Source organism: Sinomonas cellulolyticus (assembly GCF_014656475.1).
Classification (GTDB): domain Bacteria; phylum Actinomycetota; class Actinomycetes; order Actinomycetales; family Micrococcaceae; genus Sinomonas; species Sinomonas cellulolyticus.
In genome coordinates, this window is sequence record NZ_BNCM01000002.1 from 281748 (window position 1) to 336720 (window position 54973).

Consider the following 54973-nt stretch of genomic DNA (forward strand, 5'->3'; position numbering starts at 1 on the left):
GATCGCCCACGTCCCCGGGGTCTCCATGAGGCGTTGAATGACAGCAGGATCGTTCACATGCCGCATGGGCCCATGCTATCCCCCTCCGCATCGGAGGTGGCGAGCCCCTACCGGTTGGAACCCTGGCTGTTGCCGCCCTGCGTATTGCCGCCCTGCGTGTTCCCGTTTTGACCGTTTCCGCTGGAGCCGTTCTTCTGGCCTCCTCCGCCCCCCGGGCGCGGGCGTGAGGAATCGCTGCGGTCTCCGGTGGCGGAACTCTGGCTGTCCACGGCCGGCGCATTCGCGTCGTGGCCCTGCTGGGTCTGGCTGGCGCCCTCTCCGGTCTGCGCCTGGCTTCCCGAGACTGCAGTGGCGTCGGCCGGGCCCTTCCCGCCGTGGGCATCTCCGGCGGAAGAATCGGGGTGCGCGACAGGCGTCTCGGTCACGGTGCTCTGGGGCGAGCCGCCCTCCACGGGCCCGACCGCGGTGCCGCTGCCCCAACTCCAGGGATGTCCGCCGACAGCGGCCGCCACGCTTGCGCCGCTGAGTCCCAGCCCCACGGCGACGATCGCACCGAGCAGCGCGCCGCGGTGCCTCTTGATGGTCCGCGGGGGCCGCGCGGGCGCCTCCGCCTTGAGCGCCGCAGCGCGGGTCAGCGGGACGACCGACGCGACGGTGATCGGTGCCGTCTGCAGTTCGGTGGGTGGGGCATCGCGCACGACGGCGAGCGGCTCGGTCACGGGGTCGCTCACCCAGGCGGTCATCGCCGCCGGCACGGCACGGAGGGACGCGGCATCCTCAGCCGCGGCGCCCGCAGGAGCGGTCCGCCCCAGCGCGCCCGGCGCCCCGTCGGCGCCGGCGAAGATCCGGGCGAGCTCGGGGGACAGGGGCGGCGCCTCACGCGGGCAGAGCGCGAGGAGCGGCTCCAGGGCGGCCGCGAGCGCGGCGTCGTGCCCGAATCCCTCGTCGTCGAGCACCGCCTCCAGCTGCGTCCTCTTCGCACTCATCGGACCCACTCTTCCTCGGAGACGTGCTCCCTCAGGGCCAGGAGGGCCCTGCGCTGGAGCTGCTTGACTGCCCCCGGCGTCTTGCCGAGCACGGAGGCCACTTCTTCAATGCTCAGCTCTGCGACGATGCGGAGGGTGAGCACCTCCTTCTGATCTCCCTTGAGCTTTCCGATCAGGAGTTCGGCATCGGTCTGCCCCGTGGCCACCAGCGCTTCATGCTCGGCCGAGCTGGCCAGCCGGGTGTCCAGGACCGGGTCGTAGTCGACCACTGCCGGGCGCCGCTCATGGCGCCGGTAGTGGTCCACCACCCTGGCGTGGGCCACCGAGAAGACGAAGGTCTTCAGGCCGGCCACGCCGCCGTCGATCCCCCCGAGCCTCGGCAGCACGCTGATGAAGACGTCCTGCGCGAGCGCTTCAGGGTCTTCGAGGCCCCGCGCCGCGGCGTACGCGACTACGGCTGGTGCCAAGGAGCGGTACACGAGCGTGAACAGCTCGTGCTCGGTCCTGGCGCCCGGCACAAGGTCGGCGTCGCTGATTGCTTCGGGCACAGCTTCCTCTGGTGATGCGGTCGGAGTCCGCCCCAGTCTAGCCGTCGGCCAGCTGCGCTGACGGCTCGTGGGGCGGCCCCGGACAGAGAAGAAGCCGGGCTGGAACATGATGGGGGACAGATTCCAGCCCGGCTTACACTCACGTAATCGTTCGGGGTGCGTGAAAGGTTACGCGGAGCCCCAAACATTTTTTCTGGGCCGTCCCCCGCGCCAGGACTCAGTCGATGAGGTCGCGGACCACGATGGTCTGGTCGCGGTCGGGGCCCACGCCGATCGCGGAGAACCGCGTGCCGGAGAGCTTCTCGAGCGCGAGGACATAGTCGCGGGCGTTCGTGGGAAGCTCGTCGAGGGTCGTCGCGCCGCTGATGTCCTCGGTCCAGCCGTCGAAGTACTCGTAGATCGGGACCGCGTGGTGGAACTCGGTCTGGGTCATCGGCATCTCGTCGTGCCGCACACCATCCACGTCGTACGCCACGCACACTGGGATCCTCTCGATGCCGGTGAGCACGTCGAGCTTGGTGAGGAAGTAGTCGGTGAAGCCGTTGACACGGGAGGCGTGGCGGGCGAGGACCGAGTCGTACCAGCCGCACCGGCGCGGGCGGCCCGTGTTGACGCCGAACTCGCCGCCGGTCTTCTGCAGGTACTCCCCCATCTCGTCGAACAGCTCGGTGGGGAACGGACCGGCGCCCACGCGGGTGGTGTACGCCTTGATGATGCCGATCGCACGGGAGATCCGGGTCGGGCCGATGCCGGAGCCCACGGAGGCGCCGCCGGCCGTCGGGTTCGAGGACGTCACGAACGGATAGGTGCCGTGGTCCACGTCGAGGAAGGTGGCCTGGCCGCCTTCCATGAGGACCACCTTGCCGTCGTCGAGCGCCCGGTTGAGCTCGTAGGTCGAGTCGACGACCAGGGGGCGCAGGCGCTCGGCGAAGCCGAGGAAGTACTGGACGGTCTCCTCCACGCTCACGGCGCGGCGGTTGTAGACCTTCACGAGCAGCTCGTTCTTCTGGCGCAGCGAGCCCTCGACCTTCTGCCGGAGGATCGACTCGTCGAACACGTCCTGAACGCGGATGCCCAGGCGTGCAACCTTGTCCTGGTAGGCGGGGCCGATGCCGCGGCCGGTGGTGCCGATGGCCCGCTTGCCGAGGAAGCGCTCGGTGACCTTGTCGAGGGTCTGGTGGTAGGGGGCCACGAGGTGCGCGTTCGCCGAGACGCGCAGCCGGGACGCGTCGCCGCCGCGGGCCTCGAGCCCGTCGATCTCCTCGAACAGCGCCTCGAGGTTCACCACGCAGCCGTTGCCGATGATCGGGATCGCGTTCGGGCTCAGGATGCCGGCGGGGAGAAGCTTGAGCTCGTACTTCTGGCCACCGACGACGACGGTGTGCCCGGCGTTGTTGCCGCCGTTCGGCTTGACCACATAGTCGACCCGTCCGCCCAGCAGATCGGTGGCCTTGCCTTTGCCCTCGTCGCCCCATTGGGCTCCGACGATCACGATTGCTGGCATGGATTCCTCCCCGGGACACCGCCCACGGCCCGGCTGGCCGCTGGCCTACATGCAAAGAGCCCGTCTCTCGCGCGTCGTGGCAAGACTTCCGGGGCTCTTGCCACCCAAGTCTACCGAAGCGGGGCAAGAGACACTGAAGATAAGGGAACGCACTCGTACCAGGAGGTCATCAGTGGACCATCGGCCACACAGGAGCAGCGGCGCGGCCAACTCGGCCAAAGGTGCCGCGAAGGACGCCGCCCACCATGCCGAGCGGGCCGCGGGCTCGCCAGCGGCCCAGGGCGTTGCCCGTGCAGGCTTCGTCTTCGTGGGACTCGTGCACGTGCTCATCGCGTGGCTTGCCCTCCAAGCGGCGGTCGGGGGCAGGAGCGGCACGGCCGACCAGTCGAGCGCGGTGCAGCAGATCGCGTCGGCGCCGGGCGGCCCCATCCTCCTGTGGGCTGGCGTGCTCTGCTGTGCGGCGCTGGCGATCTGGATGCTCCTGAACGCCGTCGGCAGATGGCGCCGGTACAGCAAGGCCACCAAGGCGCTGGGGCCGGCCGGAACCTCCTTGGCGTACTTCGGCCTCACGTGGCTCTTCATCAGCTTCGCCATCGGCAACCAGAGGAATTCGAGCCAGCAGTCCCAGCAGACCACGGCCAGCGTGCTCTCGATCCCGTTCGGCGGAGTGGTGCTCTTCCTCATCGGGCTCGTGGTCCTGGGCATCGGCGTCTACTTCGGCTTCCGGGGCGTGACCCGCGGCTTCCTGGGGAAGGATGCCCAGCCCACCAAGGGGGCGCCCGACTGGGTGAAGGTCGTGGGCAGCGTCGGGTACGTCGCCAAGGGCATCGCGGTGCTGGTGGTGGGGGTGCTCGTCCTCGTTGCCGCTGTGAACCACGATCCGAAGCAGCAGTCGGGCCTCGACGGGGCACTCAAGTCGCTCGCGTCGGAGCCGTTCGGCGGCTGGATCCTGGGCGCCGTCGCGCTCGGCCTCGCCTGCTACGGCGTCTACAGCGCGGCGCGGGCCAAGTACGCCCATTTCGAGTAGCCCGCGCCGCTGCCGCCTATCCCGCGTACTGCTTCCGCAGCTCCGCCTTGCGGATCTTGCCGCTCGCGGTGCGCGGCATCTCCTCGACGAACACCACGGACTTGGGGATCTTGTACCGGGCGAGGCGACCGTCGAGGTGCTTCGCGACCTGGTCCTGCGTGAGGGTGGCGCCCTCGCGCAGCGTCACGATGGCCTTGGGCACCTCGCCCCACTTGTCGTCGGGCACTCCGATCACCGCCACGGACGCAACCTCGTCCAGCTCGACGATGAGCGCCTCCACCTCGGCCGGGTAGATGTTCTCGCCGCCGGAGATGATCATGTCCTTGAGCCGATCCGAGACGAAGAGGAAGCCCTCCTCGTCGCGGTAGCCCATGTCCCCGGACTTGAACCAGATCCCGTCCGCGTACGACTCGCGGGTCGCGTCGGAGCGGTTCCAGTACTCCCTGATGACGTTCGGACCGGCGATCTGGATCTCCCCGACCTCTCCCGGGCCGAGGACCTGCCCGATCGGGTCCACGATGCGGATGTCGGTGAAGAACTGCGGCAGCCCGGAGGAGCCCGCCTTCTCCCGGGACCGCCACACGGGGAGCGTGGTCGCTCCGGGCGCCGTCTCTGTCATGCCGTAGCCGTTGGAGAACCCGAGGCCCCGCTCCTCATAGGCCTCCAGGACCCGCATCGGGACCGCGGACCCGCCGCACGTGAGCTTGTCGAGTGAGCTGATGTCAGTCGTCGCCCAGTCGGGGTGCTCGGCCAGGAGCTGGTAGGTGGTCGGCACCCCGCTGAGGGCCGTGATCCGGTGCTTCTCGATCGCCGCGAGCACCCGCGCCGGGTCGAACTTCTGCTCGAGGACCACGGTCGCACCCTTGAGCAGCATGGGCAGCAGGCCCATGTCGAGCGAGGCGACGTGGAACAGCGGGGAGATCATGAGCGCGATGTCGTTCCGATTGACATCCATGTCCGTGATCACGTTGATGCAGTTCCACGTGATGTTCCCGTGGGTCAGCAGGGCGCCCTTGGGGCGCCCCGTGGTCCCGGACGTGTAGAGGATCATGGCGCCGTCGTCGTGCGTCACGGCCTCGTCGATCACCTCGGCCGGCGCGCTCGCGAGCGCCTCCTCGTAGGCTTCCACGCCGCGTCCGACGACGGGCGGCGAGCCCGGCGCGGAAGCCGCCGGGGCGGCGTCGTGCGCCACTGCGGGGGACCCACCCACAACGAGGCGGTTCAGGACTCCGGTGCCCTCAGCGGCCGCCGCGGCCAGCTCCTCGAGGGCCGCACCGTTGACCAGGAGCCTCGCACCCGAATCCTGCAGCTGGAACTGCAGCTCGGGGGCGGCCAGACGGGTGTTGAGCGGGATGAAGATCGCGCCGAGGATCCCGGCGGCGAAGAACGTCTCGACGAACGCCGGGTCGTTCTCGCCCAGGTAGGCGACCCTGTCGCCGCGGGCCACCCCGCGGCGGCGCAGCGCGTTGGCGAGCCGGTCCGCTCGCTCGGAGAGCTCGTCGTAGCTGTAGGTGCGCTCCCCGGCAATCAGCGCCGCCTTGGGCCCGGACTTGGGCCGACGGCGGTGGAGCCAGGAGCCGACGCCGTTGTTGTACATGGGGTTCCTCCCTAGCCGACCGTGGTGAGGTCGTTGTCCTTGGACTCCCGCGTGAGCAGGATGAAGATCGCCGAGACCACCGCCATGGCGGCCAGGAAGCCCACCACGGCCCCGATGCTCTGGCCCGAGTCCTTGTAGAGCGAGGCGACGATCCCGGGAGTGAAGCCCGCACCGATGAGCGTGGCGAGCTGGTAGCCCAGCGCGGCGCCCGTGTAGCGGGAGGTGGTGCCGAACTGTTCGGAGACGAACGCGGCCAGGGGCCCGTAGAGCGTCGAGTGGAACACGAGCGCAAGCGTGAACGCGGCGAACACGAGCCACACGTTGCCCGAGCCCAGCAACGCGAACATCGGGAACAGGTAGGCGACGAACAGCAGGAGGCCGGCGATCATGACCGGCCGCCTGCCGAACCGGTCCGAGAGGCGCCCGCCGAACAGCACGAAGACGATCGAGATCGCGGAGGCCGCCGCGAAGGCATAGAGCACGCCCTGCTGGGGTGCGCCCTTGGAGACCGCGTAGGTCACCGCGAAGGTGGGCAGCACCACCTGGAGGCCGAACCCGGCGGCACCGGCGAGCATGATGAAGATCAGCGCCTTGGGCCGGCGCAGCACCTCGAGCAGGGGGACCTTGGGCTTGGCGTCCGTGGCCGCGCTCTCCTCTGCAGCGATGGCCGCGGCGAAGATCGGGCTCTCGGCGACGCGCATCCGGACGAACAGTCCGACGGCCAGAAGCGCGAACGAGAGCAGGAAAGGGACCCGCCAGCCCCAGGCGAGGAAGGCCGGGCCGGGCAGCGCCGACACGACGCCCATCATGAGCGTGCCGAGCACCGCTCCGGTGGGAGCGCCCGCGTTCACGAACGACGCCGCGAAGCCCCGCCTCTTCGGGTCGGAGTGCTCGAGGGCCATGAGGGCCGCACCGCCCCACTCGCCGCCCACCGCGATCCCCTGGAGCACGCGCAGCAGCACGAGGATCACGGCACCCCACGGGCCGATGAGGCTGGCCCCCGGGATGAGGCCGATCGCCGCGGAGGAGAGGCCCATGACCGTCATCGACACGATGAGCATGCCCTTGCGGCCCAGCCGGTCGCCGAAGTGGCCGAAGACCGCGCCGCCGAGGGGGCGGGCAACGTACCCGGCGGCGAAGGTCGCGTACGCCGCCACGACGCCGACCCATGGATCGGCCCCGGCAAAGAAGACCTGGGGGAAGGCGACAGCCGCGGCGGTCGCGTAGAGGAGGAAGTCGTAGAACTCGATGGTGCTGCCCAGGTAGCTGGACAGGATGACCGTGCGCGCTTCCTTGCGCTGCGCGGCGGTGCTCATCGTGGACAACTGCGGGGTTGCCAGCATGGCGGTTCCTTCGGGCCGGATGGGATGACAGGGGGGACGAGGCGGGACGGGCCTACTTGTAGAAGCGCGCGAGGAACTCGGCGACGACCGCCGGGCGTTCCTGGCCCTCGATCTCGATGGTCGCGTTGACCTTGATCTGTGCGCCGCCCTTGACCTCGGTCACCTCGGCGATGGTCGCCGCCATGCGCACCTTCGAGCCGACCTTGACCGGCGACGTGAAGCGGACCTTGTCGAGGCCGTAGTTGACCTTCGTGGTGACGCCCTCGACGTCGAAGAGCTCGCCCCAGAACGGGATGACGAGGGAGAGGGTGAGGAAGCCGTGGGCGATCGGGGCGCCGAACGGGCCCTCCTTGGCGCGCTCGGGATCGGTGTGGATCCACTGGTGGTCGTCGGTCGCGTCGGCGAAGAGGTTGACGCGGTCCTGGGTGATCTCCATCCAGTCCGTGGTGCCGAGGTCGGCGCCGGCCATGGTGAGGAGCTTGTCGAAGTCGACGGTGAGCCGCGGCTCGGTAACACGGGTGGTCATGGGGTTCTCCTTGAGTTGTCTCTGGGGTCTCTACTTGGTGAAGGCGCCGTGGCCCGTGAGGGCCCGGCCGATGATGAGGGCGTTGATCTCGTGGGTGCCCTCGTAGGAGTAGACGGCCTCGGCGTCGGCGTGGAACCGGGCCACATCGGTGTCGAGGGTGATGCCGTTGCCGCCCACCACCTCGCGGGCGAGCGCGACCGTCTCGCGCATGAGCAGGGAGGTCTGCATCTTGGCCAGGGCCGAGTCCTGGTCCCGGTAGATGCCCTTCTCCTGCTGCTCGGTGAGCCGGACCACGAGCGACAGGCTGGCGGTGAGGTTGCCGAGCATGCGCGCGAGCTTCTCCTGGACGAGCTGGAACGAGCCGAGCTGCCGCCCGAACTGCTCGCGCTCCCTGACGTAGCGCAGGGCGGCCTCGAAGGCGCCCGCCTGGATGCCCGTGGCGATCCAGGCGACGTCGGAGCGCATGGCGCGCAGCATCGCGGCAACGTCCTTGAACGAGTTCACGTTGTGGAGGCGGTCCGCCTCGGTGACCCGCACGCCGTCGAGCGTGATGTGCGCGTTCTGCATCATCCGCAGGGCGGTCTTGCGGTGGATCTTCTCCAGCGTGACGCCGGGGGCCTCGCGGGGGACGAGGAACCCCTTGACCTGGCCGTCCTCGACGTCGCGGGCGAACACCGCCAGGACGTCCGCGGTGAACGCACCGCCGATCCAGCGCTTCTCGCCGTCGAGGACCCACGTGTCCGTGCCCGGCTCACGCCGGGCCGTCGTGGCGAGGCCGCCCGCGATGTCGGAGCCGTGCTCCGGCTCCGTGAGGGAGAAGACGCCCCTGAGGGAGAAGTCGATGACCTTGGGCATCCACTCCTTCTTCTGCTCCTCCGAGGCGCCGACCCGGATCGCGGTCCGGAACAGGCCCGCCTGGGCGGTGTAGAAGGTGGCGAGGGACGCGTCCGTGCGGGCAAGCTCGAAGATGCGGAAGCCCTGGTAGATCCCGCGGGCAGGCCCCTCCTGCGTCAGCTCGGCGGGCTCCATGATGTCGAGGTCGATGAGCGGCTGGGCGATCTCGTAGGGGAACTCGCCGCGCTCCCAGTAGTCGCCCACGAGCGGCTTCGCGGTGGTCTCGAGGAACTCGCGGAGCCGGCCGAGCACGAGGCGCTCGTCGTGGGTGAGGAGGGACTCGGCGTCGTACCAGTCCGCGATGCCGTACAGGCGGTCCATCAGAGTCCACCCCCCTGGCCGCCGAGGCCCAGCAGCTTCACGGCGTTGCCCTTGAGGATCTTGGACCGGACCTCGTCCTTGAGCGGGAGGTCCGCAAAGGCGCCGAGCCACTTGGCGGGGGTGATGAGCGGGAAGTCCGTCCCGAACAGCACCTTGTCCTGCAGCACCGAGTTCGAGGCCTTCACGAGGGACTCCGGGAAGTACTTCGGCGACCAGCCGGAGAGATCGATGTACACGTTGGACTTGTGGGTGGCGATCGAGTTTGCCTCGTCCTGCCACGGCACCGACGGGTGGGCCATGATGATGGTCAGCTCCGGGAAGTCGGCGGCGACGTCGTCGAGCAGGAGCGGGTTCGAATAGCGAAGCTTGATGCCGCGGCCGCCGGGCATCCCCGCGCCCATGCCGTTCTGCCCGGTGTGGAAGACGGCCGGGAGCCCAAGCTCCCCGAGCGCCTCCCACAAGGGGTAGAACTCCTCGCTGGAGGGGTCGAAGCCCTGCAGCGAGGGGTGGAACTTGAATCCGCGGGCGCCGAGCTCGAGGGCCTGGTGCTTGGCGCGGGCGATGGCCTCCTCGCCCGTGCGCGGGTCCACCGAGCCAAAGGGGATGAGGACGTCGTTGTGCTCCGCGGCGCCTGCGATGAGGTCCTCGATGGAGTTGGGCTCGTGCTTGAGGGCCGTGCGGGCGTCGACGGTGAACACGACGGCGGCCATGTTCAGGTCGCGGTAGGTCTCCGCGATCTTCTCGAGCGTCGGGTGGCGGTCCTCGGCCTTGAAGTATGCCGAGGAGGCCTCGTTGAGGTCGTCCGGGAGGGAGCAGTGCCCGTGGCCGTCGATCTCGATGTGCACGTGCATGTCGATCGCGTCGACCGCGTCGACGTCGATGCCGAGCTCGTAGCGGGCCACGTCAGGCACCCGCCTTCTCGGGCTGGAGCTCCTCGGGCAGCGGGAGGAACTCCTCGCCCACGCTCTGCAGGTGGGCGCCGATGAGCTCGGCGCCCTGCTCCTGGAGCGCCTCATAGGTCCAGCCGCCTTCGCGGTAGTCGGTCGTGGCCGGCTCGGGGTGGGTCCAGACCTGGAGGCGGTCGCCGCCGGCGCCGATCGCCTGGCCCGTGATGCCTGATGCCTCGTCCGAGGCGAGGTACGCCACGAGGCCCGCGACGTCGTCGGCCGTGCCGAAGCCCAGATCGTGGCGGAAGAAGGCGGGCATCGCCTCGCCGCGCTCGTCCGCCTCGACGGCCTTGGCGAAGTACGGGACCGTCTTGGTCATGGCCGTCGCGGCCACGGGGATGACGGCGTTGACCGTGACACCGGCCTTCTTCATCTCGAGCGCCCACGTGCGGACCATGCCGACGATCCCGGCCTTCGCGGCCGCGTAGTTGGTCTGGCCGAAGTTGCCGCGCTGGCCGGTGGGGGAGCCGATCGTGATGATCCGGCCGGCGATCCCGTTCTCCTTGAAGTACGCGTACGCCTCGCGGACGCACGTGAAGGTGCCCTTGAGGTGGACGTTGATGACGAGGTCGAAGTCATCGTCCGTCATCTTCAGCAGGCTCTTGTCCCGCAGGATTCCGGCGTTGGTGACGAGGATGTCGAGGCGCCCGAACGCCTCCACCGCCCCCTGGACGAGGGCCTTCGCCGCCTCCGTCGAGCCGACGGGCACGACGACGGCGCTCGCCTTGCCGCCGTCGGCCTCGATCTGCGCCACGGCGGCGGCCGCCGTCTCCTCGTTGACGTCGTTGACCACGACGGCGGCACCCTGACGCGCGAGTTCCCGGGCGTAGGCCAGCCCGAGGCCCTGTCCGCTGCCGGTGACGATTGCTACCTTGCCTGCCAGGCTCATGCCGTGCTCCTTGAGACTCTCGCTGCGGCCTCGTCCGTGAGACCCTTGTCACAGTCCATGAAAACGTGGATCATTGAAAATGTCAACGATTGTTTTTGACCACGTTTGAAGGAGTGTGCGCGTGAGCGTTCAGGATGAGACGGAGACCGCCGTGCCGCGGCTGGCGGCGGCCCCGATCGCGGACGACATCGGCCTGCTCCTCGCGAAGCTGCACGCGGTCGGCTCACCCCTGAACAACCGCACGCTCGCCGAGTTCGGCCTCCGGGAGCGCTCGTACTCCGTCCTGAGGCTCGCCTGCAGCGGCATGGAGCCGACCCAGCGGGAGCTTGCCGACTTCCTCAGCCTCGATCCCAGCCAGATCGTGGCGCTCGTGGACGAGCTCGAGACCCGCGGGCTCGTGGAACGCGAGCAGGGCCGCACCGACCGCAGGCAGAAGATCGTGCTCGCGACCCGCGACGGCGAGCGCCTGCACACCAGGGCCGAGGCCGCGGTCAAGGTGAGCGAGGCCAGCCTGCTCTCCTCCCTCACCGCTGAGGAGGCGCGGACCCTCCGGCGGCTCCTGCGGAAGGCGCTCTGGGGCTGAGCGGTCAGTTCTCGTCCACCGGAGGCAGCACGCCGCCTGCGTAGACCGTGCTGCTGCGCTTGAAGATCTCCGCGTAGAGCGAGAAGCGGACGCTCGCCACGCCGTCAATGGCACTGAGGGTCGCGACCAGCTCTCCGAGCTCTGGCAGCCCTGCCACCGCGGACTGCACGAGGACACCCTCGCACCGCGCCGCGGACCAGCGCGTGGTGGACAGCGCCGCGACCGCGGCCCCCACGGCGTCGCGGCTCTCGGGGGCGCAGGCGAGGTCCAGGAGGGCCTCCACGGGGTAGCCGAGGGTCGCGGGATCGAGGACAGCGCGGATGAACAGGGCACCTGAACTGATCAGGGCATCGAGACGCCGCGCCACTGTGGCCTTCGAGGCCCCCACGCCCGCGGACAGTTCCTCGAGGGTCGCCCGCCCGCGGCCGCGCAGGACCTCCACGAGTGCGCTGTTCGACTCGTCCAGCACCGCCCTGTCAGGGCGCCGGCGCTGGCTGGCGAGCGCCGCGTCCTCGTCGACGCCGAGCGCCTGGTACTGGGCAGAGTCGAGGACGTCCGGGCGCCACCCGGACACGGTCCGGTAGTAGCGCAGCAGCGGCTCGAGGGCCAAGCCGTCCACGCCCTCTACCGCCGCGAGGTCCCGGTAGAGGAGCGTCCCGATCTTCTCCACCGGGACGAAGACCTCCGCGACGCATTCGCTCGCACCGGCGAGGGCGCTGGCCCACAGCACGTCCTCGCGCTTCGCGAGCCACTCGGCCACGCCGCGCACCGCCGCGGGGCTCGCGGAGACACGGAGCAGGAACGCATCGGCCTCCCCCACCACGGACGGATTCGCGAGGGCATGAATGCGCACCTCGCCGCTTGCGAGCAGCCGGTTCCCGCGCCGGGCAACGGTTCGCTCCTGCTGCCCGAGCACCTCCGCGATCTGCCGCCACGAGGCACGTCCGTTGCGGATGAGGGCGGCGGTGATCTGCCTGTCGAGGTCGTCGAGCATGGTCACCATCCTTCCACCCGGCGGTCGGCGAGGACCCACGACGACGGTCCCACACCCTGGTTTCCACGCCGCCGGGCGGGGGAACTCACTGCCATGCGGATCACGGACACGTCCGATCTATGGTGGAAGACCGGGATCGTCTACTGCCTGGATGTCGAGACCTTCTATGACTCGAACGGTGACGGCTGCGGGGATCTCGCGGGCCTGGCTGAGCGCGTCGACTACCTCCGGGAGCTGGGGGTCACGTGCGTGTGGCTCATGCCCTTCTACCCGACCCCCCACCGGGACGACGGATACGACATCACGGACTTCTTCGGCGTCGACAGCCGCCTCGGGCACCACGGGGACCTGGTGGAGTTCCTCCGCATGGCCCAGGACCGCGGCCTGCGCGTGGTGATCGACCTCGTGGTCAACCACACCTCGGACCAGCATCCGTGGTTCAAGGCCGCCCGGTCCTCAAAGGACAGCCCCTTCAGGGACTTCTATGTGTGGCGTTCGGACCCTCCGCCGGACACCTCGAAGGAGGTGGCGTTCCCGGGCCAGGAATCCTCGATCTGGGCCTTCGACGAGGCCAGCGGCGAGTGGTACCTGCACCGCTTCTACAAGGAGCAGCCGGATCTGAACGTTGCGAATCCGAAAGTGCGGGACGAGATCGCGAAGGCGATCGGCTTCTGGCTGCACCTGGGGATCAGCGGGTTCCGCGTCGATGCGGTGCCGTACTTCCTCAGCCTCGAAGGCGTGCCGAAGGACGAGCTCAAGGGAATCCACAGCGGGCACGACTACTTGAAGGCGCTGCGCAGGTTCACGGGCCGCCGCGAGGGGGATGCGGTGCTGCTGGGCGAGGTGAACCTGCCGTACAAGGAACAGCTCGACTACTTCGGGGGCTCGGCCGGCGACGAGCTGACCATGATGTTCGACTTCGAGCTCATGCAGAACGTCTACCTCGCCATGGCCCGGCAAGACGCGCGCCCCATCATCCGGGCACTACGATCCCGGCCCTCGCTCCCACCCGACTGCCAGTGGGCCACCTTCCTGCGGAACCACGATGAGCTGACGCTGGACAAGCTCAGCGAGGATGAGCGCGGAGAGGTCTTCGCGGCCTTCGGCCCCGAACCCGAGATGCAGATCTATGGCCGCGGGCTCAAGCGGCGGATCCCGCCCATGCTCGGCGGGGACCAGCGCCGCATCCGCCTCATCTACTCGCTCCTGTTCACCTTGCCGGGCACGCCTATCCTGTTCTACGGGGAGGAGATCGGCATGGGCGAGGACCTCTCAGCTGAAGGCAGGATGGCCGTCCGCACGCCCATGCAGTGGACGTCCGGGCCCAACGCGGGGTTCTCGACCGCCCCACCCGGGAGGCTCGTGAGCCGGATCCCTGAGGGCGAGTTCGGGCCGGAGAAGGTCAACGTGGCGGACGCGCGGCGTGACGCGGATTCGCTCCTCAACTTCGTCCGCTTCCTCGCCCAGCGCTATCGCGAGTGCCCCGAGCTCGGGTGGGGCGAGTGCGAGATCATCGACACGCCGGTCCACTCGGTCCTGGCCTATCGGCACACGTGGGAGGACGCGAGCATGGTCGCAGTGCACAACCTCTCATCTGAGGACGCCACTGTCACGCTCTCCCTCGGTTCGCCGCCGTCTGGCCCGGCCGGAGCAGCCGACGGCTGGCACGGTGCTCTCATGCTCGACCTCCTGTCGTCCGATACGTCTCCCGACGGGGGTCTGCGCATTTCCGACGACGGCCAGGCAGAGATCCGTGTGGAGGGCTACGGGCACGCGTGGCTGCGCGTCCAGCTCCCCGGGCAGCGACGGCTGCTCTAGCTAGAGTGGATCCCATGAGCGAAGGAATCGTGGTCGGCAGCACGGACGAGATCGACGAGGGCAGCGCCAAGGTCGTGGAACCGGAGGAGTCCGGCTTCAGCGAGGCCATCGCGGTGTTCCACGCCGAGACGGGCTGCTTCTTCGCGCTCAATGACATGTGCACCCACGAGGAGGCCTCCCTCGCGGAGGGGTGGATCGAGGGCGAGCAGGTCGAGTGCCCCCTGCATTCGTCGAGCTTCAGCCTCCGCACGGGGAAGGTCCTGTGCCTGCCCGCGACCGTGGACACCCGCACCCACAAGGTCGAGGTCCGGGACGGGCAGATCGTGCTGTACCCGGGGACGGACGCCGATCCCGACGCCTGCGCCCAGTAGCGTGGCCGTCTCGAGTGCCCCGCAGATCACGGGCGCGGGGATCGTCGTCGTCGGCGGTGGCGTGGCCGGATTCAGTGCCGTCCAGGAGCTCCGCAGCCGCGGCTACGAGGGCCCGCTGAGCGTGGTCTCCCCCGAGGGCCTCCCCTACGACCGTCCTCCCCTGAGCAAGGGATACCTGCTCGGGACCGAGGACGCGGAGAAGATCCAGCTCGCGCCCGCCTCGTGGTACCCGGAGCACGACGTCGCCGTGGTCGCCTCGCGCGCCGCGGCCCTCGAGCTGGACGGCGCCCGGCCTGCGCTGACGCTCGACGACGGAACTCGCCTCGCCGCGGACAGGCTCCTCCTCGCGACCGGCGGACTCCCCAGGCCGCTGGCCGTCCCCGGCGGGGAGACGGCACTCACCCTGCGCTCCCGCGCCGACTCCGACGCTCTGCGGGCCTTGCTCGAACCGGGGACGCGGCTCACCATCGTGGGCGCCGGGCTCATCGGCGCCGAGGTCGCCTCGGCGGCCGCCTCGCTCGGCGCCGAGGTCACCCTCGTCGATCCTGTGGAGACTCCGCTCGCGCCGGCTGTCGGCGAGGACCTCGCCCGCCGGCTGCATTCCATGCACGCCGAGCGCGGTATCCGGACGGTGGTCGGGCTGCCGGAGCGGATCTCGGACGCGCCGCAGCACGCGCCCGACGCCGCCCGCTACCTCGTGCACCTCGCAGACGGTTCCGCGGTGCCCGCAGACGTCGTGCTGGCGGCCATCGGCATCGCCCCGGACACCGCCCTGGCGGAGGCGGCCGGGCTCGAGGTCGAGGACGGCGTCCTGGTCGGGCCCGACGGGGCGACCTCTCACCCGGCCGTGTTCGCGGCCGGCGACGCTGTGCGCGTGCGGCAACCGGGCGGCGTCGTGGGCGTGCCCCTGCGCCGAGCGGAGCACTGGGAGGCCGCCGTTCGCTCGGGTCAGGCCGCCGCCGCCGGAATGCTGGGCGAGGCGCCGCCGGAGTTCGGGGCGCCGTGGTTCTGGTCGGACCGACACGGGGTGCACGTCGAGGCGGCCGGCACGATGGACCCGCGCCGGGCGCCCGGGGCCAGGACAGTGCTGCGCGTGGCGGACGGCGTTGCGGCGGCGGCGTTCCTCCTGGCCGAGGACGGGCACCTGCTCGGATGCGCGGCGGTCGACCAGCCGCTCGTGGTCCGGGCGGCGAGGCGCATCATCGACCGGGGAATCATCCCCGACCCGCAGCGCCTCGCCGACCCGTCGGTGGATCCGCGCAAGCTCACCCGCTAGGACAGCCGGGAGCCCTACGAGCCGAGGGCCTCGATGCTGGCCTTCGCGGTGGGGTCGGAGCCCTGGAGGAACTCGTTGATCCGCTCGGGCTCGCCGGCCTCGCCGATCGCGGCGGCCGCACGGCCGAGCGCGTAGAGGGCGCGGAGGAAGCCGCGGTTCGGCTCGTGCTCCCACGGGACGGGGCCGGCGCCGCGCCAGCCGCTCTTGCGCAGCGCGTCGAGCCCGCGATGGTAGCCGACCCGGGCGTAGGCGTAGGACTCGACCGTGCGGCCCTGCGCCCACGCCTCGTCGGCGAGGATCGCCCAGAGCAGCGAGGACTGCGGGTAGTCGGCCACGAGTTCCTCGGCCGACTCGCCGAGGGCGAGGCCGCGGTAGACCTCGTCCTCGGCGGGGAGCAGCGTGGGCTCGGGCCCGAGCAGGTTGGTGCGGAGCGGGTCGCTCACTTGATGGACTTGCCTGCGGAGCCAAGCTGCTGGGCACCCTCGACCACGCGGGCGGCCATGTTCGCCTCGGCGAGGGCGCCCCACACGCGCGGGTCGTAGGTCTTCTTGTTGCCCACCTCGCCGTCGACCTTGAGCACGCCGTCGTAGTTGGTGAACATGTGCCCGGCCACGGGACGCGTGAACGCGTACTGGGTGTCCGTGTCGATGTTCATCTTGATCACGCCGTAGGAGACGGCGTCGGCGATCTCCTGCTCGCTCGAGCCGGAGCCGCCGTGGAAGACCAGATCGAACGGGTTGTCCTTGCCGATCCTGGCGCCGACCTCGGCCTGGATGTCCTTGAGGATCTCCGGGCGCAGCTTGACCCCACCCGGCTTGTAGACGCCGTGTACGTTGCCGAACGTCAGGGCCGTGATGTACCGGCCGTTCTCCCCGGAGCCGAGGGCGTTGATCGTCGCGAGCGCGTCGTCCACGGTCGTGTAGAGCTTCTCGTTGATGGCGTTCTCGACGCCGTCCTCCTCGCCGCCCACCGTGCCGATCTCGACCTCGAGGATCATCTTGGCCGCCGCAGTGCGGGGCAGGAGCTCCTTGGCGATGCGCAGGTTCTCCTCGAGGGTCTCGGCGGAGCCGTCCCACATGTGCGAGTTGAACAGCGGGTCGCGGCCGGCCTGGACCTCGGCCTCGGACGCGGCCAGCAGCGGCAGGACGAAGCCGTCCAGCTTGTCCTTCGGGCAGTGGTCCGTGTGGAGCGCGATGTTGACGTCATAGCCCTTGGCCACCTCGCGGGCGAACGCGGCGAAGCCGAGCGAACCGACCACCATGTCCTTCACCGAGGCTCCTGACCAGTACGCCGCCCCGCCCGTGGAGACCTGGACGATGCCGTCGGAGCCGGCCTCGGCGAAGCCGCGGATCGCGGCGTTCAGCGTCTGCGACGAGGTCACGTTCACCGCAGGGAACGCGTAGCCGCCCTTCTTGGCGGAGTCGATCATCTCTGCGTACTTCTCAGGGGTGGCGATAGGCATGGACTGCTCCTCGACATGGCTCGACGGTGGTCACGCGGTCGCGTGGTGGGGGCCACTGCCCATCCTAGCGAGCGCCGCCGCGGCGCGGCCCTGCGGGGGACCGTAGATGACGAGGAAGCATCGCGCCCTGCGCGCCGAGCGTCACGATCACCCGCTTGAATCCGAGTGCGGCGAAAGCGGCTCCAAGCCGCAGCCAGTCGCGCTCCGCCGTGCTCGGCTCGGCCTCGCCGATGAGCTGGCCGACCATCTGGCGGGCCTCGTGCGCATTGACGAGGAGCGCGTCCACGCACTCGGCCAGCTCAGCCGGAACTGCGGCGTACGGAGAAGGGTCCAGGATCACGGTGGCCTGCGCTGCGCGTCCAGCCCTCGCCGCCGCGAGCACCGTTGCCTGAGGCACTTCGAAGCAGAGGCAGACAGCCGCGGCGCGGTCAGACACCCCGTCGAGTGGGCTCCCCGCCACGGCAATCTCATGCGCCGACAGCGCTGCGGCGCCGGAGAGCGCCCCGGCACAGGCGAGGCGCACGACGCCGGTCCCACCCGCCGTCGTGCGCCTCGCCTTGGTGGCGGCGCGGATCAGTGCTGTGCCGCGACCTGCTGCGCGAACTTCTCGGTCATGCTCCCGACTCCGGTGGTGTCGTCGTAGCCCCTCGTTGCCGTGAGCGACGTGTCGAGTCCGAGCGTGGCCATCCACGTCAGTCCGGTGGACGGGTAGGCGCGGACCAGGTTGATCGGCGTTGCCGGGGCGGTGACGTCGCGCATGGCGGCACCGGACGCGGCCGCCGCCTGGTAGATGGCCGGGTTGGCGAAGCCGACGCGCGTGCCGGTGGCCGCCTGGGCGCTCGCCATCAGGCCGGCCGTGAGCGGGCAGGACAGAGACGTTCCACCGATCCGCTCCTCCGAGTATGCGCCGGTGTTGAGCGAGTGGTCGTTGGTGATCGGACTGAAGCCGATCCTGAATCCCGTCCATACGTCTGCGAGCGCGGAGACGTCCGGCGAGACGCGCTTCCCCTGCGCGAGAGTCCCCGGGACGAGGTTTGCCTGGTAAGCGGGCTGGTCGAAGACGGCGCTCGTGCCGCCGCCCGCACCGTACTGGAAGACGCCTGGCAGCGGCCCACCATAGGCAAGGGAGCCGTCAGACTGCGCAACGATCTTCTGGCGGGTGGTCCCCCACGGGGTCTCCCAGAGGTAGTGGTTGGACTTGTCCAGCGCGAGGCTCGTGCCGCCCACGGACGTGACGTACGGGGAGCTTGCCGGGAAGTCGGGCGAGGTGTACTTGAGTGCCGCCTTCTCGTCACCGCTGTCGCCGCTTGAGAAGTACAGCCCGATGCCCTCGGCCGCGGCCTGGAGATGCAGACGCACCTCGCCGTTGCGCTGGTCGGGGGACACGGCCTCGCCAACGTTTCCGTAGCTGTTGCTCACGATGGTGGCCAGCTGGCCGTCGAGGACCTTGGACATCGCTATGTCGAGGCCTCCGCCGCAGTTCCACCCACCGGCATACAGGATCGATGCGCCCGGCGCGGTCGAGTGGACGGCCTCGACGTCGAGGGCTTCCTCGCCCTGCCATCCGCTTGGTTGGCCGCAGAGCGGCTGGTCGTAGTAGACGCTCGGGAGGACCTCGCGGTAATTCCCCGAGGTCAGGGCCGGGAGCCCGTGCAGGGAGGAGTACTGGTTGCCATCGGCGAGCATGCTGGGCGCGGCGTACGCATCGATGATCGCGACCGTCTGGCCGGCACCGGCGGTGGCGTTCATCGCGACGCCGTCACCGAGCCCGTACGCCGCCTGGATCTGGCCCGGCGTGTAGCCGCACAGGACGGTCGGGGCGGTCGTCGCGCCGGTCTGCGTCGCCGGGACGGTGACCTCGTGCTCGTCCCAGTAGTGCGAGCAGGGCGTAGCGACCGGAACCGGGGCGACCTTGCCGTTCGGCGAGGCATCAGCGCCGTCCGCAACGTTGTCCGGCCTGGTGAGCAGGCGGCCCTGGTCGATGCTGACGGCGGACACCACGCTGGCAAGTTCGGCCGGAACGGTGGGTGCCCTGTCCGGCCCGATGAGGTCCGTGCCCTGGAAGGCGTACGTCTGCTCGGTCACCGCGAACGCTGCGTTGACCTGGGCTACCGTGCCGCGGAACACGACGTACATGCCGCTGGCCGGCACCCCCGTGACCACCATGCCCTGGGCCTTGAGCCAGGAAACCACCTTGTCCGTGTCCGCTGGGGCGGGCGCAAACTGGTCCTTCCACTGGATGGAGCTCAGGTACTGGCCATACTGGGCGTCGCCGGGCGTCGAGACGGCGGTGGCGAACGACTTGGCCCCGGCCTCATCCCGCAAGGACAGGTAGATCTCGCCCTCGACCGTGGTGTTGCTCAGCGGGATTCCTGTCTTGGCCCGCGAGCCTGCCCACGGCGGGACCGAGCCGGGGAACGACTTGGAGCTCGAGGGCGGGGGATTCGGAGGCGCTGCGGTTGCACTCGATGCTCCGACAGCAGCAAGTCCGAGGGCGCATCCCACGGCCGCGGTGGCGGCCAGGGCGCGCAGGGAAAGCCAATGAGAACCGTGATGGGGTGCCATGCCTCTTCTCCCGTTCCAGCCGTGCACGACGGTGCGCGCGGTTGCGAGTGAGACTAGTTCTGAAACAGACCTTGCAGGAAGTGCAGCGAAGCTGGGAGTTCGCCATGAATTTTGCGACTCATCCCCCTCCCGGTACGCTGGTCCGTACGCAGGGGAGTATCCCAAGCGTTGCACACGTCAGCACGTCGGGCGCCGGAGCCCGGCCGGGTGCAGCGGCCATCCAGATGGTTCAGGGTGGTGGAGAGACTTGTGGCGATAACGCCTACCTGCGAAAGGGACCTCAATGTCCGTCTCCCCCCTCGTCTGGGGCATCACCATCGTGGTGATCCTGGCCCTCTTGGCCTTCGACTACTTCTTCCACATCCGCAAGGCGCACGTGCCGTCGCTCAAGGAAGCGGCCGTGTGGTCCTCCATTTACGTGGGCGCGGCAATCCTGTTCGGCATCATCCTGCTCGTCTTCGGCGGACCGTCCATGGGAAGCGAGTACTTCGCTGGCTTCATCACCGAGAAGGCGCTCTCGGTGGACAACCTGTTCGTGTTCCTCGTGATCATGGCGAGCTTCCGCGTTCCGCGCGAGGACCAGCAGAAGGTCCTGCTGTTCGGCATCGTGTTCGCGCTGATCGCGCGCTCCGCGTTCATCTTCGCCGGCGTTGCCCTGATCAACGCCTTCTCGTGGGTCTTCTACATCTTCGGCATCATCCTGCTGATCACGGCCGGCAACCTGCTCAAGAGCGAGGATTCGGGCGAGGACGAGGCGGACAACTTCGTCATCCGGCTGGCGCGCAAGTTCTTCCACACGTCCGAGCACTATGACGGCGACAAGCTCTTCACCCATGAGAACGGCAAGCGCGTCCTGACGCCGATGCTGCTCGTGATGGTCGCGATCGGCGGCACCGACCTGCTGTTCGCCCTCGACTCCATCCCGGCGATCTTCGGCCTGACCCAGAACCCGTACGTCGTGTTCACGGCCACCGCGTTCTCGCTCATGGGCCTGCGCCAGCTGTACTTCCTCCTCGACGGGCTCCTGGACCGCCTCATCTACCTCTCCTATGGCCTGGCGGCGATCCTCGCGTTCATCGGGGTCAAGCTCGTCCTGCACGCGCTGCACGAGAACACCCTGCCGTTCATCAACGGCGGCCAGCACGTGGAGGTCTTCGAGATCACCACCGGCCTCTCGCTCACGGTGATCGTCAGCGTCCTGCTCGTCACGATCGTCGCCTCGCTCTACAGCAAGGCCGGCAAGGCGCACGCCGCCGTCAACAATGCCCGGCGCCACGCCGAGAGCTACCTCGACCTCGAGTACACCGCGGACCCCGCGGAGCGCGAGCGCGTGTACCGGGAGCTCCTCGACGAGGAGCAGGACATCCTCGAGATGGACAGGAAGTACCGGGACAGGGTCAAGGACATCGAGGCCATCCGCGCCAAGGTCGCCGAGGCCCACTCCCGGCACGCGGAGTTCACCGCGCGCTGACCCCAGCCGACGCACGACGCCGGCTCGGTCGCCTGAGGTGACCGGGCCGACGTCGTGCGCGATCAGGACCAGAGGCCGCTGGGCCGCTCGAACTGCCGCGCCATCGCCGAACGGATACTCCGGAGGTGCGCGCGCATCGCCTCGGCGGCCGCGGCGCCATCGCCCGCGGCAACAGCCGCATAGACCGCCTCGTGCTCGGCCAGCTCCTCGTCGGCCGCGAGATGGCCGTGGAGCCCCGGGAGCACGTGGTAGGCGCGGGACGTCTCGTCGAAGCACCGGGCCAGCACCTCCGACAGGCGGCGGTTCCGGGCGCCGGCAGCGAGCGCGCGGTGGAAGTCGGCGGCGTACTCCATGCTCATCAGGGGCTCGGCGGCCGCGTGCTCGCGCTGGCGGTCGAGGAGGTCACGGAGGGTGCGGACCAGCGCCGGGTCCGCAAAGGCGGCTGCGCTCGAGCACGAGTGGGGCTCGAGCAGCATCCGCAGGTCGAGCACCTCGGCGACGTCCTGAGAGCTCATGGTCGCGACCAGATAGCCCTTCTTGGGCAGCACCGCCAGCAGGCCCTCAGTGGTGAGAAGCCGCAGGGCCTCGCGCACGGGCGTCTTGGACACGCCGAACTGCTCGGCGAGCTTGGGCTCGACCACGAGGGAGCCCGGGGCGAGCTCCCCCTCGAGGATCATGCGGCGCAGGTCGGTGGCGAGCCTGGCGGTCATGGACTCGGCCATGCCCCTCCTCCCGTCGAGAACTTGTGAAGTATATCACCCAGTGATAGAAATATATTTCAAGCATCCCTCGCTACCCTGCCCTCTGGAGGACCCATGACCAGCAACACCGCCGTTGCCTCCGGTCGCCCGACCCTCACCCCCGGCGCCCGGCGCGCCCTGTTCGCCGCGACGGTCGGCACGCTCATCGAGTGGTACGACTACGCGCTGTACGGCGCTGCGGCAGGACTCGTGATCGGGCCCCTCTTCTTCGCCGGCACGAGCACAGGCGCCTCCCTCGCGGCCTTCGCGACATTCGCTGTCGGATTCATCGCGCGGCCCTTGGGCGGACTCGTGATCGGGCACATCGGTGACAGGCGCGGACGCCGCCCCGCCATGATCCTCACCATCGTCCTCATGGGTGCGGCCACCGTGGCGATCGGGCTGCTTCCCACCACCGCCGCGATCGGCGCGGCAGCGCCCCTCCTTCTCGTGGTCTTCCGCGTCCTCCAGGGATTCGGCGCCGGGGCCGAGCTTGCCGGCGCCATGACCCTCGTGGCGGAGTTCGCTCCCGCCAAGCGGCGCGGGTACTTCACCTCAATCGTCCTCGCCACCCCTCCCGCCGGGATCGCGCTCGCCACCGTCGCCTTCCTCTGGGCGTCCTCGGCGGGCGACGCCGCGCTGCTGGGCTGGGCGTGGCGCGTCCCGTTCATCGCCTCGGCCGTGCTGTTCTTCGTGGCGCTGTTCATCCGCGCCAGGCTCGAGGAGACGCCCGAGTACCGGATCGCGACCGAGCACGCGGATGCCGCGCGGAAGCGCCGGCTCCCCCTCGGGGAACTGCTGCGCAGGAGCCCCGCGGAGGTCGCGATCGGGTTCTTCTCGATCACCGGCCACAATGCGCTGAACTACATCATGGCCGTGTTCGCCTTGGGCTTCATGGCCTCTCCGGCCATCGGCATGAGCCGGACCGACGCCCTGCTCGCGGTGACCGTGGGCTCCCTCGCGGGGATCGTCGGCACGCCGTTCGGCGGGTGGGCGGCGGACCGCTTCGGCGCAGGCCGGGTCCTGGCCATCGGCTCCGCGGCGGGGGCCCTGTTCGCCTACCCGCTCTTTGCCGCGCTGTCGAGCCGTTCCATGGCCCTCGCGACCCTCGCGATCGCGATCGGGTACGGCATCGTGATCGCGATGACGAGCGGCGCCCAAGGGGCATTCCTGACCAACCTCTTCCCGCCGGCCCACCGGTTCTCCGGCGTGGGCCTCGCCCGGGAGCTCAACGGCGCGATCGTCGCGGGCCTCAGCCCCCTCATCGCCGCCGCACTCATCGAGGCGGCGCACGGGGGGACGTGGCTCGCCGCCCTGTTCCTGCTGCTGTGCTGCGCTTCGTCGATGATCGCAGTCCTGCTCGCGCGCGGCCGCGGCACCACCGCTGCCTGATCCCCTCCCCCTGCTCCCACCACCCCTGGAGGCCCCCATGAAGCGCCGTTTCCCGAGCGTGAGCGAACTGCGCCCGCTCATGCAGTTCGAGCTGCCCACCCTCGACCGCCGCGCCGCGCGGCTCGCCCGCGCGGCGGACGTCTGGGACCTGCGGGCCATCGCGAAACGGCGCACGCCGAGGCCCGCCTTCGACTATGTGGACGGCGCTGCCCAGCGCGAGCTCACGGTGCGCCGGACGCGGGAGGCGTTCGACGCCGTCGAACTCCTCCCCCGCATCCTGCACGGGACCGAGAAGGTGGATCTCTCCACGATGATCGCGGGCGGGAGCTCGTCGCTGCCGTTCGGGATCGCGCCGACCGGGTTCACCCGCTTCATGCACGCCGAGGGCGAGGACGGCGGTGCGGCCGCGGCGGCGGCTGCAGGCATCCCGTTCTCGCTGTCCACGATGGGCACCCGCTCGATCGAGCAGGTCGCCGTGGTCTCGGGTGGGGTTGCCGACGGCGCGCGCCGCTGGTTCCAGCTGTACCTGTGGAAGGACCGGCAGAAGTCGCTCGACCTGCTCGAGCGTGCGGCGGCAAGCGGCTACGACACCCTTCTCGTCACCGTGGACACGCCCGTGGCGGGGCAGCGGCTGCGCGATGTCCGCAACGGCATGGTGATCCCGCCCAAGCTCACACTCAAGACCGTGCTCGACGCGTCCTACCGGCCCGAGTGGTGGTTCAACTTCCTCACCACCGACCCCCTCACCTTCGCGTCGCTGACGAACACGAGCCAGGACCTCCCCACGCTCATCAACTCGATGTTCGACCCGACCCTCTCGATCGCGGACCTCGAGTGGATCCGGTCGGTGTGGGGCGGGAAGCTGTTCGTCAAGGGCATCCTCACCGCCGAGGACACCCGCCGTGCCCTCGACGCCGGTGCGGACGGCCTCATTGTGTCCAATCACGGCGGCCGGCAGCTGGACCGCGCACCCGTCTCCCTCCAGGCTCTGCCCGAGGTCCGCGCCGAGGCCGGGGACGAGGTCGAGATCATCCTCGACTCGGGCATCATGTCCGGAGCAGACGTCGTCGCCGCCCTCTGCTCGGGCGCCGACTTCACGCTCATCGGCCGCGCCTACCTGTACGGGCTCATGGCCGGCGGACGCGAGGGCGTGGCCCGGGTCATCGAGCTGCTCGCCAAGGAGATCGAGGTGACCATGCAGCTCATCGGCGCCGCGACTGTCGCGGATCTAGGGCCGCACCTGCTGAGGTCGCGCCAGGCCTAGACTCGCCCTGTGAGCGAGTCCTCCGGCCGCAGCGTGCAATCGCGGATCTACCGCAATGGCGTGTTCGGGCACCGTCCCGCGGTGCCCACGAATCCCACCGAGCTCGAGCGCCGCGCCCTCGCCTCGATGTCCCGCGAGGCCCGAGGCTACGTGGCCACCGGGGCAGGGATGGGCTCGACGATGGTCGCGAACCGCACCTCATTCCAGAGGTGGCGGCTCGTTCCCCGGCTCGGCCGGGACGTCTCCCGGCGGGACTCGTCCATCGAGCTGTTCGGCCGCCGCCACCCCTCCCCCTTCCTCGCGGCCCCGGTCGGCGTCCTCGAGCTCGCGCACCCGGCCGGGGACCTCGCCGTCGCCCGCGCCGCACGCGCGACCGGCGTGCCGATGATCATCTCGTCCCAGGCCTCGCACCCGATGGAGGCCATCGCGTCGGAGCTCGGCGACGCCGAGCGTTGGTTCCAGCTGTACTGGAGCAGCGAGGATGCGGTAGTCGAGTCGTTCGTGCGGCGCGCCGAACGCATAGGATGCGGCGCCGTCGTCGTCACCCTCGACACGATGGTGCTCTCGTGGCGCACGCTCGACCTCGACAACGCGTACCTGCCGTTCGCGCGCGGCATGGGGATCGCGCAGTACACGTCCGACCCCGCGTTCCGCGAACTCGTCGAGGCCCGGCTCGCCGCGGGCGGCGGTTCCGCCGCGGGCGGCGGTTCCGCCGCGGGCGCCGGTTCCGCTGCGGGGTCTGGGGAGCGCACGACGCCGCGCCCCACCCCCGCGGCGGTACGTTCGCTCGTGCGGCTGGCACGGGAGCACCCCGGCGGGTTCCGGGAGAACCTCGCCTCCCCCGTGCCGCGGGCGAGCGTCGAGACGTTCCTCGACGTGTTCTCGCGGACCACGCTGACCTGGTCTGACCTCGCGTGGCTGCGCGAGCGGACCCGGCTGCCGATCCTGGTCAAGGGCCTCCAGCACGCTGACGACGCGCGGGCGGCCCTCGAGCACGGCGCCGACGGGATCATCGTCTCCAACCACGGCGGGCGGCAGCTGGACGGTGCGGTCGGGTCGCTGGACGCGCTGCCAGGGATCGTCGAGGCCGTCGGCGGGCGGGTGCCCGTGCTGTTCGACTCCGGCGTGCGGTGCGCGGCGGACGCGTTCAAGGCGCTCGCTCTCGGTGCCGACGCCGTCTGCATCGGGCGGCCATACATGTACGGGCTCGCGCTCGCCGGCGAGGACGGCGTTCGCGAGGTGTTCGAGGCTTTCCGCGCCGAGTTCGACCTCACGATGGCCGTGGCCGGAGTGACGCGGGTGGACGAGATCGGGCGGGAGGCGGTCGTTCCATGGAGCTGATCTTCGATGGTGACGTCATCGAGTGGCGCGGCCCCGCGCCGTTCGTGTTCGTCCGAGTGCCCCCGGAAGAGTCCTCCGAGATCCAAGCCGTCTCGAGGGAGCTCACGTACGGCTGGGGCTGCATCCCAGTGTCCGTACGCCTCGGCGGCTCGGAGTGGACCACCGCGCTCATGCCCAAGGATGGCGCGTACCTCGTCCCGCTGCGCAAAGCCTTCCGCGAGGCCGAGCGAGTGGACGTGGGCGACGTCGTGCCTGTCGCCCTGACGCTCGGTGGTTGAATGGCCGCGTGGAACTCTGGCAGAAGCTTCAGATCAGGCCCGGGATGACGGTCGCGGTCATCAACGCGCCGTCGGACGCCCCCGCCGTGGCGGGCCCGTTCGAGGTGACGGACGACGCCGGTGCTGCCGCCGCCGTCGTCCTCTACGTCGCCGACCGCGACGAGCTCGCCGCGCGGGGAGCCGCCGCGGTGAGGGCCGCGCACGAGGACCGCCTCGCGTGGGTCGCCTACCCGAAGGCGAAGAAGCTTGGCACCGACCTCAACCGCGACATCCTCGCGCGGGACATGATCGCGCTCGGCGCCGATCCCGTGCGTCAGGTCTCGATCGACGAGACGTGGTCCGCGCTGCGGTTCCGGCCCGCGTTCCGCTGAGGCGGGGCGTCCCAGCGGTGGACCGCGACGGTGCCGGTGGCCCCATCGGGTGGGCTCTGCCGCTCACCCGACCCGCTGCCCGAACTCCCACCTGCGCACCCACGCGTGCATCGCAATGGCCGCAGCGGATGCGGCGTTGATGGACCGCGTGGACCCGAACTGCTCGATCGAGAGCGTCGCCTCCGCGGCGGTATGCACCTCGGGGGTCAGGCCCGGCCCCTCCTGCCCGAACACGAGCACGCACCGCCGCGGCAGCTCATAGGTCTCGAGCGGGACCGAGTCGGGGAAGATGTCGACGCCGAGGATCGGCAGATCCTCGCTACGCGCCCACTCGACGAACTCCTCGACGCTCGCGTGGTGCCTGACGTGCTGGTAGCGGTCGGTGACCATCGCCCCGCGACGGTTCCAGCGCCGTCGTCCGATGATGTGCACCTCCCGGGCCAGGAAGGCGTTCGCGGTGCGCACCACCGTGCCGATGTTGAGGTCGTGCTGCCAGTTCTCGATCGCCACGTGGAAGTCGTGGCGCCGGGTGTCCAGCTCCGCGACGATCGCCTCGTGCGTCCAGTACCGGTACTTGTCCAGCACGTTGCGCCGGTCCCCGTGCGCGAGCAGCTCGGGGTCCCAGTGGTCTCCCTCGGGCCACATGCCCTTCCAGGGGCCCACGCCCACGGTGTGCTCGCGCTCTTCACTCACCGCACCAGCGTAGTCGCCAGCCATCGGCGGGCGGCCGGGCGCGGCTCAGGAGCACTTGCCCGGGTTGGCGCTGCACCACTGCTCGTACTGGGCCACATTGGCCTGGTGCTCGGCGTAGGTCTTCGCGAACTTCGTCTCGCCGGTGTCGAGGTTGACGGTGACCCAGTACAGGTAGTCGTTGGCCGTGGGGTGCGCGGCCGCGGCGACCGCCTGCGGGCCGGGCGAGCCGATGGGGCCGGGCGGGAGGCCGGGGTGCACGTAGGTGTTGTACGGGTTGTTCGCGTCCTGCTTCTGGGAGTCAGTCAGCTGGACCGTCCTGGTGCCGAGGCCGTAGGTGACGGTGGCGTCCGACTGGAGCAGGCCGCCGGTCTGGTCGTTCGGCTTGAGCCGGTTCTCGATGGCCCCCGCGACGTTCCCGTAGTCGGCGCGGCCGCCTTCCGCCTGGACGATGCTCGCCACGGTGAGCACGCGGTACTGCTGGGCCGGGTCGGTGATGCCGTCCTGCTTGAGCTGGTCCACGGTGGTTGCCACGAGCTTGGCCAGGATGTCCTTGGCCGGCGTTCCCAGAGGGAACTTGTGCTCGCCGGGGGCGAGATAGCCCTCGAGCGTCTTGGCCTGGGCGGGAAGCCCGAAGTCGCCCGGCTTGCTGTTGAGGGCGTCGAGGTCACGGCGGTCCGTGGACGACGCCTTCGCGATGGCGTCCAGCGATTCACTGACCCGCATGCCGGCGCTGAGCGCGAAGTAGATGACCTTGTCGTTGGAAGCGCTCACGAGGACCTGCGCTGCGTCGGACGCCTTCATCTCCTTCTTGAAGGTGAAGTCGCCGGGCGTGACTGTTCCGCCCGCTTGGGCGAGGGCGCGGATGAAGGTATCGGCATCGGCAACGACGCCGTCCTTCTGGAGTTCCTGGGCCAGCGATACGGCCGCAGTCCCCTTCTGCACGCTGACGTGCACCTCCCCCGTGCCCGGGCCCGGGTAGTCGGTGACGCGGTCCATCTTCAGCGCGGACCGCAGCACGAGCGCGACCAGCACCGATGCGGCCACCGCGAGGACGACGACGACGCCGAGGGCGACTCCCGCTGTGCGCAGCGGGCGATGGCGCCCGAGGAGGCGGCGTCGGGCGGAGGCGGGAGGCTTCTGCACAGTGCTCGCGCCGGACAGGATGCCGTCGAGGCCCTCCTCCACGGGAGTCCCAGCGGCAGCTGGCCTGTCATGCGGCCCGACGATCACCCTGTCAACGCTCCTGTGGTTCATGTACCGCGGCACACATGACCGCGGTCCGGCCACACGTAACGAGAGCACTACCCCGATTCTGCCCGCGTGAAACCGGACGTGGCTGGCGTCACGCCGTGTAGACGCTTACCGCGGCGGCCTTGGCCACGAGCACGACGGCGCGCCCGGGCACGAGATCGAGCTCGGCGGCGGCCGCCGGGGTGAGGTCCGCGACGAGGAGGTGGCCGCTGGCGTCGCAGTGGAGGCGCACTTGGGCGCCCCTCGGCTCGAGCTCGCGCACGACGGCGCGCCACGCGTTCCGCGGGGAGCCGTGCGGGACGTCGGCGGCGGGGAACACGGACAGGTCGGCGGGCCGGAACACGGCGATGCCGTCCTCCCCAGCAGCCGGGACCGCGACAGGGGGAACCCGGTCCGCTCGGACCTCGTCCACGGGAACCGCACCGGCCTCGGGAAGTGTCCCCGAGACCTCGCCGAGGCCGTCGACGGCGAGGCGCCCCGGCGCCGTCGTGCGTCCGCGCAGGAAGTTGAGCCCGGCCAACCCGGCTGCGAAGCGGCTGCGCGGCCGCTCGAGCAGCTGCACCGTGGGGCCAGCCTCGGCGACCCGGCCGCCCTCGAGGACCACGACGCGGTCGGCGAGCAGGTGCGCATCGAGGGGCTCGTGCGTGACGACCATGGCCGTCCGGCCTTCGAGGACGCGCCGCAGCAGGCGGCGGAGTGCCGGGGCCGCGGCGACGTCGAGCGCGGCGAACGGCTCGTCCAGCAGCAGAACCTGCGGCTCGGCCGCGAGCGCCCGGGCGATCGCCACACGCTGCGCCTGGCCGCCCGAGAGCTGGGCGGGGCGGCGTCCGGCGAGCTCGTCGGCGCCGACCTCGGCCAGCCACCGCTCCGCCGCGGTTCGCGCTGCCGCCCGGGAGGCACCCGCCGCTCGGGGCGCGAAGGCCACATTCTCGAGGACGGACAGGTGCGGGAACAGGAGCGGCTCCTGCGCGAGCAGCGCGACGCCTCGCCGGTGGGGCGGGACCCATGTGCCACGCGAGTCCGCGAGGACGCGCGCCCCGAGCGTGACCCTTCCGGAGTCTGGCCGCAGGAGGCCGGCGCACAGCCCGAACAGCGTGGACTTGCCAGCGCCGTTGGGTCCCATGACGGCGACCGTCTCGCCCTCCGCAACCTCGAGGGCGAGGCGGACGCGGCGGGCGGCCACGCCGGCGTCCAGCGCCAGGGCCGCCCCGCGGGTTCCGTCAGGCACCGGACCCACCGATGACGCGCCGCCCGTAGGCGAGCCCGACGACGGCCGCCGCGACAGCGACGAGGACCAGCGCCAGGGCCACGGCGGCGTCGGGGTCGGTCTCCCGCTGGAGGTACACCTCGAGGGGAAGGGTGCGCGTGACGCCCTGGAGGCTGCCGGCAAAGGTAAGCGTCGCGCCGAACTCGCCGAGCGAGCGGGCGAACGAGAGCACGAGGCCCGACGCGAGGCCGGGCAGCACGAGTGGAAGGGTCACCCGGCGGAACGCGTGGCTCGGGGACGCCCCCAGAGTCGCGGCGACGGCTTCGTAGCGTCCGCCTCCCGTGCGCAGCGCTCCCTCGAGCGAGACCACGAGGAACGGCAGTGACACGAAGGCCTGCGCCAGGACCACGGCGGTGGTGGTGAACGCGATCTGGATCCCGGCGAGGTCCAGCCAGCGCCCCACAAGCCCGAGCCGTCCGAACGTGTACAGCAGCGCGAGGCCGCCCACCACCGGCGGCAGTACGAGCGGCAGCAGCACGAGCGCGCGCAGCCAGCGGAGGCCGGGGACGTTCCCGCGGGCGAGGGCCATTGCCATGGGGACGCCGAGGAGGAGCACGACGGCGGTGCTCGCCGCCGCGGTCATCAGGCTCAGCCGGAGGGCGGCGAGGGACGAGGGGGAGGTGATCAGCGCGGGGAAGTGCGCCCAGTCGACCCTGACGAGGATGCCGACCAGAGGGACCGCGACGAACAGGCCCCCCACCCCCGCAGGCGCCCAGATCCAGGCGGGAAGGCCGGTGAACCCTCGGGATCTGACCTTCAGGAGGCGACCCCCAGACGTTGAGGGGTCACTTCCCCCCGACGTTGAGGAGTCATGTCCCTGCGCGGGCGCAGCGGGGTCACGGGGCGCCGAAGCCGGCATCGGCCAGGACCTTCCGGCCAGCAGCACTATTGACGAACTCGACGAACGCGCGGGCAGTCTCCTTGTCCTTCGAGTCGCGCATCACCGCGATCGGATACCGGTTCACGGCAGCCGACGACTCCGGGAACGGCACCGAGTCCGCCTTCCCGCCGGCACCCTTGACGTCCGTGACGTACACGAGGCCGGCGTCAGCCTCACCGGAGATCACCTTGCCGAGCACGTCGGTCACGTTGGACTCCTCGGAGACCGGCTTCAGGGCCACGCCGGCGCCGTTGTCCGCCGCCTTCGCGGCGGCATGCGCGGCCGACCCGCACGGAACCTGTGCCGCACATTCCACGAGCTTCAGTCCGGGCCTCGTCAGGTCCGCGAGGCCGGTGATCCCGGACGGGTTCCCTGGCCGCACGGCGATCGTGAGGACGTTGGTCGCGAAGTCCTTAGCCGCGCCGTCGGCGAGGCCGGGGCCGGTGACCTTGTCCATGTTCTTGGTGTCCGCGGAGGCGAACACGTCCGCCGGGGCGCCGTTGTCGACCTGCGCCGCGAGATCCGAGGACCCGCCGAAGCTGAACGCCACGGCAGTCCCGGGATGCGCCGCCTTGAACTGCTGCCCGAGCTCGGTGAAGGTCTGCTTGAGGGACGCGGCGGCGAAGACGGTGATGGCGTGCTGTCCGGACGCGGACGACGCCGAGCCGGCAGCCCCCGTCGTCGTCGCGCCGCACGCGCTGAGCAGGACGGCCACGAGGATCCCGACGACGGCCGCAGCCACCCGCCTCACAGGGCACGCCCCGACGGCGTCTCGACGATCACGGTGGTCGCCTTGACCACGGCGGTCGCCACGGAGCCGGGCTCGAGGCCCAACTCCCGCACCGCCTCGGAACTCATCAGCGAGACGACGCGATGGGGGCCGCACTGCAGCTCCACCTGGGCCATGACCTTGTCCACCGTCACGGCCGTGACGAGTCCCACGAACTGGTTCCTCGCGGACCGGCCCACCCCCGACGGGTCGGGCGGGGCGGCGGCCGTGGCCCGCGCGTGCGCGGCGAGTTCGGCGCCGTCCACGACCGCCCGGCCGGATTCGTCCTTGCGTGCCGTGAGCGCGCCCGAATCGACCCAGCGGCGCACTGTGTCGTCGGAGACACCGGTCAGGCCGGCTGCGTCGGCGATGCGGAGGAGTCCCATCCCGCCACTCTACTTCCGCAGATGCGTCTCAATCCATGAAAAACGTCCGCAGATGCGTATTCGCCTCCCGCGACGCGCGGCGAGATGGAAGACTGGGGGAGCGTCCGCCGTCGTGCGCGCCACCTGTACCCCACACAGCGAGGAGCGACCCGTGAGCGAACCCGAGCCGAACAATCCCGCAGGACCCGTCGTGTACCGCAGCGGCCAGGAGATCGAGTGCTGGCTGACCGACATGGACGGCGTACTGGTGCACGAGAACCACGCGATCCCCGGCGCCCCGGAGCTCATCCAGCGCTGGGTCGACACGTCCCGCCGCTTCCTCGTATTGACGAACAACTCGATCTACACTCCCCGCGACCTCGCCGCCCGGCTCCAGACGTCCGGCCTCAGCGTCCCGGAGGAGAACATCTGGACCTCCGCGCTCGCCACCGCGGGGTTCCTCAAGGACCAGATGCCGAGGGCGCGCGCGTACGTCATCGGCGAAGCGGGGCTCACGACGGCGCTCCACGAGTCCGGGATGATCCTCACCGATCAGGATCCCGACTACGTGGTCCTCGGCGAGACCCGCACCTACTCCTTCGAGGCCATCACGACCGCGATCCGGCTCATCCTGGATGGCGCGCGGTTCATCGCGACCAACCCCGATGCCACGGGCCCCTCACGCGACGGCGTGCTGCCTGCCACCGGGGCGATCGCCGCACTCATCACCAAGGCCACCGGCCGGGAGCCGTACACGATCGGCAAGCCGAACCCCATGATGTTCCGCTCGGCCATGAACCAGATCGACGCCCACTCAGAGACCACGGCGATGATCGGGGACCGGATGGACACCGACATCATCGCCGGGATGGAGGCCGGCCTCCACACCGTCCTCGTGCTCTCCGGCATCACCCAGCGCGAGGACATCTCGGCTTTCCCCTTCCGGCCCAACCAAGTGCTGCCGTCCGTGAGGGAGCTGCTGCAGCAGCTCTGAGTCTCCTGGGTCGCCACGGGCTGTCTGCAACGAGACACCGCCTCTCGAAATACTGAGAGTTCGCGTCAGTCAGTACGCACGACGCCGGCCGGTCGCCTCCCGCGGGAGAGGACCGGCCGGCGTCGAGCTACCCTGCTCCTCCCCCGGCCGCGCCGAGCCGACGCGGCAGGGGCAGCAGTTGCGGCAGGAGCTGGTTGAGCAGCCGGTTGTACACGATCCCGCTCCACTGGGGACTGGCGTGGGCGGGGAAGGCGCCGATGGTCTGGAGGTCGGAGCTGGCCATGTTCGCGGCGAAGAGCCGGTCCCAACGGTTCCGGGCGGAGGCGTAGTCGACCGTCTGGTCGCCCGGGTTTCCGAAGAAGGCCATCTGGGCGGTGCCGAGGGCGCCGGTGAACCGTGTTGCGTTCCAGTCGTAGATGTACTGCGACTCGGTCTGGATCAGCACGGTCGACGGCGCGAGGGGCGAGAGCTGCTCGAGCGTCTGGTCCACGATCTCGGACCAGGTCCGCTCGTTCTTGTGGACCACCCGCTCGCCGAACTCGTACCCGCCGCGGACAACCGACGGGATCTTCAGCCCCAGATCGGACAGCACGACGACGGAATCGAACCAGCCCTGGTCGAGGACGTCGTACTTCGAGGCCGGCGTGGAGTCGAGCAGGATCACCTCCACCTGCATCCCGTCCTCGGCGAGGAGGCGGGACGCCACCTCCACTGCGACCATCCCGCCGAACGAGTGCCCGTAGAAGTAGAGGGTCCGCAGCCGCCGCTGCCTGACGTACACGCGGAGGGCATCGAGGATCTCGTCGACGCTCAGGCCCAGATTGGAGTAGCCAATGGCCGCGAGCTGGCCCCGCTCCGCGAGCGAGGACCGCAGCGACGCCAGGATGATCCGTGCCTCCTCCCAGCTCGTCTTGTAGCCGGGGAACAGGATCCAGGACGCATCGGGGAAGCGCTGCCGCGCGGCGTCGTCCGCCACCTCCAGCACCACGGTCTGCCGGCGCTGGCGCTGGACCTCCCCGGTGACGAAGGCGTCCGCCGCGAGCAGCGCGGAGGCCACCGCGCCCCCGAGGAACGCGCGGCGGGAGAATCTCCGCAGGCGCCGCGCGGACTGCAGCGCGGCGGTGTCCACGGCCGGCTTCGGCATGTCTACGCCCCGGCAGCGCCGGTCAGTCGAGGCCGAGCTCGTCCTTGCCGAAGGCGTAGAGGTACGGCACGCCGGCCTCGGCCTCGATGCGCTCCTTCGCGCCGGTGGCGCGGTCCACGATGACGGCGACGGCGGTCACCTCGCCGCCGGCGTTGCGCACGCCCTCGACAGCGGCGAGCGCCGAACCGCCGGTCGTGGAGGTGTCCTCGAGCACCACGGCCTTGCGGCCCTCGACGCCCGGGCCCTCGACCTGGCGGCCCATACCGTAGGACTTCTGAGCCTTGCGCACCACGAACGCGTCGACGGCTCGGCCGGCCTCGCGCGCCGCGTGCATGAGGGCGGTCCCGACAGGGTCCGCACCCATGGTCAGGCCGCCGGCCGTCTCCATCTGGACACCGGCCGAGTCGATGAGGTCCAGCATGACCTGCCCCACCAGCTGGCTCGCCTCGTGGTGGAGCGTGATGCGGCGCAGGTCCACGTAGTAGTCGGCCTCCTTGCCGCTGGAGAGGACCACCTTGCCGCGGACCACGGCGAGCTCCTTGATGAGCTCAAGCAGGCGGGCGCGGGCAGCGGTGACGTCCAGGGCGGCGGCAGCAGTCATGGCTCCGATTCTACTGGCGCCCTGGCGCGCCCGGCTCCGCCCGGAGAGCCGGGCGGCGGCGCGTACGCCTATCATGTGCCGTGAGCTCCCGGATTTCCCCCACCCCTGCGAAGGAGGCCAGTGAACGCGTCTGTGACCCCTGATGAGGTCTACCATGCCACCCCGGGCGCCGAGGAGCCGCTGCCTCCTCCCCTTGAGATCGCCTCCGCGGCGGCGGGGCGGAGGCTTTCGGACCGGGACGACGTGATCCGGCGCAAGAAGCGCGGCTACGCCGTCGTCAACAGGACACAGACTCCGCACGAGGCCATGGTCGAGGACCTCCTCTTCGTCCGGGACGTCCTCGAGGGTGCGAAGATCCCCTACCTGCTGGTCCGCGGCAACGACGCAAGGCCCGTGATTGCGGTGGACTGGACGCACCGCAAGGAACTCCGCCGGGCACTCGTCGAGGCGTGCCGGGACGAGCCCTTCTACTCGCTGACTGTCGATGCCCGCAAGGACCGCGCGCTGCTCGTCGCCGACGGCCGCCTCGCCGAGTCGGGTCAGGCGCGCATGTTCCGCCTCTACCGGCCCCGGCTCGAGCCCGACGGCGGCCTGCGCTACGGCCAGGAGACCGGCGTCCAGGTGGAGCTGTGGAAGTGGGAGGGAGACCTGCTCCAGCTGCCCATCGAGAACTCCCTCACCCGGCGCACCCTTCCGCGGAACGAGGCGGTCCGCGGCACGGTGGAGCGCTTCGGGCGGACCTGGCCCACCATCGAGAACATGTTCGCGGACCACGCCACGGACATCGACTTCACCATCGACATCGTCTTCTCCTGGGTAGACGGCTCCGACCCGGACTTCCGGCGCTACCGCAACTCCTTCCTGCCCGGCGTGGTCCTCGGCGAAGGCGACGCCGCCGAGGCGCGGGTCCGGCAGATCAACGAGCTCAAGTACGCCCTTCGCAGCGTGCACATGTTCGCCCCGTGGATCGGACAGATCTTCATCTGCACGGATTCGAAGGTGCCGGAGTGGCTCGACGAGACCCACGACCGGATCACCATCGTCCGGGCGGAGGAACACTTCAAGGACCCGTCCGTGCTGCCGGTCTTCAACTCCCAGGCCATCGAGTCCCAGCTCCAGCACATCAAGGGCCTCTCGGAGTACTTCCTCTACTCGAACGACGACATGTTCTTCGGCCGGCCCCTCGGCCCGGACATGTTCTTCTCCCCCGGCGGTATCACGAAGTTCATCGAAGCCTCCACGCGGATCGGGCTCGGTGACAACCACCTGGACCGCTCAGGCCACGAGAACGCCGCACGCGTGAACCGGCGGCTCCTCCACGAACGGTTCGGCCGCATCACCACCCGCCACCTCGAGCACACCGCAGCCCCGCTGAGGAAATCCGTGCTGCTCGAACTCGAGGCGGAGTTCCCCGAGGAGTTCGCCCGCACCGCGGCGGCCCGGTTCCGCTCGTGGGACAGCATCTCCGTCACGAACTCCTTCTACCACTACTACGCCCTGCTGACGGGGCGTGCCGTGACGCAGGTCGGGGCGAAGGTGCAGTACATCGACACCACGATCCGCTCCGGCCTGGATTCGCTGCCGAAGCTCCTCAAGAAGCGCAATCAGGACTTCTTCTGCCTCAACGACGGCTCGTTCCCCGAGGTCTCGGCCGAGGAGCGCCAGGAACGGGTGACCGACTTCCTCGAGAAGTACTTCCCGATCCCGGCGCCCTGGGAGCGCTGAGGGCAGCTGCGGGGGCAGGCGGAGGGCCGGTCCCGACGCGGCTCAGGTGATGGGCAGCATGCCCGTTGTCGGGTGGGCTCGGCGGCCCCGGCCGCCGTCGTCCTCGGGGAACGTGACCCCCGCCTTCGCGAGGACCTCGGCGACCTCGGCAGCGGGGACCTCCCGGCCCACCGTGCCGCCTCCGGTCGCCGGCACCACCGAGTGGACCACGGTGTCGGCGTAGACGTGGACCAGGTTGTACGCCTGTGCGGCATCTCGGCCGCGGGTGCCGCGGAAGCCGCTCGAGGCATCCACTGCACAGGCGAGATCCTGCGTGTAGCACGTGGCCGAAGCGACCGAGACGGGAATCCCTGCGAAGGTCCCCGACGTCGAGTAGTGCAGGTGGCCCGCGAGGATGGCACGGACGTCCGTTCCCCGCACCACGTCGGCGAGGGCCGCCTGGCCGCGCAGCTCCACGAGCACCGCGAGCTCCTGCACGCACGGCAGGGGCGGATGGTGCATGGCAAGGAGCGTCCCGTCCGGCGCCGGGAAGCTCAGTTCCTCGGCCAGCCAGTCCAGCTGCGGCTGGGAGAGCTCGCCGTGGTGGACTCCCGGAACTGTGGTGTCCAGCACGATCACGCGCAGGCCGTTGACCCAGTGCACCCGGTCGAAGGGCTCGCCCGATGCTTCCTCGCCGAGGAGATGCTCCCGCAGGGCCGGGCGCGAGTCGTGGTTGCCCATGGCCCAGATGAGCCGCGCCCCGAGCGCCTCCGCCGTGGGCTCCGCGATCGCCTTCAGCCGGGCATACGCCTCAGGCTCACCGCGGTCCGCCAGATCGCCGGTGACGACGATCGCCTCGGGCGACCCATCGGCGTCGCGCATCTGCCCGAACATCCGCCGGAGGTGCGCCTCGGGATCCAGCGCGCCGGAGAGCTGGCCGTCGCCGAGCACGTGAGTGTCGCTGACATGGAGGAGGAAGTGGCGTGGCCGGGGATGTTCGGCCTGGATCGTGCCCATCGGAACCCTTCTGGTGTCACCTGATCAGTTTCCCCAGTCCACACATCAAAAACGGCGAGCGGGTGAATGTCCAGTGAACGCGCCGGAAATCGGCCGACCTGCTCCGGTCCAGCACGAGCGCTGACGCTGTCCCGCACGCTGGGGCCTCAGGCGGCGCCCGGGGCCACAGTGGCTCAGCGGCGCAGCCACTCCGCAGCCTCGCGTGCGATCTGCTCCGGGCGCTCGGCGATGTCGAAGGCGACGCCGCGCTCGTCCGGCTCGAGTTCCTCGAGGGTCTCCAACTGGGAATCGAGGAGCGAGAGCGGCATGAAGTGGCCGGGGCGAGCTGCCATTCGCTCGGCGAGCAACTCGCGGCTCCCGTGCATGTGCACGAAGACGGCGTCCGGCGCGGCGTCTCGGATGATGTCCCGGTAGGAGCGCTTGAGGGCGCTGCAGCCGATGACCATGGTGCCCGGCGCCGCCGCCAGCCGGGCGCCGATCTCGCGCAGCCACGGCTCCCGGTCGTCGTCGTCGAGCGGGATGCCCGCAGCCATCTTCTCGACATTGGCCCGCGGGTGGAGGTCATCGCCGTCGAGGAATTCCCCGCCCAGCTCGCGGGCCAGGAGCGCGCCGACGGTGCTCTTGCCGGAGCCGGAGACGCCCATGGCGATCACGTGGAAGGTACGGGCGCCGCCCTCAGCCGCGTCGCCCTCGGCCGGCCCGCTCACCAGTCGTGCACCGTGCCGTCGATGAGGCGGTTGTACGGCAGGTACGCCTGCTGGTACGGGAAGGAGTTCGCGGCCTCCTCGTTGAACTCGACGCCGAGTCCGGGCTGGTCGCCCGGGTGGAGATAGTCGGGCGTGTCCTCCTCGTGGGGGAGCGTCGCATCACCGATGCCCACAATCCCCTCGTCGGTGGTGACCTTGAGGGTCATGAAGTTGCGGACCGGGCTCGTCACGAAGACTTCAGCCGAGACGATCTTCATCGTCGCTTCCTTTCATGCAAGACGCCGCCGTCCGAGCCGAGCGCCGGAGGATAGGAGCTGTGTTCCACACTAGTAGGGCCGCGTCACTCCCCGGCGAGCGCCCCCCGGGGGGAGGGGCGGCACCTCGTCCTTCTGCGGATCCTGGAGGTCCTTCCCGGGATCAGGACGGGCACCCCGCGGCCGCTAGCGTACGCCACGGACTCGCTCACGCCAGGTGTCACGATGAACGTGGCTCCGGCAGCCACCACCGCGTCGACGTCCCCGAGTGTGGGGCTGTCGAGAATGCTCATCGCTGCCTGCGCACCGGGCAGCCGCTCACCATTCTGCGAAGGACCCGTCGTCGTGACGCCAGATGGGTCCGCGCCAGGCGTGTCCCCGGCGGTCTGCGTCCCGGACCGCAGCCTCATCCACCTCGATTCCGAGGCCCGGGCCGGTGAGCCGTTCGATGGATCCGTCGACGAAGGCGAGGGGCCGGGTGTCCACCACATAGTCCAGCACGTCGGCGCCCCGGTTGTAGTGGATGCCGATGCTCTGCTCCTGGATCAAGTGATTCGGGGTCGCGAAGCCCACCTGGAGGCATGCTGCGAGGGCGATCGGCCCGAGGGGACAATGCGGTGCGAGCTGGACGTCGAACGTCTCGGCGAGCGCGGCGATCTTCCGGACTTCGGTGATGCCCCCGGCATGGCTGAGGTCCGGCTGGGCCACGGCGATGCCGGCCTGCAGGACCGGGAGGAACTCCTGTCGGGAGTAGAGCCGCTCGCCGGTGGCGATGGGTATCGCCGTCGACTCGGCGATGCGCCCGATCAGGTGCGAGTTCTCGGGCACTACCGGCTCTTCGAGGAAGAACGGGTGCAGGTCAGCCAGCAGCGAGGCGGCACGCCGGGCCGTCGCGAGGGTGAACCGGCCGTGGAAGTCCACCGCGACGTCGCGCTCGGGTCCCAGGACCTCGCGGGCCGCCGCGACCCGCCGCACCACGCCGTCGAGCTCGGCAGCACTGCCGTTGGCGGACATCCGGCCCGAGGCATTCATCTTCACGGCGGTGAGGCCTGCCTCGACCTGGGCGGCGATCGCCTCGGCCACCTCGTCCGGCTCGTCCCCGCCCACCCAGCCGTAGACCCGGATGCGCTCGCGCACCGGGCCGCCGAGCAGCTGGTGGACCGGGGCACCGAAGTGCCTGCCGGCGATGTCCCACAGCGCCTGGTCGAGCCCTGCCACGGCGCTGCCGAGGATCGGGCCGCCACGGTAGAACGAGCCCTTGGTCATCACCTGCCAGTGGTCCTCGATCCGCAGCGGGTCCTGGCCGATGAGGAGTTCGGCGAGCTGGTCCACGGCCGTGCGGACAGTCTCGGAGCGGCCCTCGCAGGTGGCCTCGCCCCAGCCGACGACTCCCGCGTCCGTCTCGACACGCACGAAGAGCCAGCGCGGCGGCACGAGGAAGGTCTCGATGCGTGCGATCTTCATGGCCAGTACGCTATCCCCATGCGCGAACTCCAGGCGAAGATCATCGAGGAGATGGGCGTCAAGCCCGAGATCGACCCGGCGGCTGAGGTTGAGGCCCGCGTCGGCTTCCTCAAGGACTATCTGCGCGCAACCGGATCCAAGGGGTTCGTCCTGGGCATCAGCGGTGGCCTCGACTCCTCGCTGGCAGGGCGCCTGGCCCAGCTCGCCGTCGAAGACCTGGAACAGGAAGGCATCGAAGCGGACTTCATCGCCGTCCGGCTTCCCCACGGCGTCCAGCACGACGAGGAGGACGCCCAGGCCGCCCTGAACTTCATCCAGCCGAAGTCGCAGCGAACGTTCAACATCAAGGCCGCTGTGGACGGCTTCGAGTCGGAATACGAGCACTCGTCCGACGACGAGCTCAGCGACTTCGTCCGCGGCAACACCAAGGCCCGGGCTCGCATGGCGGCCCAGTACATGATCGCCGGCGAGCGCAACCTGCTCGTGATCGGCACGGACCACGGCGCCGAGTCCGTGACCGGCTTCTTCACGAAGTACGGCGACGGCGGCGCGGACATCCTCCCGCTCTTCGGGCTCGACAAGCGCCAGAACCGGGCACTGCTGCAGCATCTCGGCGCCCCCGAGAAAGTGTGGCAGAAGATCCCGACCGCCGATCTCCTCGATCTCCAGCCGGGCCGCACCGACGAGCATGAGCTCGGCATCACCTACAACGACATCGACGACTACCTCGAGGGCCGGGATGTCTCGGACGAGGTCGCAGAGTCGATCGAGCGCCGGTACCTCATGACGCGCCACAAGCGCGCCACTCCCGTGACGATGTTCGACACCTGGTGGCGCGAACAGGCCACGAGCTGGTCCAAGTAGCGGACGCTGCCCCTCCGGATGGCGGCGAGTCGGTACCCCCACGGTGCCGACTCGCGGCGCGGTTGGTAGCGTGGACGCCGTGAAGCTTGCTACCTGGAACGTGAACTCCCTCCGTGCCCGCGCCGACCGCGTGGAGAGCTGGCTCCTGCGCAGTGACGTGGACGTGCTGGCGATCCAGGAGACCAAGTGCAGGGACGAGAACTTCCCCTGGGAGCTCTTCGAGCGCAACGGATACGAGGTGGCACACTTCGGCGTGAGCCAGTGGAACGGCGTGGCGATCGCTTCCCGGGTGGGGCTCGAGGACGTCGAGCGGACCTTCCCCGACCAGCCCTCATTCGGCAAGAACGGCGAAAACACGGCGCAGGAGGCCCGCGCGATCGGCGCAACGTGCGCGGGCGTGCGTGTGTGGAGCCTCTACGTCCCGAACGGTCGGGCACTCAATGACGAGCACATGCCGTACAAACTCGAATGGCTCAAGGTCCTCTCCGGCCATGCAGCTGAGTGGGTCCGCGAGGACCCCAGTGCCCAGATCGCGCTCGTCGGCGACTGGAACATCGCACCGCGCGACGAGGATGTCTGGGACATCGACTACTTCCGCAACGGGGGGCTGACGCACGTGAGCGAGCCGGAACGGGCAGCGTTCCGCGCGTTCGAAGACGCCGGCTTCGCTGATGTGGCGCGTCCCTTCACACCGGGCCCCGGCGTCTACACCTACTGGGACTACACACAGCTCCGCTTCCCCCGCAAGGAGGGCATGCGGATCGACTTCGTGCTCGGCTCCCCCGCGCTCGCCGCGAGGGTGACCGGGGCGATGATCGACCGCGAGGAGCGCAAGGGCAAGGGTGCCTCCGACCACGCGCCGGTGGTCGTCGACCTCGCGGACACGCCGTGACGGCGCCCTTCCGCACAGCGGCCGCGGTCAGCGGAAGCGGCACGGGATGAGCACGCGGCACGGCCGCGCGGGACGCCCCCTCGCCTCGCAGCTGCGGGTCTACGAGCCGCTCTCGGCCTTCACGGCTGAAGAGCGGGAGCGGGTCAAACGGGGAACGTCAGCCCAGGGGCGGCAGATCCTCGACGATGCCGAGGCCGAGGATGCCCTCCGGCGCATCATCCGCTCGTCCGCGGACCCGTTCCCCGACGGCCGTGCCGAATTCACCCGCTCCCTCAGCGTGGAGGGCCACACCCTCTACTGCCCCTCGCAGCTCGTACTGCGCGCTGGGCTCGCCGCAGAGTCGGTGCTCACGACGGCGCCCGCTCCCCTCGCGGCGGTCCTGTTGCCCGAGAGCGCGCGCGCCAAGCACCAGGAACGCGTGGACCGCCTCGCCGAGGAGTCGGGAACCCCCCGGATCAACACCCGGGAATCACTCTGGGGCATCCCCTTCAGCTGGTTCGTCCTGTTCCATGAGGGCGACCCGACGGAGGTCGTCGAAGAGGACGACCACATCGTAACGGTGCGGATGACCGCGAGCTGGGCCAAGGCAATCAGCAGGGCGAGGTTCGCCGTGGCGAACCTCGCCCTGGCCGCTCCCGAGATGAACCTCCTCGACGAGCTCACCACCCTCACTGAGTGGCTTGAGGAGTTCCACCCCGACGCGATGGTCGAGCTTGACTATGGCGGCGTTGCCGACCGGGTCTTCCCCGACGACTCGCCGAGCGATGTCCTGCTGGGCGTCGAGTGCCTCGCGGAGGGTGATATGACCGGTGCCGCTGCGGCCTACCGCCGCCTCGCATCCCGGTGGATTCCGATCCGCCAGTTGGCCCGCGCTTCTTGAGGCCTGCCGTCCTGGCACCGCCGGTCAGGACCCCTGCACGCGCTGCTGGGCTTCCTGCGCTCTGTCCTGGACGTTCGAGCTCTGGGCCTGTGCCTCGTCCTTGACGTTGGACGCGCTCTCGGCGGCCGTGTCCTTGACGGACTGGAGTGCGTCCTGGGCAGGCTCCTTCAGGTGCTGGGCAACCTCGGAGCCAGCGTCGGCGAGCTGCTGCGTGAGTGGCTGCGCCTTCTCCTTGACGTTCTGGGCCAGCTCCTGCTCCTTCTCCGAGGCGGGAATGAGCGAGGCGACCAGCAGCCCGGCGCCGAAGGCCATCAGGCCGGCGGCCAAGGGGTTGCCGCGGGTCTTGCGCTTCACGGTGTCGCCCGCGTTGCCCACCGCGTCCCCGGCGCCTGCGAGGGCGTCGCGGGTGCCGCTCGCGGCGTCGTCCGCTGTGCCCATGACGGCGTCCTTGGCATTGGACAGCGCGCCCTTGACCTTCTCGGTCTGGCGATGCGCGATCTGCGAGGGCGTCACCTTGTCTGCGACGGCGTCCACGTCGGTGCCCAGCCGAGCACGGGTGCGCTCGATGTCGGCCCGGATCTCATCAGGGTTCTGGCTCATCGTGTCTCCTCATGTGGCTTGAGCGTGGGGGGTATCTCGCGGAGCGTTTCCGCCGTCTGCGGCATGCCCCTCATCGACTCGATCTGCTTCTTGGCCTGGACGGCAAGGATGGCACCGATGATCGCCCAGATGACGGCGAGGATCACGGCAGACCATCCGAGGCCGACGAGATAGGTGCCGAGTGCCCACCATAGGGCGAGCGAGAGGAACAGCAGCACGAAATGTCCCGCAATTCCGGCTCCGGCGTACATCCCGGCGCCCTTGCCCACGCGCTTGCCCGACTCCCGGACCTCAGCCTTGGCGAGCTCGACTTCCTTGCGCATGAGGGCCGAGAGATCGGCCATCACATCCCCGACGAGGTCGCCGAGGGACTGCGTGGCGGCCTTCTCCTCAGCGATCTGTTCGCTCCCGAGCGGCCTGGGGACCTCGCCGGGCAGCGTAGCCCCGTTCGGGGCCTGTTCGTATCCCGCTGAATGGCTCATCGTGATTCATCCCTCCCTCCGGGGCGACGGTCCGGCAGGTCGGGGGCATCTTCGGGGTCCAGCGACTCGGTGCCCGGACCATACGACCCGGTGTCAGCGAGGTTCCCCCCGGCGCCCGTCCCGTACTGGCCAGTCTCGGCATACTCGCCGGTGCCAGCGACGTGCTCTCCCGTGCCCGTACCGTACTGGCCAGCCCCGGCGGCATACTCGTCGGCACCTGTCCCATACTGGCCCGTGCCTGCGACGTGCTCTCCAGCGCCGGTCCCGTACTGGCCAGCCCCGGCGGCATACTCACCGGTGCCGGACCCGTACTCGCCCGTCCCGGCGGCGTACTCGGCGGGTGCCTGCGGGTAGTCACTGCCGTAGGCAGCGCCGTCCCTGTAGGCGCGGCCCTCACCATCCACCGGCGCGGGCGCCAAGCCCTGCTCCGTGTATGGTTCCCCGGTGCCGGTGTAGGCCGGCTCCTGAGCCGTGTAGCCAGTGCCGGGGCCCGGGTAGGCGGTGCCGGTCCCGAGGCCGGGCTCCTGGGTGACAGCGCCCGAGGAATCAGTGGAAGCGAGCGGCCTTCCGGACCCGGACGACTGAGCGGAGTCCCGCGCCTCGTCGGCGAGCGACCTGGTCAGGCGGCCGACGAGGAGGCCCGCCCCCGCCGCGATGGCGAGGAAGGCGCCCGGGCGGCGTCGGGCGTAGGACTTGACCTCGTTCAGGACCGAGCCCGGGTCACGCCGGTCAAGCCAGTCAGCGAAGCCGCCGGCCTTCTCAGCGGCCTGACGGACCAGGTCCGTCCCCATGCCCTGCTGGTCAGTGTTGGACGCCATCGAGCTGAGCTGGCGGTGGATGGAGCGGAGACCGTCCGCGGCGCGCGCCTGCTGCTGCGACGCCTGGTCCATGAGCTCCTGGCGCCCTTGGCGCATCAGGTCCTTCGCCTGGTAGGTGGCTTCCTGAGCCACGTTGGAGGCCTCCTGCTTGGCGACCCCGCCGACGGCTCCAGCGGAGGAGGCGGTCTGATCGGCCACCCCGCGGGCCTCGTGTTTGGCTGTGTCGGCCGTGGACTGCGACTGGTCAGGCCAGCCTTGGCCGGTGGACATCGGTTCAGTCATGGTGCTTCCTCCCGCAATCCGTCGCTGCCGTTCGGCATTGACAGACAGGGCCTTACCCCACGGATGGCGGCTTCACACACCACATGCTGCCCACGGGCCCTACCGCCGGCGGGACCCCCTGCACCTCAGAAGGAACGCTCAGAAGGCTGGGGGCGCAGCGGTAGTCTCCCGCACGATCAGCCGCTGTTCCGCCATTTCGGAGTGGACGGCCCCTGCCTCGCCAGCCAGCTCTGCGAGGAGCATGCGCGTGCCGCGCCGCGCCTGCGCCGTCGGGTCCTGCCACACGGTGGTCAGTCCGGCTGAAGCTCCGATTTCGTGACCGTCGATCCCCACCACGGAGAAGTCCTCGGGCACCCGGAGGCCCTGCCGCCGCGCCTCGAAGAGCACGCCCAGCGCCATCTCGTCCGAGGCGCACACCATTGCCGTGGGGCGCGGCTCGGGGAGCGCCATGAATCGGCGCATGGCCTCGACGCCGCTCGCTACGGTGAAATTTCCGAAGAACACGGCGTCCGGGCCAAGCTCGAGACCAGCTTCATGGACGGCGTCGTGGAACCCCTCGACCCGGATCTTGGGGACGGAGAAGTTCAGTTCCAGATCGTCGCTGCCGTGGAGGAGTGCGATGTGGCGGTGCCCGAGGTGGATGAGGTGCTCGGTGATGGTCTTCGCGGCCCTGTAGTCGTCGATACCCACGGTCGCAATGCCCTCGACCGGGCCACCGACGACCACGAGCGGCATATCGATCGCGTGGAGGTCTTCGATCTCCTCAGGGTGCAGGTACATGCACAGGAGCAGGAGGGCGTCGATCTGCTTGTGCACCATGGCCCGGCTGAACAGCCGCTCTCTGGGCGCGGAGCGGCCGCCCAGATTGAAGAGCGAGAGGTTGTAGCCGCGCCCATGCAGTTCATGGTCGACGCCGGCAATCGCCTTCCCGAAGAACCACCGGTCCACGTAGGGGGCGAGGACGCCTACGGTGCGCGTCTTGCCTGAGGCAAGCCGCGACGCCGCGGACGAGGGCACGTACCCCAGTTCGTTCGCGGTGGCGAGGATCTTGCTGCGCGTGGCCGGGGAGACGCGGGGAAGTCCCCGGAGGGCTCTCGACACCGTGGCGGTCGAGACGCCGGCGGCTGCCGCAACGTCGTCGATCCCAACCATGGTCCTCCCCGATCAGTCGCCGCCCTGCCCCGAGGGCTCAGCCCTTGAACTCGTTCTTCTCCCCACGCAGGACCTTCCGGCGCAGCGCCCAGAGGCCCGCCATCGCGAGGGCCACGGCCAGCAGGCCGAGCGCCCAGCCGAGCGCGAACTGCCCAGTGACCTCGAGCCACACCGTGACGGCGAGCAGCACGAGTCCCCAGAACGCCAGGAAGCCCATGAAGATCTCGAACTGCTCGATCACTGCCCGCCGATGCGGGGAGGAGCGGCGGTAGGCCGCCCCTCCCACGGACATCGGGTCCTTCGGATCGATCACTTGACCGCACCGGCGGTCAGGCCGGCCACGATCTTGCGCTGGAACACGAGCACAAGGATCACCAGCGGGACAGTGACGATCGTGCCCGCCGCCATGACGGCGGTGTAGGGCTCCTGGTGGGGCTGGGCTCCCGCAAAGTACGCGATCGCCACGGTGACGGGCCGCGTTGCATCCGAGGACAGCTGGCTCGCGATGAGGAACTCGTTCCATGCCCCGATGAAGGCGAGGATCGCCGTCGTGAACGTGGCGGGAGCTGCGAGCGGGAGGATGACCTTGCGGAATGCCTGGCCCTGGGTGCATCCGTCAATGCGCGCTGACTCCTCGAGCTCCCATGGCATCTCGCGGAAGAAGGAGGTCAGCGTGTAGACCGTGAGCGGCAGCGTGAAGGAGATGTCCGGGATGATCATCGCCTGGTACGTCCCCATCCAGCCGATATTGGTGAACAGCTGGAACAGCGGGGTCACGATGGCCACGCCGGGGAACATGGACGCCCCGAGGATGAACCCCATGACCGCGAACTTGAACCGGAAGTTCAGGCGCGCGAGGGCGTAGGCGGCGAACACGCCGACCACGAGGGCGACCAGCGTCGTCACGCCGGCCACGATCACGCTGTTGATCAGGTTACGGCCGAAGTGGTTGCCAAGGCTCTCGTCGAACACCGTCGCGAAGTTGTCCCACGTGACGTGGGTGGGAAGGATCGACGTGTCGAAGGTGAACCCCGTGTCGCGGAAGGCCGTGACGATCATCCAGTAGGCCGGCGCGAGGCACCAGACGAGGATGATGACGGCCGAGACGTAGGTCCGGACCTGCCCCCAGTCGAACTTCTTGCGGCGGGCGGGAGCCGACGCGGTGCGCGGGAGTGTTGCGGTGGCTGCCATGTCACTTCTTTCCCGAGGAGGTGGCCGCGCCCACGGCGTTGGCGCCGAGGAAGCGGACGAAGATGAACGCCACGAGGAAGATCACGAGGAACGTGATGGTGGACAGTGCGGCAGCGCTGTTGAACCCCTGCCGGATCTGGTCCACCACGAGGATCGAGAGCGTCGAGGTGTTGTTGGCGCCCTGGGTCATGATGAACGGGAGGTCGAACATACGCAGGGCATCAAGGGCGCGGAAGAGGATCGCGACCATGAGCGCGGGCCGGACGAGTGGGAGCGTGATCTGGGTGAAGCGCTGCCAGGTGCTCGCTCCATCGACCTTGGCCGCCTCGTAGACCTCGTCCGGAATCAGCTGGAGCCCAGCGAGGATGAGGAGCGCCATGAACGGCGTGGTCTTCCAGACGTCCGCGATGATGATCGCCCACTTGGCCGGCCACTCGGATCCGGTCCAGAGGATCTGCGTGCCGAAGAGCTTGTTGGCGATTCCGTCGAAGGCGAAGATGAAGAACCACAGCTTGGCCGTGACGGCGGTCGGGATGGCCCAGGGGACGAGGACGGCGGCGCGGACGGCGCTGCGCCCCTTGAAGGCGCGGGCCATGATGACGGCCATCCAGAAGCCGATGACCGTTTCGAGAGCCACTGTCACGACAGCGAAGAAGAAGGTGGTGCCCATCGAGGACCAGAACTGCGATCCCAGCGTTCCGGGAGGGCAGGGCTGGCCGCTGCACTGCTGGAACAGCCAGTCAGTGTAGTTGCTGAACCCAGCCGGGCCACCGGCTTCGAAGAGGCCAGTCGTGGGGTTGAGGCTCTGATCCTTCTGGAACGAGATGACGATCGCGTTGATCACCGGGTAGACGATGACGATCGCCAGGAGAATAAGGGTGGGCAGCAGGAGCACCGAGGCCCAACGCCCTTGGGTGACCTGCTTCCGGTCAGCGCTCTCGCGCTTCGGCATCTGGTGCGTCGCGGTGGACGCGGTCTTCTCTGTGGACCGTGGAGGTACCTCAGTGGACATGATGTCTCCTGTCGGGAAGGGGACGGCCCGGCGCCCGGATGACGCCGGGCCGTCCATCCTCGAGGGCTACTTGGCGCCTGCCGCCACGAGCGCGTTCTGCATGTCGCTCAGGGCCTGGTCAACCGACTTCTCGCCCTTCAATGCCGAGTAGGCGTTGTCCTGGATGGCCTTGGTGACACCCGGGTAGTACGGGGTCACAGGGCGTGGGACGGCGTTCTGGATCGACGTCAGCAGCGTCGGCAGATACGGCAGCTTGGCCGTCAGGTCCTTGTCCGTGTAGAGGTTGGAGAGCACGGGGGCCAGCGAACCGCGGATCGCGAAGTTCTTCTGCTGCTCGGCGCTCGTCATGTACTTCAGGAAGTCCAGCGCGGTGGCCTTGTTCTTGGAGTAGACGCTGATCGCTGCGTTGTGGCCGCCGAGCGACGAGGCACCCGGGCCGTCCTTGCCCGGCAGCGGCGCGACGCCGAACTTGTCGGCGACCTTGGACGAGCCGTCCGTCTTGGACGCAATGTTGTACACGTACGGCCAGTTGCGCAGGAAGAGGAGCTTTCCGTCCTGGAACGCGGTGCGGCTCTCCTCCTCCTTGTAGGTGATCGCCTCAGCAGGGATGTTGCCGTTCTTGAAGGCGTCCACGAGCTTGCTCAGACCGGTCTTGGACTCCGGCGAGTTCACGACCGCCTTGCCCGAGTCGTCGACGATCTTGCCGCCCCACGTGTTGATGGCCTCGGCGGCGTTGACCGTGAGTCCCTCGTACTTCTGGAACTGGCCCGCATAGCAGCCCATGTTGTTCTGCTTCGCGATCGAGCACATGTTCATCATCTCGTCCCACGTCTTCGGCGGGTTGGGCACGAGATCCTTGCGGTAGTACAGCAGGCCGCCATCGGAGGACTGGGGCGCGGCGTAGATCGTGCCGCCGTACGTGGCCGTCTTGACGGTGGAGGGGAGCATCCCGGTCGTGTCGATGGCCAGCTTGTCCTTGAGCGGCTGGAGCCAGCCCTTGGCAGCGAACTCGGCGGTCCACACGACGTCGACATCGACCACGTCGTAGCTTGCGTCCTTCGCCTGGAAGTGCTGGACCAGATCGTCATGCTGCTGGTCTGCGGAGTCCGACTGCTCCTTGAAGGTGACCTTCTGGTCGGGATGGGCGGCATTCCACTCATCGATCATCGGCCGGACCACATTCGAGTTGTCCTTGCCCTGGACGTAGGTGATCGGCCCGCGGCCGTCCTGATTGTTGGCGGCATCTCCTCCGCCGCTCGCGTTCCCCCCGCCACCCCCGCTCGATCCGCTGCAGCCCGAGAGTGCCAAGACCAGGACGCTCGCCGCTGCGAACGGAGATGCATACCTGGAGAACTTGCGGTTTCTCATGCTCCGACTCCTGTGTTGGGCGAGGCAGCGCGCGCACCAGAACGCATCGCCACCTCAATGATGTGTGGTGGACCTCACACTAGGGGGACGATACCCCCTGTGCAAGCGCTTACGCAGATCGTGTCCTCCCCGTGATCTTGGGCGCTCCTCCACCCGGGAACAGGTCAGGCCGCTCCCGAGGGGAGCGGCCTGAGACGTCGGAACCGGAGGTGCGCTAGTCCTTGTCCCCCGTGAAGATTCCGGCGATCTTTGATCCGAGGCCCTTGACGTTCTGGGCCACATCCTCGGCCAAGTCCTTCGCGTGCTGGCCGACGTCACCGGAGAAGAAATCCTTGACGTTCTCGGTAGCGTCGGCAGCGAACCCCTTGGCGCTCTCGACAGCGTCACCGGCGAAGTCCTTGACGTTCTCGGCAGCCTCTCCCGCGAGTTCGCGGCCCTTCTCCAGCGCAGCGTCGAAGCCTTCCTTGGCGCCTCCGGCGCCGTTGCCCTCGCTCATCGATGCACCTCTCCCTTTCATGGCCGGGGTGCCGGCCGTTTCATGGCCGGGGTGCCGGCCGCTCGGCGTGGGCGAAACGCGCCCCACACCCGACGCTAGGGGCACCGGGTGGACCGTACAAGGCGATCCGGCCCGGGGCGATAGCCGAGCCCGGAGCTCAGCCGGTCGGAAGCCGGCCCGCCAGGCGCCGTGCCGCGTCAGCGGACCCGCTCGGCCCGGCTGAAGCGGGACCGGGCCCCCGACGTGATGTGGACGAGGACCGGAACAGAGATGCCCACGACGCTCTCGAGTCGGGTGACGAGCCAGCCGGCGTCCGCTGCCAAGGCGGCAGGATCCGCGCCCTGCCGGGCAACAAGTCTGAGCCGGAGGGCGGTGCGGCCCTCGAAGTCGACGGCGGCAACACTGCTTCCCAGCACATCCTTGCGCGGGGCGAGTGCCGCACGCATCGCCTGCTCCACGGCGGCGGCGGAGATGCTGACCCTGCCCGGCACTTCGCCGGGGAGGAACTCGCCACCCGGCCCGGCACCCCCATCGGGCCCGGTTGACGCGACCAGGTCGCGGCGCCCCTTCCCCTGCTGCGCGATCCACCAGATCATCAGGAGCACGACGACGACCGCAGCCACCGTGAGCATGAGCCACAGCCATGACACCCGCGTGCCCGGCACTCGGGAGCCCTCGAACACGACGCCCACGGCCTCGGCTGCCGAGGGTGCCCACGTGTGCCACCACGCACCGACGGCGGGGATGGTGGCAAGCAGCACGATGATCGCTCCGACCGCGAGGACCGCGGCGCCGAAGAGGAAGACCAGGACCCGGTTGAGGGTGCGTGGGGTGCCGTTCATGCGCCGACCACCCCCGTGCCCTCGACCCGGACCCGCAGTTGCGGGTAGGGGTCAGGCCGGAGCCGGGCGAGCTCGTCCTCGGTGGCAGCGAGCACGTCCTCGGCGCGGACCGGCATGCCGGAGGTGGGGCGGACGTTGACCACCGCTTCGCGATCGCTCAGCACTACGTTGACCTGTTCGGGGCGCACCAGGGCCGCGGCGCGGGCCCGCCGCGCGAGCGCAGAGGCGAGCACCTCGTCGTCGACCACAACGGCGACCCGGCCGCCCGGCAGCGAACGCCGGCCGCGTCGGCCCTGCCGCACGGCGACGACCACGAGCATGATCCCGACCATCACGAGGACCGCCCCGATCAGGCCCAGGAGGCCTCGGTTGGTATCCCCCGGCAGCCCGGCCACAGCGTGCGCAGCCGATTCTGGATCGATGAGCCACGCGGGCTGCCCGAAGGCCTGGAGCGTGGACTCGAGCAGCAGGTACGCGCACCCCAAGGCGACCACGACGGCCACACCGGCGGCGACGTACGCCCGCGAGGAGCTGGTCTCGCGGCGCACGGCGGAGTCGAGCCCGTGGGGAGAGCCGGACGCGGCTTGCCGGCGCGGGGATGGTCGCTCAGGCATGAGCCGCCTCCCGCCAGGGGGCGAGCGGGCGCACGGGGCGCCCGACTCGCATCCCGGAGATCCGCAGGTCGACGCGGGAGAGCGTTGCGCCGCTGAGCCGTGTGACCGACTCGAGGATGACGCCCTTGGCCCTGGCGCAGCGCTCCCAGACGCTGCCGCCCCACGCGTCGAGCCCGGCGCCCTCCGTGCCAAGGTCCGGGATCGCGACCGGAGCGACGATCCGCAGGGCGAGCAGGCCGGCGTCGTCCGACCAGTCGACGCGCACGTCGGAGGGCCGCACGCCGAGCTCAGCCGCGGCGGCGGCCTGCGCGAGGCTCGTCAGCGCCTGCGTGCTCACGCGATTGAGTCCGGCGAGTGTCTGCCCCGGTGCGCGAGCCGGAGGCGCTGGCACGAAGCCAGGATTGCCGGGGGCGTGGCCCGTCACGAGGACGATCGCCGCCCGAGCAGCGCCTCCCAGACGCGCCGCAGGTCGATCTGGCCTTGAACCGCGCGCCCGAGGACGGCGCCCACAGCCATGAAGATGAGGGAGCCGAGGAAGCCCCACACGCCGAATTGGAAGGACATGAACGCGAGGAAGGCCCCCACGGCGATGCCCACGACCACGGGATTCACTGCACCTCGATTCCTGAGGGCTTGGCCCCCTGCCGTGCCTCGCCGATGAACACATCGGCGATCTCGACGTTGACCTCGATGACGTCCAGGCCGGTGAGCTCCTCGACCGCCCGGTACACGGCTGCCCGGACCCGCTCGGCGAGCGCCTGGAGCGGAACCCCGTACGAGGCGACGAGCGTGACGTCCACGGCGGCCTGTTCCTGGCCCACCTCGGCGCGCACACCCGCCGCATGGTCTGCGGGATTCTGGGCGACCGCGTCCCGGATCGCCCCGAGCGCCCGTGAGGGGCCGGTCCCGAGGGAGTGGACGCCTGCAACCCGACGGGCCGCCGCGGCAGCGACCTTCGCGACGGCGGCCTCGTGCACCACCGTCCGTCCCGTGGCCGCGGAGGCACCCTCGTACGCGCCTGGCTCCTGGGTCACCATGCCGCCCCTCCTCGGGTTTCGCCTACGCGCCCTACCTTAGTACGGGCCACCGACACTGGAACGGACTGCGCGCGTCCGACACTGGAACGGCACACACGCCTGTGACAGCATGGCGCTACCAATTCTTCTGCGTTGGCCTGGCTGGGGAGCCTCGCACCGCATGAAGGAGGCCCGCCGAGGTGGTCCATCCAGAAGTGCCCCTCGTGCAGGCATCTGCCCACGGCGGGTGGCAGGTCCGCATCGCACAGCCCGAGCCGATCCCGCCCGAAGTCCTCGACCTCTTCGCGGCCGGCTCCTTCACGCTCCTCGAGCAGTATGCCCTCACGGCCCCTCCCGACGGCGGCCCCGGCACGGTTGCGCTCTCGCTCCCGCATCTCGGTGCCGCGCGCCGCGCCGTCCTCGTCGTCCTCCGCGAGAGCCAGTGCCCCGACGTGGTGTACGCGAGCGGGACGGCGGCCGGCGGCCTCGCCTTCCGCATCGTCGCCGGGAAGCACGACGACGACGCCCGCCTCCTGCTCCTGGCCGTCCGCTCCGAGAGCGCCGGCCCCGACCCCGCAGTCCGGAAGGAATCACCATGACCAGCCCCACGACCGCCGCGAGCCGGGGATCAGGCCTCAGCGCCGACGAGCTCGCCGCCCTCAAGCCGCACGTGGTCGACCTCCACCGCGGAATGCTGGCGACTGGACCGGACGGCGAGGGTGAGTACTTCACGACGGCGCAGGACGTGCAGGACATCTTCGGCACGCACCTGCCCGCATTCCTCGAGGGCCGGTCGGGTCCCACGCCCCTGATGGTGAATGCGCATGGCGGGCTCGTCACCGAGGCCTCGGGGCTGCGCGCCGCGGAGCAGCGCATTCCGTGGTGGAAGGACAACGGCATCTACCCGATCTTCTTCGTCTGGGAGACGGGGCTCGTTCCCTCCCTCGCGGACGCCCTAGCGGGATGGCTCAGCGGCAGCCGGGGGCCGGGCGACTTCAAGGACCGCATCGTGGAGCTCGCGGCGAGGTTCGGCCAGGGGGAACGCGTGTGGGGCGAGATGAAGCGCTACGCCGAGCTGGCCTCGTCCGAGGCCGGCGGCGCGAGGTTCTTCGCGGACCAGCTCGGCTCGTTCGTGCGGGCCCACCCGGACGCCCTGTCGATCCATGCGGTGGGCCACAGCGCCGGGTCGATCTTCCACTCGCATTTCCTGCCGGTGCTCCTCGACAACCGCGGCGTGGACCGCATCGAGAGCGTGAGCCTGCTCGCGCCCGCGGTGCGCACAGACACCTTCAAGGACAAGCTCGTCCCGCTGCTCGACTCCGGGATCGGCAAGATGGCCATGTTCACCATGACGGACGATCTGGAGCGCGCGGACAACTGCGTGCGGGTCTACGGCAAGAGCCTCCTGTACCTCGTGCGTGCCTCCTTCGAGCCCCGCGTGGGCGACCCGATCCTGGGCCTGCAGGCATCGGTCGAGGCGGACCCCGTGCTGGCCGAATTCTTCGGCGACCCGGATTCCGGTTCCTCGGCAGAGGTCGTGTGGTCCACCGCGGATACGGGGCCGAGCTCGAGCAGCGACGCGCGCAGCCACGGCGCGTTCGACGACGATCCGGCCACGATGGAGAGCGTCATGCGGCGCATCCTCGGCGGCAGGAAGGACATCCGCCCGATGCCTGCGACCCGCGGGGCAGAGTCGCTCTGGCCGGCCCAGCCCCGCGATGTCCCGGTCCCTACGTGGCCGAACGCCGCCACCCGCAAGGCTCTCTGTGTGGGCATCAACCTCTACGAGCAGCCCCAGGACCAGCTGAACGGCTGCGTGGCCGATGCCGGGGCGTGGGCCACCGAGCTCGAGAAGGCCGGCTTCCAGGTCCACTCGCTCACCGACGGGGCGGCCACGCGCGAGGGCATCCTCCTGAAGATGCTCGAACTCGTGGCGACCAGCTCCCCCGGGGACACACTCGTGGTCCAGTACGCCGGCCACGGCACCACCGCGCCGGACCTCGACGGCGACGAGGCCGCCCCCGGGCAGGGGAAGAACCAGGAGGACGAGGCGCTGTGCCCCGTCGACTTCCGCTCGGGAGAGCTCATCATCGACGACGACCTCGGCGCGATCTGGGACCAGCTTCCCGAGGGGGTGGCGCTCACCCTCTTCTTCGACTCGTGCCACTCCGGCGACGGCCAGCGGGAGGTCCTCTCGCCCGCCGAGCTCGCCGAAGCGACCATGGAGCGGCGGCTCCCCCGGCGGGTCGTGCTCTCGGACGAGGAGCGCAAGGCGTTTATGACGCGGCGCGGCTATACAGGCTCCGGCGCCGCCTTGGGACGCGGCGCCGCGCCGTCCGGACCCGACGCCGGCCCTGCGGCCCAGCCCCAGGCGAGCAACGCCGTCGACCGCTACAAGGCCGCGCGCGAAGTGCTGTTCAGCGCCTGCCAGCCGGACGAGCTCGCCTACGAGACCGCCGGGCACGGCGACTTCACGGCGAAGGCGGCACCGCTGCTCGCCGCCGCGATCGGCACGATGACCAACCAGGCGTTCCTCGACAAGGTCGCCGCGGACTTCGGGGGGCGCCAGCACCCCAAGGCGAACGGGCAGGCGGCGCGCCTCGGGCTGACATTCCTCGGGCCGGAATCGCACGACGGCGCGGGCTCGGGCGGCGCTGGGAAGGGCGCGGCCGGGAAGGGCGCGGCCGCGATGTCCGCACCCCCGGCATCGGCGGCCACGCAGCAGGCCGGTCAGCGTGCGGACGACGCCGAGGTGGCCGCGCTCGAGTCGACGCTTGCGCAGGCGCAGGGGGCGGCAGGCCATCGTGCAGCGAAGGTGGCACGGCTCCTGCGGGCGATCGCGGACG

The 54973-nt window shown here is 69.9% G+C and carries 59 protein-coding genes and 1 pseudogene (2 of these 60 only partly in view); 18 read left to right on the forward strand and 42 right to left on the reverse strand.

The window, feature by feature from the left end; all coding sequences use genetic code 11:
- The 4 genes from IE231_RS03480 to IE231_RS03495 form a co-directional block, all read right to left on the reverse strand.
- Positions 1-66, reverse strand: the 5' portion of a protein-coding gene (locus tag IE231_RS03480) for a CoA-binding protein (protein ID WP_189692552.1). It extends 372 nt beyond the left edge of the window; 66 of the gene's 438 nt are visible here — the first part of the coding sequence; the start codon lies at positions 64-66; its stop codon lies beyond the left edge, outside the window.
- 41 nt (positions 67-107) lie between these two features.
- Positions 108-986, reverse strand: a complete 879-nt coding sequence (locus IE231_RS03485; protein ID WP_189692553.1) for a hypothetical protein — start codon at positions 984-986, stop codon at positions 108-110.
- The gene (locus IE231_RS03490) at positions 983-1534 is read right to left on the reverse strand and encodes an RNA polymerase sigma factor (RefSeq protein WP_229866467.1); all 552 of its coding nucleotides are present in this window, start codon (positions 1532-1534) and stop codon (positions 983-985) included. The genes IE231_RS03485 and IE231_RS03490 overlap by 4 nt, the downstream gene beginning before the upstream one ends.
- A gap of 217 nt (positions 1535-1751) precedes the next feature.
- The gene (locus IE231_RS03495) at positions 1752-3038 is read right to left on the reverse strand and encodes an adenylosuccinate synthase (protein WP_189692555.1); all 1287 of its coding nucleotides are present in this window, start codon (positions 3036-3038) and stop codon (positions 1752-1754) included.
- 172 nt (positions 3039-3210) lie between these two features.
- On the opposite strand from IE231_RS03495, the gene IE231_RS03500 reads away from it, so the two are divergent.
- Positions 3211-4065, forward strand: coding sequence for a DUF1206 domain-containing protein (locus IE231_RS03500; protein WP_229866468.1), 855 nt, complete (start codon positions 3211-3213; stop codon positions 4063-4065).
- A gap of 16 nt (positions 4066-4081) precedes the next feature.
- On the opposite strand, the gene menE is transcribed toward IE231_RS03500, so the two are convergent.
- The 6 genes from menE to IE231_RS03530 are packed head-to-tail and all read right to left on the reverse strand — an operon-like array spanning position 4082 to position 10582.
- On the reverse strand, positions 4082-5662 hold the full coding sequence (gene menE, locus IE231_RS03505; protein WP_189692556.1) for an o-succinylbenzoate--CoA ligase: 1581 nt from the start codon (positions 5660-5662) through the stop codon (positions 4082-4084).
- An 11-nt stretch (positions 5663-5673) separates the two neighbouring features.
- Complete coding sequence (locus IE231_RS03510; RefSeq protein WP_189692557.1) at positions 5674-7005, reverse strand: MFS transporter; 1332 nt, start codon at positions 7003-7005, stop codon at positions 5674-5676.
- Between the two features lie 52 nt (positions 7006-7057).
- Positions 7058-7531, reverse strand: coding sequence for a MaoC family dehydratase (locus IE231_RS03515; protein ID WP_189692558.1), 474 nt, complete (start codon positions 7529-7531; stop codon positions 7058-7060).
- A 30-nt stretch (positions 7532-7561) separates the two neighbouring features.
- Positions 7562-8746, reverse strand: a complete 1185-nt coding sequence (locus tag IE231_RS03520) for an acyl-CoA dehydrogenase family protein (protein ID WP_189692559.1) — start codon at positions 8744-8746, stop codon at positions 7562-7564.
- On the reverse strand, positions 8746-9597 hold the full coding sequence (locus IE231_RS03525) for an amidohydrolase family protein (RefSeq protein WP_189692666.1): 852 nt from the start codon (positions 9595-9597) through the stop codon (positions 8746-8748). The genes IE231_RS03520 and IE231_RS03525 overlap by 1 nt, the downstream gene beginning before the upstream one ends.
- 52 nt (positions 9598-9649) lie before the next feature.
- On the reverse strand, positions 9650-10582 hold the full coding sequence (locus IE231_RS03530; RefSeq protein ID WP_189692560.1) for an SDR family NAD(P)-dependent oxidoreductase: 933 nt from the start codon (positions 10580-10582) through the stop codon (positions 9650-9652).
- 121 nt (positions 10583-10703) lie between these two features.
- Here IE231_RS03530 and IE231_RS03535 point away from each other — a divergent pair, with 121 nt between their 5' ends.
- Positions 10704-11165 carry a MarR family winged helix-turn-helix transcriptional regulator gene (locus tag IE231_RS03535; RefSeq protein ID WP_189692561.1) on the forward strand — a complete coding sequence of 154 codons (462 nt, stop codon included), beginning with the start codon at positions 10704-10706 and terminating at the stop codon, positions 11163-11165.
- A gap of 4 nt (positions 11166-11169) precedes the next feature.
- On the opposite strand, the gene IE231_RS03540 is transcribed toward IE231_RS03535, so the two are convergent.
- Positions 11170-12159, reverse strand: coding sequence for an Lrp/AsnC family transcriptional regulator (locus IE231_RS03540; protein WP_189692562.1), 990 nt, complete (start codon positions 12157-12159; stop codon positions 11170-11172).
- A 93-nt stretch (positions 12160-12252) separates the two neighbouring features.
- Here IE231_RS03540 and IE231_RS03545 point away from each other — a divergent pair, with 93 nt between their 5' ends.
- The 3 genes from IE231_RS03545 to IE231_RS03555 are packed head-to-tail and all read left to right on the forward strand — an operon-like array spanning position 12253 to position 15624.
- Positions 12253-13977, forward strand: coding sequence for an alpha-amylase family protein (locus tag IE231_RS03545; protein WP_189692563.1), 1725 nt, complete (start codon positions 12253-12255; stop codon positions 13975-13977).
- Positions 13978-13991: 14 nt separating this feature from the next.
- Complete coding sequence (locus IE231_RS03550; protein WP_189692564.1) at positions 13992-14348, forward strand: non-heme iron oxygenase ferredoxin subunit; 357 nt, start codon at positions 13992-13994, stop codon at positions 14346-14348.
- Between the two features lies 1 nt (position 14349).
- Positions 14350-15624, forward strand: coding sequence for an NAD(P)/FAD-dependent oxidoreductase (locus IE231_RS03555; RefSeq protein WP_229866469.1), 1275 nt, complete (start codon positions 14350-14352; stop codon positions 15622-15624).
- Between the two features lie 14 nt (positions 15625-15638).
- On the opposite strand, the gene IE231_RS03560 is transcribed toward IE231_RS03555, so the two are convergent.
- From IE231_RS03560 to IE231_RS03575, 4 genes are all read right to left on the reverse strand, one after another.
- The gene (locus IE231_RS03560; RefSeq protein ID WP_189692565.1) at positions 15639-16067 is read right to left on the reverse strand and encodes a DUF3151 domain-containing protein; all 429 of its coding nucleotides are present in this window, start codon (positions 16065-16067) and stop codon (positions 15639-15641) included.
- Entirely contained in the window at positions 16064-17086 is a 1023-nt protein-coding gene (gene fbaA / locus IE231_RS03565) for a class II fructose-bisphosphate aldolase (protein WP_189692566.1), read from the reverse strand. Before fbaA ends, IE231_RS03560 begins: the two co-directional genes overlap by 4 nt.
- A 64-nt stretch (positions 17087-17150) precedes the next feature.
- Positions 17151-17546 carry a PfkB family carbohydrate kinase gene (locus IE231_RS03570; RefSeq protein WP_189692567.1) on the reverse strand — a complete coding sequence of 132 codons (396 nt, stop codon included), beginning with the start codon at positions 17544-17546 and terminating at the stop codon, positions 17151-17153.
- A 113-nt stretch (positions 17547-17659) separates the two neighbouring features.
- The gene (locus tag IE231_RS03575) at positions 17660-19651 is read right to left on the reverse strand and encodes a S53 family peptidase (protein ID WP_189692568.1); all 1992 of its coding nucleotides are present in this window, start codon (positions 19649-19651) and stop codon (positions 17660-17662) included.
- A 283-nt stretch (positions 19652-19934) separates the two neighbouring features.
- Here IE231_RS03575 and IE231_RS03580 point away from each other — a divergent pair, with 283 nt between their 5' ends.
- A complete protein-coding gene (locus IE231_RS03580) occupies positions 19935-21122 on the forward strand; it encodes a TerC family protein (protein ID WP_189692569.1) in 1188 nt (395 codons plus the stop codon).
- Positions 21123-21184: 62 nt separating this feature from the next.
- Here the strand turns inward: IE231_RS03580 and IE231_RS03585 are convergent, their stop codons facing one another.
- Positions 21185-21844 carry a GntR family transcriptional regulator gene (locus tag IE231_RS03585; protein ID WP_189692570.1) on the reverse strand — a complete coding sequence of 220 codons (660 nt, stop codon included), beginning with the start codon at positions 21842-21844 and terminating at the stop codon, positions 21185-21187.
- Positions 21845-21937: 93 nt separating this feature from the next.
- Here IE231_RS03585 and IE231_RS03590 point away from each other — a divergent pair, with 93 nt between their 5' ends.
- The 5 genes from IE231_RS03590 to IE231_RS03610 are packed head-to-tail and all read left to right on the forward strand — an operon-like array spanning position 21938 to position 26508.
- Complete coding sequence (locus tag IE231_RS03590; protein WP_189692571.1) at positions 21938-23254, forward strand: MFS transporter; 1317 nt, start codon at positions 21938-21940, stop codon at positions 23252-23254.
- A 37-nt stretch (positions 23255-23291) separates the two neighbouring features.
- On the forward strand, positions 23292-24518 hold the full coding sequence (locus IE231_RS03595; protein ID WP_189692572.1) for an alpha-hydroxy acid oxidase: 1227 nt from the start codon (positions 23292-23294) through the stop codon (positions 24516-24518).
- Between the two features lie 9 nt (positions 24519-24527).
- Positions 24528-25859 (forward strand): alpha-hydroxy-acid oxidizing protein, encoded by a 1332-nt coding sequence (locus IE231_RS03600; RefSeq protein ID WP_189692573.1) that lies wholly within the window; start codon positions 24528-24530, stop codon positions 25857-25859.
- A complete protein-coding gene (locus IE231_RS03605; RefSeq protein WP_189692574.1) occupies positions 25850-26137 on the forward strand; it encodes a DUF1905 domain-containing protein in 288 nt (95 codons plus the stop codon). Before IE231_RS03600 ends, IE231_RS03605 begins: the two co-directional genes overlap by 10 nt.
- Before the next feature lie 8 nt (positions 26138-26145).
- Positions 26146-26508 (forward strand): hypothetical protein, encoded by a 363-nt coding sequence (locus tag IE231_RS03610; protein WP_189692575.1) that lies wholly within the window; start codon positions 26146-26148, stop codon positions 26506-26508.
- 63 nt (positions 26509-26571) lie between these two features.
- Here IE231_RS03610 and IE231_RS03615 read toward each other — a convergent pair whose 3' ends face one another.
- From IE231_RS03615 to IE231_RS03640, 6 genes are all read right to left on the reverse strand, one after another.
- Positions 26572-27153, reverse strand: a complete 582-nt coding sequence (locus IE231_RS03615) for a TrmH family RNA methyltransferase (protein ID WP_229866485.1) — start codon at positions 27151-27153, stop codon at positions 26572-26574.
- A gap of 93 nt (positions 27154-27246) precedes the next feature.
- A complete protein-coding gene (mltG, locus tag IE231_RS03620; RefSeq protein WP_189692577.1) occupies positions 27247-28455 on the reverse strand; it encodes an endolytic transglycosylase MltG in 1209 nt (402 codons plus the stop codon).
- Between the two features lie 88 nt (positions 28456-28543).
- Positions 28544-29680 carry a sulfate/molybdate ABC transporter ATP-binding protein gene (locus tag IE231_RS03625; protein WP_374189403.1) on the reverse strand — a complete coding sequence of 379 codons (1137 nt, stop codon included), beginning with the start codon at positions 29678-29680 and terminating at the stop codon, positions 28544-28546.
- Complete coding sequence (locus IE231_RS03630) at positions 29673-30419, reverse strand: ABC transporter permease (RefSeq protein ID WP_306341555.1); 747 nt, start codon at positions 30417-30419, stop codon at positions 29673-29675. Before IE231_RS03630 ends, IE231_RS03625 begins: the two co-directional genes overlap by 8 nt.
- 136 nt (positions 30420-30555) lie before the next feature.
- Positions 30556-31350: a molybdate ABC transporter substrate-binding protein gene (gene modA / locus IE231_RS03635; RefSeq protein ID WP_189692579.1), complete on the reverse strand. Its 795-nt coding sequence runs from the start codon at positions 31348-31350 to the stop codon at positions 30556-30558.
- Positions 31347-31754: a TOBE domain-containing protein gene (locus IE231_RS03640; protein WP_189692580.1), complete on the reverse strand. Its 408-nt coding sequence runs from the start codon at positions 31752-31754 to the stop codon at positions 31347-31349. The genes modA and IE231_RS03640 overlap by 4 nt, the downstream gene beginning before the upstream one ends.
- 151 nt (positions 31755-31905) lie before the next feature.
- Between IE231_RS03640 and IE231_RS03645 the strand changes: the two genes are divergently transcribed.
- A complete protein-coding gene (locus IE231_RS03645) occupies positions 31906-32727 on the forward strand; it encodes an HAD-IIA family hydrolase (RefSeq protein WP_229866470.1) in 822 nt (273 codons plus the stop codon).
- Positions 32728-32854: 127 nt separating this feature from the next.
- Here the strand turns inward: IE231_RS03645 and IE231_RS03650 are convergent, their stop codons facing one another.
- Together IE231_RS03650 and pyrE are read right to left on the reverse strand one after the other, a co-directional pair.
- Entirely contained in the window at positions 32855-33871 is a 1017-nt protein-coding gene (locus IE231_RS03650; protein WP_189692582.1) for a thioesterase domain-containing protein, read from the reverse strand.
- 22 nt (positions 33872-33893) lie between these two features.
- A complete protein-coding gene (gene pyrE, locus IE231_RS03655) occupies positions 33894-34472 on the reverse strand; it encodes an orotate phosphoribosyltransferase (protein ID WP_189692583.1) in 579 nt (192 codons plus the stop codon).
- A gap of 306 nt (positions 34473-34778) precedes the next feature.
- On the opposite strand from pyrE, the gene IE231_RS03660 reads away from it, so the two are divergent.
- The gene (locus IE231_RS03660; protein WP_374189404.1) at positions 34779-36197 is read left to right on the forward strand and encodes a stealth family protein; all 1419 of its coding nucleotides are present in this window, start codon (positions 34779-34781) and stop codon (positions 36195-36197) included.
- Positions 36198-36239: 42 nt separating this feature from the next.
- On the opposite strand, the gene IE231_RS03665 is transcribed toward IE231_RS03660, so the two are convergent.
- The 4 genes and pseudogenes from IE231_RS03665 to dgoD all read right to left on the reverse strand — a co-directional run bounded on the left by IE231_RS03665 (position 36240) and on the right by dgoD (position 39618).
- Positions 36240-37193, reverse strand: a complete 954-nt coding sequence (locus tag IE231_RS03665) for a phosphodiesterase (protein ID WP_189692584.1) — start codon at positions 37191-37193, stop codon at positions 36240-36242.
- 173 nt (positions 37194-37366) lie between these two features.
- The gene (locus IE231_RS03670) at positions 37367-37900 is read right to left on the reverse strand and encodes a gluconokinase (RefSeq protein WP_229866471.1); all 534 of its coding nucleotides are present in this window, start codon (positions 37898-37900) and stop codon (positions 37367-37369) included.
- Positions 37897-38025, reverse strand: a pseudogene (locus tag IE231_RS03675) (bifunctional D-altronate/D-mannonate dehydratase); the annotation flags it as partial. The pseudogene IE231_RS03675 and the gene IE231_RS03670, both read right to left, overlap by 4 nt.
- 447 nt (positions 38026-38472) lie before the next feature.
- Positions 38473-39618, reverse strand: a complete 1146-nt coding sequence (gene dgoD / locus IE231_RS03680; protein ID WP_189692585.1) for a galactonate dehydratase — start codon at positions 39616-39618, stop codon at positions 38473-38475.
- A gap of 18 nt (positions 39619-39636) precedes the next feature.
- Between dgoD and nadE the strand changes: the two genes are divergently transcribed.
- The 3 genes from nadE (at position 39637) to IE231_RS03695 (ending at position 42254) form a co-directional block, all read left to right on the forward strand.
- Complete coding sequence (gene nadE, locus IE231_RS03685) at positions 39637-40482, forward strand: NAD(+) synthase (protein WP_189692586.1); 846 nt, start codon at positions 39637-39639, stop codon at positions 40480-40482.
- A 79-nt stretch (positions 40483-40561) separates the two neighbouring features.
- The gene (locus IE231_RS03690; protein WP_189692587.1) at positions 40562-41374 is read left to right on the forward strand and encodes an exodeoxyribonuclease III; all 813 of its coding nucleotides are present in this window, start codon (positions 40562-40564) and stop codon (positions 41372-41374) included.
- Positions 41375-41420: 46 nt separating this feature from the next.
- Positions 41421-42254, forward strand: coding sequence for a DUF8083 family protein (locus tag IE231_RS03695; RefSeq protein ID WP_189692588.1), 834 nt, complete (start codon positions 41421-41423; stop codon positions 42252-42254).
- 24 nt (positions 42255-42278) lie between these two features.
- Here IE231_RS03695 and IE231_RS03700 read toward each other — a convergent pair whose 3' ends face one another.
- From IE231_RS03700 to IE231_RS03765, 14 genes are all read right to left on the reverse strand, one after another.
- A complete protein-coding gene (locus IE231_RS03700) occupies positions 42279-42854 on the reverse strand; it encodes a DUF3618 domain-containing protein (protein WP_189692589.1) in 576 nt (191 codons plus the stop codon).
- The gene (locus tag IE231_RS03705) at positions 42851-43336 is read right to left on the reverse strand and encodes a phage holin family protein (protein WP_189692590.1); all 486 of its coding nucleotides are present in this window, start codon (positions 43334-43336) and stop codon (positions 42851-42853) included. Before IE231_RS03705 ends, IE231_RS03700 begins: the two co-directional genes overlap by 4 nt.
- Positions 43333-44436: a hypothetical protein gene (locus tag IE231_RS03710; RefSeq protein ID WP_189692591.1), complete on the reverse strand. Its 1104-nt coding sequence runs from the start codon at positions 44434-44436 to the stop codon at positions 43333-43335. Before IE231_RS03710 ends, IE231_RS03705 begins: the two co-directional genes overlap by 4 nt.
- Before the next feature lie 138 nt (positions 44437-44574).
- The gene (locus IE231_RS03715) at positions 44575-45588 is read right to left on the reverse strand and encodes a LacI family DNA-binding transcriptional regulator (protein WP_189692592.1); all 1014 of its coding nucleotides are present in this window, start codon (positions 45586-45588) and stop codon (positions 44575-44577) included.
- 37 nt (positions 45589-45625) lie between these two features.
- Entirely contained in the window at positions 45626-45901 is a 276-nt protein-coding gene (locus tag IE231_RS03720) for a hypothetical protein (protein WP_306341556.1), read from the reverse strand.
- The gene (locus tag IE231_RS03725) at positions 45898-46779 is read right to left on the reverse strand and encodes a carbohydrate ABC transporter permease (RefSeq protein WP_189692593.1); all 882 of its coding nucleotides are present in this window, start codon (positions 46777-46779) and stop codon (positions 45898-45900) included. Before IE231_RS03725 ends, IE231_RS03720 begins: the two co-directional genes overlap by 4 nt.
- A 1-nt stretch (position 46780) precedes the next feature.
- Entirely contained in the window at positions 46781-47791 is a 1011-nt protein-coding gene (locus IE231_RS03730) for a carbohydrate ABC transporter permease (RefSeq protein WP_189692594.1), read from the reverse strand.
- Between the two features lie 66 nt (positions 47792-47857).
- Complete coding sequence (locus IE231_RS03735; RefSeq protein ID WP_189692595.1) at positions 47858-49159, reverse strand: ABC transporter substrate-binding protein; 1302 nt, start codon at positions 49157-49159, stop codon at positions 47858-47860.
- 214 nt (positions 49160-49373) lie between these two features.
- Complete coding sequence (locus IE231_RS03740) at positions 49374-49655, reverse strand: hypothetical protein (protein ID WP_189692596.1); 282 nt, start codon at positions 49653-49655, stop codon at positions 49374-49376.
- A 197-nt stretch (positions 49656-49852) separates the two neighbouring features.
- Complete coding sequence (locus tag IE231_RS03745; protein ID WP_189692597.1) at positions 49853-50497, reverse strand: hypothetical protein; 645 nt, start codon at positions 50495-50497, stop codon at positions 49853-49855.
- Positions 50494-51111 (reverse strand): hypothetical protein, encoded by a 618-nt coding sequence (locus tag IE231_RS03750; protein ID WP_189692598.1) that lies wholly within the window; start codon positions 51109-51111, stop codon positions 50494-50496. Before IE231_RS03750 ends, IE231_RS03745 begins: the two co-directional genes overlap by 4 nt.
- The gene (locus IE231_RS03755) at positions 51104-51448 is read right to left on the reverse strand and encodes a hypothetical protein (RefSeq protein ID WP_229866472.1); all 345 of its coding nucleotides are present in this window, start codon (positions 51446-51448) and stop codon (positions 51104-51106) included. Before IE231_RS03755 ends, IE231_RS03750 begins: the two co-directional genes overlap by 8 nt.
- An 83-nt stretch (positions 51449-51531) precedes the next feature.
- Positions 51532-51723, reverse strand: a complete 192-nt coding sequence (locus IE231_RS03760) for a hypothetical protein (protein WP_189692600.1) — start codon at positions 51721-51723, stop codon at positions 51532-51534.
- Positions 51720-52148 (reverse strand): Asp23/Gls24 family envelope stress response protein, encoded by a 429-nt coding sequence (locus tag IE231_RS03765; RefSeq protein WP_189692601.1) that lies wholly within the window; start codon positions 52146-52148, stop codon positions 51720-51722. Before IE231_RS03765 ends, IE231_RS03760 begins: the two co-directional genes overlap by 4 nt.
- Before the next feature lie 179 nt (positions 52149-52327).
- Between IE231_RS03765 and IE231_RS03770 the strand changes: the two genes are divergently transcribed.
- Positions 52328-52726 (forward strand): hypothetical protein, encoded by a 399-nt coding sequence (locus tag IE231_RS03770; protein ID WP_189692602.1) that lies wholly within the window; start codon positions 52328-52330, stop codon positions 52724-52726.
- Positions 52723-54973 carry the 5' portion of a caspase family protein gene (locus tag IE231_RS03775; protein ID WP_189692603.1) on the forward strand. The gene runs 14 nt beyond the window's last position, so 2251 of the gene's 2265 nt are visible here — the first part of the coding sequence; its start codon is at positions 52723-52725; the stop codon falls past the right edge of the window. Before IE231_RS03770 ends, IE231_RS03775 begins: the two co-directional genes overlap by 4 nt.

Excerpts from the sequence above, each read along its gene's own strand:
- IE231_RS03485 (WP_189692553.1), bottom strand. The coding sequence starts at position 986 with ATGAGTGCGAAGAGGACGCAGCTGGAGGCGGTGCTCGACGACGAGGGA.
- IE231_RS03495 (WP_189692555.1), bottom strand. The coding sequence starts at position 3,038 with ATGCCAGCAATCGTGATCGTCGGAGCCCAATGGGGCGACGAGGGCAAA.
- menE (WP_189692556.1), bottom strand. The coding sequence starts at position 5,662 with ATGTACAACAACGGCGTCGGCTCCTGGCTCCACCGCCGTCGGCCCAAG.
- IE231_RS03510 (WP_189692557.1), bottom strand. The coding sequence starts at position 7,005 with ATGCTGGCAACCCCGCAGTTGTCCACGATGAGCACCGCCGCGCAGCGC.
- IE231_RS03515 (WP_189692558.1), bottom strand. The coding sequence starts at position 7,531 with ATGACCACCCGTGTTACCGAGCCGCGGCTCACCGTCGACTTCGACAAG.
- IE231_RS03520 (WP_189692559.1), bottom strand. The coding sequence starts at position 8,746 with ATGGACCGCCTGTACGGCATCGCGGACTGGTACGACGCCGAGTCCCTC.
- IE231_RS03525 (WP_189692666.1), bottom strand. The coding sequence starts at position 9,597 with ATGCACGTGCACATCGAGATCGACGGCCACGGGCACTGCTCCCTCCCG.
- IE231_RS03530 (WP_189692560.1), bottom strand. The coding sequence starts at position 10,582 with ATGAGCCTGGCAGGCAAGGTAGCAATCGTCACCGGCAGCGGACAGGGC.
- IE231_RS03540 (WP_189692562.1), bottom strand. The coding sequence starts at position 12,159 with ATGCTCGACGACCTCGACAGGCAGATCACCGCCGCCCTCATCCGCAAC.
- IE231_RS03545 (WP_189692563.1), top strand. The coding sequence starts at position 12,253 with ATGCGGATCACGGACACGTCCGATCTATGGTGGAAGACCGGGATCGTC.
- IE231_RS03550 (WP_189692564.1), top strand. The coding sequence starts at position 13,992 with ATGAGCGAAGGAATCGTGGTCGGCAGCACGGACGAGATCGACGAGGGC.
- fbaA (WP_189692566.1), bottom strand. The coding sequence starts at position 17,086 with ATGCCTATCGCCACCCCTGAGAAGTACGCAGAGATGATCGACTCCGCC.
- IE231_RS03575 (WP_189692568.1), bottom strand. The coding sequence starts at position 19,651 with ATGGCACCCCATCACGGTTCTCATTGGCTTTCCCTGCGCGCCCTGGCC.
- IE231_RS03580 (WP_189692569.1), top strand. The coding sequence starts at position 19,935 with ATGTCCGTCTCCCCCCTCGTCTGGGGCATCACCATCGTGGTGATCCTG.
- IE231_RS03585 (WP_189692570.1), bottom strand. The coding sequence starts at position 21,844 with ATGGCCGAGTCCATGACCGCCAGGCTCGCCACCGACCTGCGCCGCATG.
- IE231_RS03590 (WP_189692571.1), top strand. The coding sequence starts at position 21,938 with ATGACCAGCAACACCGCCGTTGCCTCCGGTCGCCCGACCCTCACCCCC.
- IE231_RS03595 (WP_189692572.1), top strand. The coding sequence starts at position 23,292 with ATGAAGCGCCGTTTCCCGAGCGTGAGCGAACTGCGCCCGCTCATGCAG.
- IE231_RS03605 (WP_189692574.1), top strand. The coding sequence starts at position 25,850 with ATGGAGCTGATCTTCGATGGTGACGTCATCGAGTGGCGCGGCCCCGCG.
- IE231_RS03615 (WP_229866485.1), bottom strand. The coding sequence starts at position 27,153 with ATGTGGCCCGAGGGAGACCACTGGGACCCCGAGCTGCTCGCGCACGGG.
- mltG (WP_189692577.1), bottom strand. The coding sequence starts at position 28,455 with ATGAACCACAGGAGCGTTGACAGGGTGATCGTCGGGCCGCATGACAGG.
- IE231_RS03640 (WP_189692580.1), bottom strand. The coding sequence starts at position 31,754 with ATGGGACTCCTCCGCATCGCCGACGCAGCCGGCCTGACCGGTGTCTCC.
- IE231_RS03650 (WP_189692582.1), bottom strand. The coding sequence starts at position 33,871 with ATGCCGAAGCCGGCCGTGGACACCGCCGCGCTGCAGTCCGCGCGGCGC.
- pyrE (WP_189692583.1), bottom strand. The coding sequence starts at position 34,472 with ATGACTGCTGCCGCCGCCCTGGACGTCACCGCTGCCCGCGCCCGCCTG.
- IE231_RS03660 (WP_374189404.1), top strand. The coding sequence starts at position 34,779 with ATGGTCGAGGACCTCCTCTTCGTCCGGGACGTCCTCGAGGGTGCGAAG.
- IE231_RS03665 (WP_189692584.1), bottom strand. The coding sequence starts at position 37,193 with ATGGGCACGATCCAGGCCGAACATCCCCGGCCACGCCACTTCCTCCTC.
- dgoD (WP_189692585.1), bottom strand. The coding sequence starts at position 39,618 with ATGAAGATCGCACGCATCGAGACCTTCCTCGTGCCGCCGCGCTGGCTC.
- nadE (WP_189692586.1), top strand. The coding sequence starts at position 39,637 with ATGCGCGAACTCCAGGCGAAGATCATCGAGGAGATGGGCGTCAAGCCC.
- IE231_RS03695 (WP_189692588.1), top strand. The coding sequence starts at position 41,421 with ATGAGCACGCGGCACGGCCGCGCGGGACGCCCCCTCGCCTCGCAGCTG.
- IE231_RS03700 (WP_189692589.1), bottom strand. The coding sequence starts at position 42,854 with ATGAGCCAGAACCCTGATGAGATCCGGGCCGACATCGAGCGCACCCGT.
- IE231_RS03705 (WP_189692590.1), bottom strand. The coding sequence starts at position 43,336 with ATGAGCCATTCAGCGGGATACGAACAGGCCCCGAACGGGGCTACGCTG.
- IE231_RS03710 (WP_189692591.1), bottom strand. The coding sequence starts at position 44,436 with ATGACTGAACCGATGTCCACCGGCCAAGGCTGGCCTGACCAGTCGCAG.
- IE231_RS03715 (WP_189692592.1), bottom strand. The coding sequence starts at position 45,588 with ATGGTTGGGATCGACGACGTTGCGGCAGCCGCCGGCGTCTCGACCGCC.
- IE231_RS03725 (WP_189692593.1), bottom strand. The coding sequence starts at position 46,779 with ATGGCAGCCACCGCAACACTCCCGCGCACCGCGTCGGCTCCCGCCCGC.
- IE231_RS03730 (WP_189692594.1), bottom strand. The coding sequence starts at position 47,791 with ATGTCCACTGAGGTACCTCCACGGTCCACAGAGAAGACCGCGTCCACC.
- IE231_RS03735 (WP_189692595.1), bottom strand. The coding sequence starts at position 49,159 with ATGAGAAACCGCAAGTTCTCCAGGTATGCATCTCCGTTCGCAGCGGCG.
- IE231_RS03740 (WP_189692596.1), bottom strand. The coding sequence starts at position 49,655 with ATGAGCGAGGGCAACGGCGCCGGAGGCGCCAAGGAAGGCTTCGACGCT.
- IE231_RS03745 (WP_189692597.1), bottom strand. The coding sequence starts at position 50,497 with ATGAACGGCACCCCACGCACCCTCAACCGGGTCCTGGTCTTCCTCTTC.
- IE231_RS03750 (WP_189692598.1), bottom strand. The coding sequence starts at position 51,111 with ATGCCTGAGCGACCATCCCCGCGCCGGCAAGCCGCGTCCGGCTCTCCC.
- IE231_RS03765 (WP_189692601.1), bottom strand. The coding sequence starts at position 52,148 with ATGGTGACCCAGGAGCCAGGCGCGTACGAGGGTGCCTCCGCGGCCACG.